Annotated in this window: 64 protein-coding genes, 2 tRNA genes and 1 pseudogene (2 of these 67 running past the window's edge); 36 read left to right on the top strand and 31 right to left on the bottom strand. The window is 46.0% G+C overall.

Going from position 1 to position 56,188, the window contains the following annotated elements; translation table 11 throughout:
* The 5 genes from cysZ to crr form a co-directional block, all read left to right on the top strand.
* A protein-coding gene (cysZ, locus tag ACFFUV_RS00910) for a sulfate transporter CysZ (protein WP_390189051.1) crosses the window boundary here: on the top strand, positions 1–122 show its final stretch. 634 nt of this gene lie to the left of the window's left edge; 122 of the gene's 756 nt are visible here — the last part of the coding sequence; its start codon lies off the left edge, out of view; its stop codon occupies positions 120–122.
* A 163-nt stretch (positions 123–285) separates the two neighbouring features.
* On the top strand, positions 286–1,254 hold the full coding sequence (gene cysK / locus ACFFUV_RS00905) for a cysteine synthase A (protein WP_390189050.1): 969 nt from the start codon (positions 286–288) through the stop codon (positions 1,252–1,254).
* 301 nt (positions 1,255–1,555) lie between these two features.
* Entirely contained in the window at positions 1,556–1,813 is a 258-nt protein-coding gene (locus ACFFUV_RS00900; RefSeq protein WP_390189049.1) for an HPr family phosphocarrier protein, read from the top strand.
* 135 nt (positions 1,814–1,948) lie between these two features.
* Entirely contained in the window at positions 1,949–3,673 is a 1,725-nt protein-coding gene (gene ptsI, locus ACFFUV_RS00895) for a phosphoenolpyruvate-protein phosphotransferase PtsI (RefSeq protein ID WP_390189047.1), read from the top strand.
* 104 nt (positions 3,674–3,777) lie between these two features.
* Positions 3,778–4,287: a PTS glucose transporter subunit IIA gene (gene crr, locus ACFFUV_RS00890; RefSeq protein ID WP_390189046.1), complete on the top strand. Its 510-nt coding sequence runs from the start codon at positions 3,778–3,780 to the stop codon at positions 4,285–4,287.
* A 77-nt stretch (positions 4,288–4,364) separates the two neighbouring features.
* Here crr and ACFFUV_RS00885 read toward each other — a convergent pair whose 3' ends face one another.
* The gene (locus ACFFUV_RS00885; protein WP_390189045.1) at positions 4,365–5,519 is read right to left on the bottom strand and encodes a 2-octaprenyl-3-methyl-6-methoxy-1,4-benzoquinol hydroxylase; all 1,155 of its coding nucleotides are present in this window, start codon (positions 5,517–5,519) and stop codon (positions 4,365–4,367) included.
* Positions 5,520–5,768: 249 nt separating this feature from the next.
* On the opposite strand from ACFFUV_RS00885, the gene miaB reads away from it, so the two are divergent.
* From miaB to ACFFUV_RS00855, 6 genes are all read left to right on the top strand, one after another.
* Positions 5,769–7,193 carry a tRNA (N6-isopentenyl adenosine(37)-C2)-methylthiotransferase MiaB gene (gene miaB, locus ACFFUV_RS00880; RefSeq protein ID WP_390189044.1) on the top strand — a complete coding sequence of 475 codons (1,425 nt, stop codon included), beginning with the start codon at positions 5,769–5,771 and terminating at the stop codon, positions 7,191–7,193.
* Positions 7,194–7,264: 71 nt separating this feature from the next.
* Positions 7,265–8,377, top strand: a complete 1,113-nt coding sequence (locus ACFFUV_RS00875; RefSeq protein WP_390189043.1) for a PhoH family protein — start codon at positions 7,265–7,267, stop codon at positions 8,375–8,377.
* A complete protein-coding gene (gene ybeY, locus ACFFUV_RS00870; RefSeq protein WP_390189042.1) occupies positions 8,377–8,841 on the top strand; it encodes an rRNA maturation RNase YbeY in 465 nt (154 codons plus the stop codon). The genes ACFFUV_RS00875 and ybeY overlap by 1 nt, the downstream gene beginning before the upstream one ends.
* A gap of 125 nt (positions 8,842–8,966) precedes the next feature.
* The gene (corC, locus tag ACFFUV_RS00865; protein WP_390189041.1) at positions 8,967–9,866 is read left to right on the top strand and encodes a CNNM family magnesium/cobalt transport protein CorC; all 900 of its coding nucleotides are present in this window, start codon (positions 8,967–8,969) and stop codon (positions 9,864–9,866) included.
* Positions 9,867–9,894: 28 nt separating this feature from the next.
* Entirely contained in the window at positions 9,895–11,433 is a 1,539-nt protein-coding gene (gene lnt, locus ACFFUV_RS00860; protein WP_390189040.1) for an apolipoprotein N-acyltransferase, read from the top strand.
* 452 nt (positions 11,434–11,885) lie between these two features.
* Positions 11,886–12,200 (top strand): hypothetical protein, encoded by a 315-nt coding sequence (locus ACFFUV_RS00855; RefSeq protein ID WP_390189039.1) that lies wholly within the window; start codon positions 11,886–11,888, stop codon positions 12,198–12,200.
* A 370-nt stretch (positions 12,201–12,570) separates the two neighbouring features.
* Here the strand turns inward: ACFFUV_RS00855 and ACFFUV_RS00850 are convergent, their stop codons facing one another.
* The 22 genes and pseudogenes from ACFFUV_RS00850 to ACFFUV_RS00745 form a co-directional block, all read right to left on the bottom strand.
* On the bottom strand, positions 12,571–12,813 hold the full coding sequence (locus ACFFUV_RS00850) for a hypothetical protein (protein WP_390189038.1): 243 nt from the start codon (positions 12,811–12,813) through the stop codon (positions 12,571–12,573).
* Between the two features lie 284 nt (positions 12,814–13,097).
* Positions 13,098–13,262, bottom strand: coding sequence for a hypothetical protein (locus ACFFUV_RS00845; RefSeq protein ID WP_390189037.1), 165 nt, complete (start codon positions 13,260–13,262; stop codon positions 13,098–13,100).
* Complete coding sequence (locus ACFFUV_RS00840) at positions 13,262–13,483, bottom strand: hypothetical protein (RefSeq protein ID WP_390189036.1); 222 nt, start codon at positions 13,481–13,483, stop codon at positions 13,262–13,264. The genes ACFFUV_RS00845 and ACFFUV_RS00840 overlap by 1 nt, the downstream gene beginning before the upstream one ends.
* A 91-nt stretch (positions 13,484–13,574) precedes the next feature.
* Positions 13,575–14,000 carry a structural protein gene (locus ACFFUV_RS00835; RefSeq protein WP_390189034.1) on the bottom strand — a complete coding sequence of 142 codons (426 nt, stop codon included), beginning with the start codon at positions 13,998–14,000 and terminating at the stop codon, positions 13,575–13,577.
* A gap of 50 nt (positions 14,001–14,050) precedes the next feature.
* Complete coding sequence (locus ACFFUV_RS00830; RefSeq protein WP_390189032.1) at positions 14,051–14,812, bottom strand: hypothetical protein; 762 nt, start codon at positions 14,810–14,812, stop codon at positions 14,051–14,053.
* Positions 14,813–14,815: 3 nt separating this feature from the next.
* On the bottom strand, positions 14,816–15,523 hold the full coding sequence (locus ACFFUV_RS00825; RefSeq protein ID WP_390189031.1) for a hypothetical protein: 708 nt from the start codon (positions 15,521–15,523) through the stop codon (positions 14,816–14,818).
* Complete coding sequence (locus ACFFUV_RS00820; protein WP_390189030.1) at positions 15,520–16,005, bottom strand: chemotaxis protein; 486 nt, start codon at positions 16,003–16,005, stop codon at positions 15,520–15,522. The genes ACFFUV_RS00825 and ACFFUV_RS00820 overlap by 4 nt, the downstream gene beginning before the upstream one ends.
* A gap of 2 nt (positions 16,006–16,007) precedes the next feature.
* A complete protein-coding gene (locus ACFFUV_RS00815) occupies positions 16,008–16,379 on the bottom strand; it encodes a DNAase (protein WP_390189029.1) in 372 nt (123 codons plus the stop codon).
* Entirely contained in the window at positions 16,376–16,579 is a 204-nt protein-coding gene (locus tag ACFFUV_RS00810) for a hypothetical protein (RefSeq protein WP_390189028.1), read from the bottom strand. The genes ACFFUV_RS00815 and ACFFUV_RS00810 overlap by 4 nt, the downstream gene beginning before the upstream one ends.
* Positions 16,576–16,719, bottom strand: coding sequence for a hypothetical protein (locus tag ACFFUV_RS00805; RefSeq protein WP_390189027.1), 144 nt, complete (start codon positions 16,717–16,719; stop codon positions 16,576–16,578). The genes ACFFUV_RS00810 and ACFFUV_RS00805 overlap by 4 nt, the downstream gene beginning before the upstream one ends.
* Positions 16,719–17,000 (bottom strand): hypothetical protein, encoded by a 282-nt coding sequence (locus tag ACFFUV_RS00800; protein WP_390189026.1) that lies wholly within the window; start codon positions 16,998–17,000, stop codon positions 16,719–16,721. Before ACFFUV_RS00800 ends, ACFFUV_RS00805 begins: the two co-directional genes overlap by 1 nt.
* 9 nt (positions 17,001–17,009) lie before the next feature.
* Positions 17,010–17,840, bottom strand: coding sequence for a major capsid protein P2 (locus ACFFUV_RS00795; protein WP_390189025.1), 831 nt, complete (start codon positions 17,838–17,840; stop codon positions 17,010–17,012).
* Positions 17,841–17,851: 11 nt separating this feature from the next.
* A complete protein-coding gene (locus ACFFUV_RS00790; RefSeq protein WP_390189023.1) occupies positions 17,852–17,980 on the bottom strand; it encodes a hypothetical protein in 129 nt (42 codons plus the stop codon).
* Between the two features lie 366 nt (positions 17,981–18,346).
* A pseudogene (locus ACFFUV_RS00785) lies at positions 18,347–19,089 on the bottom strand (hypothetical protein).
* Positions 19,052–19,525, bottom strand: a complete 474-nt coding sequence (locus ACFFUV_RS00780) for a hypothetical protein (protein ID WP_390189022.1) — start codon at positions 19,523–19,525, stop codon at positions 19,052–19,054. Before ACFFUV_RS00780 ends, ACFFUV_RS00785 begins: the two are co-directional and overlap by 38 nt.
* Complete coding sequence (locus tag ACFFUV_RS00775; protein ID WP_390189021.1) at positions 19,512–20,048, bottom strand: hypothetical protein; 537 nt, start codon at positions 20,046–20,048, stop codon at positions 19,512–19,514. The genes ACFFUV_RS00780 and ACFFUV_RS00775 overlap by 14 nt, the downstream gene beginning before the upstream one ends.
* Entirely contained in the window at positions 20,041–20,370 is a 330-nt protein-coding gene (locus tag ACFFUV_RS00770) for a hypothetical protein (RefSeq protein WP_390189020.1), read from the bottom strand. The genes ACFFUV_RS00775 and ACFFUV_RS00770 overlap by 8 nt, the downstream gene beginning before the upstream one ends.
* Positions 20,371–20,390: 20 nt before the next feature.
* On the bottom strand, positions 20,391–22,196 hold the full coding sequence (locus ACFFUV_RS00765; protein WP_390189019.1) for a replication endonuclease: 1,806 nt from the start codon (positions 22,194–22,196) through the stop codon (positions 20,391–20,393).
* Entirely contained in the window at positions 22,197–22,415 is a 219-nt protein-coding gene (locus ACFFUV_RS00760) for a Lar family restriction alleviation protein (protein WP_390189018.1), read from the bottom strand.
* Complete coding sequence (locus ACFFUV_RS00755) at positions 22,412–22,585, bottom strand: hypothetical protein (RefSeq protein WP_390189017.1); 174 nt, start codon at positions 22,583–22,585, stop codon at positions 22,412–22,414. Before ACFFUV_RS00755 ends, ACFFUV_RS00760 begins: the two co-directional genes overlap by 4 nt.
* Positions 22,582–22,821, bottom strand: a complete 240-nt coding sequence (locus ACFFUV_RS00750) for a hypothetical protein (RefSeq protein WP_390189016.1) — start codon at positions 22,819–22,821, stop codon at positions 22,582–22,584. The genes ACFFUV_RS00755 and ACFFUV_RS00750 overlap by 4 nt, the downstream gene beginning before the upstream one ends.
* Before the next feature lie 12 nt (positions 22,822–22,833).
* Positions 22,834–23,070 (bottom strand): Cox family DNA-binding protein, encoded by a 237-nt coding sequence (locus tag ACFFUV_RS00745; RefSeq protein ID WP_390189015.1) that lies wholly within the window; start codon positions 23,068–23,070, stop codon positions 22,834–22,836.
* Positions 23,071–23,182: 112 nt separating this feature from the next.
* Between ACFFUV_RS00745 and ACFFUV_RS00740 the strand changes: the two genes are divergently transcribed.
* Both ACFFUV_RS00740 and ACFFUV_RS00735 read left to right on the top strand, forming a co-directional pair.
* Positions 23,183–23,926: a helix-turn-helix domain-containing protein gene (locus tag ACFFUV_RS00740; RefSeq protein ID WP_390189014.1), complete on the top strand. Its 744-nt coding sequence runs from the start codon at positions 23,183–23,185 to the stop codon at positions 23,924–23,926.
* A complete protein-coding gene (locus ACFFUV_RS00735) occupies positions 23,923–24,906 on the top strand; it encodes a phage integrase (protein WP_390189013.1) in 984 nt (327 codons plus the stop codon). Before ACFFUV_RS00740 ends, ACFFUV_RS00735 begins: the two co-directional genes overlap by 4 nt.
* 147 nt (positions 24,907–25,053) lie before the next feature.
* Here the strand turns inward: ACFFUV_RS00735 and ACFFUV_RS00730 are convergent, their stop codons facing one another.
* Complete coding sequence (locus tag ACFFUV_RS00730) at positions 25,054–25,524, bottom strand: zinc ribbon-containing protein (RefSeq protein WP_390189012.1); 471 nt, start codon at positions 25,522–25,524, stop codon at positions 25,054–25,056.
* 142 nt (positions 25,525–25,666) lie between these two features.
* Between ACFFUV_RS00730 and leuS the strand changes: the two genes are divergently transcribed.
* The 13 genes from leuS (at position 25,667) to ACFFUV_RS00665 (ending at position 38,690) form a co-directional block, all read left to right on the top strand.
* Positions 25,667–28,240 (top strand): leucine--tRNA ligase, encoded by a 2,574-nt coding sequence (gene leuS / locus ACFFUV_RS00725; protein WP_390189011.1) that lies wholly within the window; start codon positions 25,667–25,669, stop codon positions 28,238–28,240.
* 161 nt (positions 28,241–28,401) lie between these two features.
* On the top strand, positions 28,402–29,034 hold the full coding sequence (locus ACFFUV_RS00720) for an LPS-assembly lipoprotein LptE (RefSeq protein ID WP_390189010.1): 633 nt from the start codon (positions 28,402–28,404) through the stop codon (positions 29,032–29,034).
* A 9-nt stretch (positions 29,035–29,043) separates the two neighbouring features.
* Positions 29,044–30,063, top strand: a complete 1,020-nt coding sequence (gene holA / locus ACFFUV_RS00715) for a DNA polymerase III subunit delta (RefSeq protein WP_390189009.1) — start codon at positions 29,044–29,046, stop codon at positions 30,061–30,063.
* 54 nt (positions 30,064–30,117) lie between these two features.
* Positions 30,118–30,435, top strand: coding sequence for a ribosome silencing factor (gene rsfS / locus ACFFUV_RS00710; RefSeq protein ID WP_390189008.1), 318 nt, complete (start codon positions 30,118–30,120; stop codon positions 30,433–30,435).
* 3 nt (positions 30,436–30,438) lie between these two features.
* The gene (gene rlmH, locus ACFFUV_RS00705) at positions 30,439–30,909 is read left to right on the top strand and encodes a 23S rRNA (pseudouridine(1915)-N(3))-methyltransferase RlmH (RefSeq protein ID WP_390189007.1); all 471 of its coding nucleotides are present in this window, start codon (positions 30,439–30,441) and stop codon (positions 30,907–30,909) included.
* Positions 30,910–30,915: 6 nt separating this feature from the next.
* Positions 30,916–32,802, top strand: a complete 1,887-nt coding sequence (mrdA, locus tag ACFFUV_RS00700) for a penicillin-binding protein 2 (protein ID WP_390189006.1) — start codon at positions 30,916–30,918, stop codon at positions 32,800–32,802.
* Positions 32,802–33,923 carry a rod shape-determining protein RodA gene (gene rodA / locus ACFFUV_RS00695; RefSeq protein ID WP_390189005.1) on the top strand — a complete coding sequence of 374 codons (1,122 nt, stop codon included), beginning with the start codon at positions 32,802–32,804 and terminating at the stop codon, positions 33,921–33,923. The genes mrdA and rodA overlap by 1 nt, the downstream gene beginning before the upstream one ends.
* A 3-nt stretch (positions 33,924–33,926) precedes the next feature.
* Positions 33,927–34,715: a septal ring lytic transglycosylase RlpA family protein gene (locus ACFFUV_RS00690; RefSeq protein WP_390189004.1), complete on the top strand. Its 789-nt coding sequence runs from the start codon at positions 33,927–33,929 to the stop codon at positions 34,713–34,715.
* A 96-nt stretch (positions 34,716–34,811) separates the two neighbouring features.
* Positions 34,812–35,993: a serine hydrolase gene (locus tag ACFFUV_RS00685; protein WP_390189003.1), complete on the top strand. Its 1,182-nt coding sequence runs from the start codon at positions 34,812–34,814 to the stop codon at positions 35,991–35,993.
* 140 nt (positions 35,994–36,133) lie between these two features.
* The gene (ybeD, locus tag ACFFUV_RS00680) at positions 36,134–36,412 is read left to right on the top strand and encodes a DUF493 family protein YbeD (RefSeq protein WP_390189002.1); all 279 of its coding nucleotides are present in this window, start codon (positions 36,134–36,136) and stop codon (positions 36,410–36,412) included.
* Positions 36,413–36,587: 175 nt separating this feature from the next.
* A complete protein-coding gene (gene lipB / locus ACFFUV_RS00675) occupies positions 36,588–37,250 on the top strand; it encodes a lipoyl(octanoyl) transferase LipB (RefSeq protein WP_390189001.1) in 663 nt (220 codons plus the stop codon).
* Positions 37,247–38,212 (top strand): lipoyl synthase, encoded by a 966-nt coding sequence (lipA, locus tag ACFFUV_RS00670; protein ID WP_390189000.1) that lies wholly within the window; start codon positions 37,247–37,249, stop codon positions 38,210–38,212. Before lipB ends, lipA begins: the two co-directional genes overlap by 4 nt.
* Positions 38,213–38,363: 151 nt before the next feature.
* Positions 38,364–38,690 carry a hypothetical protein gene (locus tag ACFFUV_RS00665; protein ID WP_390188999.1) on the top strand — a complete coding sequence of 109 codons (327 nt, stop codon included), beginning with the start codon at positions 38,364–38,366 and terminating at the stop codon, positions 38,688–38,690.
* Between the two features lie 51 nt (positions 38,691–38,741).
* Here the strand turns inward: ACFFUV_RS00665 and glyA are convergent, their stop codons facing one another.
* A complete protein-coding gene (glyA, locus tag ACFFUV_RS00660; RefSeq protein WP_390188998.1) occupies positions 38,742–39,992 on the bottom strand; it encodes a serine hydroxymethyltransferase in 1,251 nt (416 codons plus the stop codon).
* A gap of 346 nt (positions 39,993–40,338) precedes the next feature.
* Here glyA and ACFFUV_RS00655 point away from each other — a divergent pair, with 346 nt between their 5' ends.
* Complete coding sequence (locus tag ACFFUV_RS00655; RefSeq protein ID WP_390188997.1) at positions 40,339–40,938, top strand: DUF6198 family protein; 600 nt, start codon at positions 40,339–40,341, stop codon at positions 40,936–40,938.
* A gap of 68 nt (positions 40,939–41,006) precedes the next feature.
* Here ACFFUV_RS00655 and vexH read toward each other — a convergent pair whose 3' ends face one another.
* Together vexH and ACFFUV_RS00645 are read right to left on the bottom strand one after the other, a co-directional pair.
* On the bottom strand, positions 41,007–44,117 hold the full coding sequence (vexH, locus tag ACFFUV_RS00650; protein ID WP_390188996.1) for a vibriobactin export RND transporter permease subunit VexH: 3,111 nt from the start codon (positions 44,115–44,117) through the stop codon (positions 41,007–41,009).
* On the bottom strand, positions 44,117–45,169 hold the full coding sequence (locus ACFFUV_RS00645; protein WP_390188995.1) for an efflux RND transporter periplasmic adaptor subunit: 1,053 nt from the start codon (positions 45,167–45,169) through the stop codon (positions 44,117–44,119). Before ACFFUV_RS00645 ends, vexH begins: the two co-directional genes overlap by 1 nt.
* Before the next feature lie 279 nt (positions 45,170–45,448).
* On the opposite strand from ACFFUV_RS00645, the gene ACFFUV_RS00640 reads away from it, so the two are divergent.
* The 5 genes from ACFFUV_RS00640 to ACFFUV_RS00620 all read left to right on the top strand — a co-directional run bounded on the left by ACFFUV_RS00640 (position 45,449) and on the right by ACFFUV_RS00620 (position 50,294).
* Positions 45,449–45,533, top strand: a tRNA-Tyr gene (locus tag ACFFUV_RS00640).
* Between the two features lie 80 nt (positions 45,534–45,613).
* Positions 45,614–45,698, top strand: a tRNA-Tyr gene (locus ACFFUV_RS00635).
* 651 nt (positions 45,699–46,349) lie between these two features.
* Positions 46,350–47,105, top strand: coding sequence for a trehalose-phosphatase (gene otsB, locus ACFFUV_RS00630; RefSeq protein WP_390188994.1), 756 nt, complete (start codon positions 46,350–46,352; stop codon positions 47,103–47,105).
* Complete coding sequence (locus ACFFUV_RS00625; RefSeq protein ID WP_390188993.1) at positions 47,092–48,888, top strand: glycoside hydrolase family 15 protein; 1,797 nt, start codon at positions 47,092–47,094, stop codon at positions 48,886–48,888. Before otsB ends, ACFFUV_RS00625 begins: the two co-directional genes overlap by 14 nt.
* A complete protein-coding gene (locus ACFFUV_RS00620; protein WP_390188992.1) occupies positions 48,885–50,294 on the top strand; it encodes an alpha,alpha-trehalose-phosphate synthase (UDP-forming) in 1,410 nt (469 codons plus the stop codon). Before ACFFUV_RS00625 ends, ACFFUV_RS00620 begins: the two co-directional genes overlap by 4 nt.
* Positions 50,295–50,373: 79 nt before the next feature.
* On the opposite strand, the gene ACFFUV_RS00615 is transcribed toward ACFFUV_RS00620, so the two are convergent.
* Both ACFFUV_RS00615 and gmhB read right to left on the bottom strand, forming a co-directional pair.
* Positions 50,374–50,715 carry an MliC family protein gene (locus ACFFUV_RS00615; protein WP_390188991.1) on the bottom strand — a complete coding sequence of 114 codons (342 nt, stop codon included), beginning with the start codon at positions 50,713–50,715 and terminating at the stop codon, positions 50,374–50,376.
* A 58-nt stretch (positions 50,716–50,773) separates the two neighbouring features.
* On the bottom strand, positions 50,774–51,325 hold the full coding sequence (gene gmhB, locus ACFFUV_RS00610; RefSeq protein WP_390188990.1) for a D-glycero-beta-D-manno-heptose 1,7-bisphosphate 7-phosphatase: 552 nt from the start codon (positions 51,323–51,325) through the stop codon (positions 50,774–50,776).
* 231 nt (positions 51,326–51,556) lie between these two features.
* Here gmhB and metN point away from each other — a divergent pair, with 231 nt between their 5' ends.
* The 3 genes from metN to ACFFUV_RS00595 are packed head-to-tail and all read left to right on the top strand — an operon-like array spanning position 51,557 to position 54,121.
* A complete protein-coding gene (gene metN / locus ACFFUV_RS00605) occupies positions 51,557–52,591 on the top strand; it encodes a methionine ABC transporter ATP-binding protein MetN (protein WP_390188989.1) in 1,035 nt (344 codons plus the stop codon).
* Positions 52,581–53,258 carry a methionine ABC transporter permease gene (locus ACFFUV_RS00600; protein WP_390188988.1) on the top strand — a complete coding sequence of 226 codons (678 nt, stop codon included), beginning with the start codon at positions 52,581–52,583 and terminating at the stop codon, positions 53,256–53,258. Before metN ends, ACFFUV_RS00600 begins: the two co-directional genes overlap by 11 nt.
* 53 nt (positions 53,259–53,311) lie before the next feature.
* The gene (locus ACFFUV_RS00595) at positions 53,312–54,121 is read left to right on the top strand and encodes a MetQ/NlpA family lipoprotein (RefSeq protein ID WP_390188987.1); all 810 of its coding nucleotides are present in this window, start codon (positions 53,312–53,314) and stop codon (positions 54,119–54,121) included.
* Positions 54,122–54,184: 63 nt separating this feature from the next.
* On the opposite strand, the gene ACFFUV_RS00590 is transcribed toward ACFFUV_RS00595, so the two are convergent.
* Entirely contained in the window at positions 54,185–54,961 is a 777-nt protein-coding gene (locus ACFFUV_RS00590) for a Zn-ribbon-containing protein (protein ID WP_390188986.1), read from the bottom strand.
* 2 nt (positions 54,962–54,963) lie between these two features.
* Positions 54,964–55,509, bottom strand: a complete 546-nt coding sequence (syd, locus tag ACFFUV_RS00585; protein ID WP_390188985.1) for a SecY-interacting protein — start codon at positions 55,507–55,509, stop codon at positions 54,964–54,966.
* 108 nt (positions 55,510–55,617) lie between these two features.
* Here syd and queF point away from each other — a divergent pair, with 108 nt between their 5' ends.
* On the top strand, positions 55,618–56,188 hold the 5' portion of the coding sequence (gene queF, locus ACFFUV_RS00580) for an NADPH-dependent 7-cyano-7-deazaguanine reductase QueF (RefSeq protein WP_390188984.1). The gene runs 275 nt beyond the window's last position; only the first 571 of its 846 coding nucleotides appear in the window; the start codon lies at positions 55,618–55,620; the stop codon falls past the right edge of the window.

Raw genomic sequence — 56,188 nt, 5'->3', positions numbered from 1 at the left:
TTTTAGTGTCTATCTTTACCACCATTCCCGTGCTGAACCTAATCGTCATGCCTGTTGCTGTGTGCGGTGCGACCGCAATGTGGGTGAATGAATTTCGTCATCAACATGACAAAATCCAGTAACTGAGAGCTAAGTCAAAACGACTAATCTAGCTTCTATATCTTATAACTTTTTAATCCTTTTCAGGTTTTTTACGCTGTCTTATGCTGAATCCTGTTAAGTGATGAATATACACATGCTGGCGCTCAACTCACACAGCGTCGGTAAACTGAAGGATCTAATACCATGAGCAAAATCTACGAAGATAACTCTCTTACCATTGGTAATACACCGCTTGTTCGCCTAAACAAAGTCAGCAAAGGCAATGTGTTAGCAAAAGTTGAAGCCCGTAACCCAAGCTTCAGCGTTAAATGCCGTATCGGCGCTAACATGATTTGGGATGCAGAAAAACAAGGCAAACTAAAGCCTGGCGTTGAGCTTGTAGAACCTACAAGTGGTAACACTGGTATTGCCCTCGCATTTGTTGCCGCTGCACGTGGATACAAACTGACACTCACCATGCCTGAATCAATGAGCCTAGAACGCCGTAAGCTTCTTAAAGCGCTTGGCGCCAACCTTGAGCTGACTGAAGCAGCAAAAGGCATGAAAGGAGCGATTGATAAAGCAGAACAAATCGTTGCTAGCGATCCAAGTAAATACTTGCTGCTTCAACAATTTAACAACCCAGCTAACCCAGAGATTCATGAAAAAACAACGGGCCCAGAAATCTGGGAAGCAACCGATGGTGAAGTAGACGTCTTCGTCGCGGGCGTGGGTACTGGCGGTACATTGACAGGAACCAGCCGCTATATCAAAAACCAAAAAGGCAAAGCCATTGTTTCTGTTGCGGTTGAGCCAGCCGAGTCTCCAGTGATTGCTCAAGCACTTGCGGGTGAAGAAATCAAACCCGCTCCACACAAAATTCAAGGTATCGGCGCAGGTTTCATCCCTCAAAACTTGGATTTGGACCTGATTGACCGTGTTGAGCCCGTCACTTCTGAAGACGCGATTGCTATGGCTCGTCGCCTGATGGAAGAGGAAGGCATTCTTGCGGGTATCTCATCAGGTGCCGCCGTTGTTGCTGCAAACCGACTTGCAGAACTCCCTGAGTTTGAAGGAAAAACCATTGTAACCATCTTGCCAAGTTCAGGTGAACGTTACCTAAGTACCGCGCTATTTGCAGGCATCTTCACTGAGAAAGAGAACCAGCAATAATCTGTGGTCAAATCAATTTTTAGTCTAAAAAAGCCCCTTTGAGGGGCTTTTTTGTTGATCCTATCCGAGCCTTTGGTAATATCACGGTGTTTTATTTTTAGCTTCAAAATAAAGAAGCTGCATAAGGTTTCATATAAAACAACTGCTTAGAATATTACTTCTAAGACTGTTGTAAAAATCATAATTAGTATCAGTTCTGACACACAAACCTCATTAACCTTCTAGCGGAAATGTGGGTTACCAGTTAAGCTGAATCTGATTAAGAAATTAACAAATATAAATCAATATTGGGGTATAAAACATGTACGAGAAGCAAGTAGAAATCACTGCAGAAAACGGTCTTCACACTCGTCCAGCTGCACAGTTCGTTAAAGAAGCTAAAGGTTTTGATGCGGACATCACTGTGACTTCTAACGGTAAAAGCGCTAGTGCAAAAAGCCTATTCAAACTGCAAACTCTTGGCCTAGTAAAAGGTACTTTAGTGACTATTTCAGCTGAAGGTCCTCAAGCTCAGCAAGCAGTTGACCACCTAGTTGAACTTATGGATCAACTACACTAATTGGGTCTCCTATTCTGAAGCCATTTTTCCCTCGCAAAATGGCTTCGTTGGCAATAGGCCCAAAACTAAGCTACAAGTATCGTTAGCGCGATTCAATAATCTCCCGTTTAAAGTTGACCAGTTTAAGGTAAGGCTATGATTTCAGGTATTCTGGCATCTCCTGGTATTGCTATTGGTAAAGCACTACTCCTTCAAGAAGATGAAATTGTCCTAAACACACACAAGATTTCTGATGGCCAAGTAGAAGCCGAAGTTAAGCGTTTTTATGACGCTCGTGACAAATCGGCTGCGCAACTTGAATCAATCAAGCAGAAAGCTTTAGAAACATTTGGTGAAGAAAAAGAAGCGATCTTTGAAGGTCACATCATGCTTCTTGAAGATGAAGAGCTAGAAGAAGAAATCCTAGCATTGATCAAAGACGAAAAACTTCACGCAGATAACGCCATTCATACTGTTATCGAAGAGCAAGCGACCGCGCTTGAGTCTCTTGATGACGAGTATCTAAAAGAGCGTGCAACAGACATTCGTGATATCGGCTCTCGTTTTGTGAAAAACGCACTCGGTATCAATGTCGTGTCCCTAAGCGATATCTCAGAACAAGTTATCCTAGTGGCTTACGACCTAACGCCTTCAGAAACCGCGCAAATTGACCTTGATTACGTTCTTGGTTTTGCGTGTGATATCGGCGGCCGTACTTCTCATACGTCTATCATGGCTCGCTCTCTTGAGCTTCCAGCGATCGTTGGTACGAACGACATCACTAAGAAAGTACGTAATGGCGATACCCTGATTTTGGACGCGATGAACAACAAAATCATCGTTAATCCTTCTGAAGCGGAACTTGAAGAAGCGAAGAAAGTTCAAGCTGACGTTATTGCTGAAAAAGAAGAACTTGCAAAAATTAAAGATCTTCCAGCAGAAACCACTGACGGACATCGCGTAGAAGTTTGCGGTAACATCGGTACCGTAAAAGACTGCGAAGGTGTGTTACGTAATGGTGGTGAAGGTGTCGGCTTGTACCGCACTGAGTTCCTCTTTATGGACCGTACTTCGCTTCCGACTGAAGAAGAGCAATACGAAGCCTACAAAGAAGTGGCTGAAGCGATGCACGGCGAAGCTGTGATCATTCGTACTATGGATATCGGCGGTGACAAAGACCTTCCATACATGGATTTGCCACAAGAAATGAACCCATTCTTGGGTTGGCGTGCAGTCCGCATCAGCTTAGACCGTCGTGAAATCCTACGCGATCAATTACGCGGCATTCTGCGCGCGTCTGCACACGGTAAGCTTCGCGTTATGTTCCCAATGATCATTTCCGTCGAAGAAATTCGTGAACTGAAGGACGCCATTGAAGGTTATAAAGCGGAGCTTCGCGAAGAAGGCCTAGCGTTTGACGAAAACATCGAAATCGGTGTGATGGTTGAGACGCCTGCGGCAGCAGCGATTGCTCACCATCTAGCTAAAGAAGTGGCATTCTTCTCTATCGGTACCAACGACTTGACTCAATACACATTGGCAGTTGACCGTGGTAACGAAATGATTTCACACCTATACAACCCACTGTCTCCCGCAGTACTAAACGTGATCAAACAAGTGATTGATGCGTCTCACGCTGAAGGTAAATGGACAGGTATGTGTGGTGAGCTTGCTGGTGATGAGCGTGCGACTCTGCTTCTTCTCGGTATGGGCTTAGATGAATTCTCAATGAGCGGCATTTCTGTCCCGAAAGTGAAGAAAGTCATCCGTAACTCGAACTTCGCTGAAGTAAAAGCAATGGCAGAAGAAGCTCTGTCACTGCCAACAGCAGACGAAATTCAAGCGTGCGTTGATAAGTTTATCGCTGAAAAAACAAAATAATCTGATATGCCAATACATTAGACGACGAAAATTGTCGTCTAATGATCTATATTGGTATAGTATAATTCGCACAGAATAAATCAAAACGTTAGGAGCATGACACAATGGGTCTGTTTGACAAACTTAAGAAGCTTGTATCTGATGACAGCGCTGACGCAGGTGCCATCGAGATTATCGCGCCACTTTCTGGTGAAATCGTAAATATCGAAGATGTGCCAGATGTCGTATTCGCTGAGAAGATCGTTGGTGACGGCATCGCGATCAAACCATCTGGTGATAAAATGGTAGCTCCTGTTAACGGTACTATCGGCAAGATCTTTGAAACCAACCACGCGTTTTCAATTGAATCTGACGATGGCGTTGAGCTATTTGTTCACTTTGGTATCGATACTGTTGAGCTTAAAGGCGAAGGTTTCACTCGCATCGCTGAAGAAGGTCAAACAGTGAAAGCTGGTGACACTATCATTGAATTCAACCTTTCTGTTCTAGAAGAGAAAGCGAAATCAACGTTGACACCTGTTGTTATCTCTAACATGGATGAAATCAAAGAGCTGAATAAGCTTTCTGGTTCAGTCACTGTTGGTGAAACGCCTGTTCTACGCGTAACTAAGTAAACATCGCTTTTACTTAGCAAAGAATACGAAAACGCTGCTCATTGAGCAGCGTTTTTTTGTTGTCTCATCGTATATTTCTAAGCTAAGCCTAGCGCGTATTTAAGTACTTGCTGCTTAACTGGGCCGGAATGCTCAGCCAACTTCAATGCCGCATTTCGAATAAATTTCACTGGTGGTAGAGAATTACTGAATCCTTTGTAAAACATATCCATTCCCGTTTGCATCATCAAGTTATCCCCACGACGGCGGCGTTGATACTGAGCCAGCGCACCTTCAGACAGAGATTTATCTTGACTGGCTTGCAACAATGCAATCACATCTTTAAAGCCTAAGTTAACGCCCTGCCCCGCAAGAGGATTAATAGTGTGCGCCGAATCACCAACTAATACGCAGTTGTTTTGATAATAACACTGCGCATGTCGCCTAGTCAGTGGGAAAGCTCCGTGACTTAGTACTTTGATATCACCCAACTCTGCCGGAAATGTCGATAATATTTCCTCACGTAACGCTTGTGTTGACAGACGACTTAGCTGCTTTATTTTACTCGGTGAGTCGTACCATACGAGCGAACCTTGATGCCCACATAAAGGTAAAAAAGAACGAGGCCCACGAGGCGTAAATTGCTGCCAAGTAATGTCTTGTTGAGGTAACTCCGTTTCCACAGCGATCAACATGCAGTGCTGACGATAATCCCAAGCGGTGACACCGATATTCGCGATCTCTCGAACTTTTGAGTTTGCTCCATCAGCGCCAACAATCCAAGTGGCGGTATGTACTTCTCCTGACGTTAGCTGTAAACGCGGATATTGCTCACCCAATTCAATACTCGCCAATGTGTCTGGGCACTTGAGCGTCAGATTAGGGTATTGGTTGAATTGCTGCCATAGGCCAAGCTGCAACACTCGGTTTTCAACAATAAACCCTAACTGGTCAAGGTTTAGAGAGTCCGCATGAAAACGAGTGCGACACGCTTGCGTTTCCCAGGTTTCTAAGCGGCGATAAGGGCATACACGCATTGCTTCAATGGCGCTCCAAGCACCTAGCTGCTTAAGCAACGCGACTGAAGTGTCAGAAATGGCAGAGACACGAATATCCATCGCTTGATCGCTCGAAAACGCCAACGGTTCACGGCCCTCGACCAATAAAACACGTTGCCCTTGCTTTGCAAAACCAATGGCTGTCGCCGCACCGACCATGCCGCCACCAATAACCGCGATATCATATGTGCTCATTTTTTACACTTCATCATGTTGATTTTTGAACAGTTTTTAATTGTACTTTTTCATCACTCAAATGTAACGAAAAACCTTAAGTCCGATAAGGGCAAAGTCCTTACAATACATAGTGTTTGACTGTTTTTCTTTCAACACTAGTCAGTGGGTTTTGAAAGCAGTACAATACGCCGCCTACCGCCGAGAGGGCGGCTATAATTTGAACGAAATGTTCATGGTTTATTGAGAATTAACACGAGCGAAAGTGAGATGAGTAAGAAACTGCTAATTAAGACCTGGGGCTGCCAGATGAACGAGTACGATTCATCAAAAATGGCAGATCTGCTTAACGCCGCGAACGGCTACGAGCTTACTGAAGTTCCAGAAGAAGCAGACGTCCTACTATTGAACACCTGTTCGATCCGTGAAAAAGCGCAGGAAAAGGTGTTCCATCAGCTTGGTCGTTGGAAAAACCTTAAAGATACCAAACCCGGAGTGGTCATCGGTGTCGGCGGTTGTGTTGCCACTCAAGAAGGTGACCACATTCGAGAGCGTGCACCTTACGTTGACGTCATTTTCGGTCCACAAACATTGCATCGTCTTCCAGAGATGATCAGACAATCTCAAAATGATGATGCGCCAGTGATGGATATCTCGTTCCCAGAAATTGAAAAATTTGACCGCTTACCTGAGCCTCGTGCTGAAGGGCCGACGGCGTTTGTTTCAATTATGGAAGGGTGTTCTAAATACTGTACTTACTGTGTAGTACCTTATACGCGTGGTGAAGAAGTCAGCCGTCCAATGGATGACGTCTTGTTTGAAATCGCTCAACTGGCAGAACAAGGTGTGCGTGAAGTTAACCTTCTGGGTCAAAACGTGAACGCTTATCGTGGTCCAACGTTTGATGGTGATATTTGCTCATTTGCAGAGCTACTGCGTCTTGTCGCATCTATCGATGGTATCGATCGTATTCGTTTCACCACCAGCCACCCGATGGAATTCACCGATGATATTATCGCTGTGTACGAAGACACACCAGAACTCGTGAGCTTTTTACACCTACCGGTACAAAGTGGCAGTGACCGCATCTTAACCATGATGAAACGTCCGCACACTGCGATTGAATACAAATCAACGATTCGTAAACTGCGTAAAGCTCGTCCTGATATTCAAATCAGTTCAGACTTTATCGTTGGTTTCCCCGGTGAAAGCGATAAAGACTTCCAAGATACAATGAAGTTGATTCGCGACGTAGACTTTGACATGAGCTTTAGCTTTATTTTCTCACCTCGTCCTGGTACGCCGGCAGCAGATTACCCTTGCGATGTCAGTGAACAAGAGAAGAAAGAACGCTTGTATGAACTGCAACAGCAGATCAACACTCAGGCAATGCGCTATTCGCGCTTGATGCTCGGCACAGAGCAGCGTATTTTGGTAGAAGGTCCGTCGAAAAAGAACCTCATGGAACTTCGCGGTCGTACCGAAAACAACCGTGTCGTAAACTTTGAAGGCTCGGCTGATCTAATCGGTCAGTTTGTCGATGTGAAAATTTTGGACGTTTTCCCGAACTCTTTACGTGGAGAACTACTGCGTACAGAGAAAGACATGAACCTTCGCGTTGTCACCTCACCAACAGAAATGATGGAGAAGACTCGACGTGAAGACGAACTGGGTGTTGCAACCTTTACGCCTTAAGTTCGTATAAACTGCCATTGGGAACCTGGTCGAGCTCAGGTTCCCGTAAATGGCCATATTGAGAGGCAACATTGAGCAATAAAATTGTAACGCTAGAAATCGATCTAGAACCTTCAGATAACCGCCGACTTGCGAGTCTCTGCGGTCCTTTCGATGACAACATCAAACACTTAGAACGCCGTTTAGGTGTTGAAATTAGCTACCGAGGTAACTTCTTTACGATTGTGGGTAAACCTCACACCTCTGCGGCAGCCCTTGACATCCTCAAGACACTTTACGTCAGTACCGCGCCAGTTAAAGGTCATATTCCTGATATTGATCCTGAAGAAATTCATTTGGCGGTAAAAGAATCTGGTGTGCTTGAGCAAAACACTGAGTCAGAGTTTGACCATGGCAAAGAGGTCTTTATTAAGACCAAAAAAGGGGTCATCAAGCCTCGAACGCCAAACCAAGCTCAATATCTCGTGAATATGGTAACGCATGACATCAGCTTTGGTATCGGCCCTGCGGGTACGGGTAAAACTTACCTTGCCGTAGCAGCTGCCGTAGATGCTTTAGAGCGCCAAGAAGTTCGCCGTATATTATTAACTCGACCGGCGGTTGAAGCGGGAGAGAAATTGGGTTTCCTACCCGGTGACTTAAGCCAAAAAGTCGATCCCTACTTGCGACCGTTGTACGACGCACTATTTGAAATGCTCGGCTTTGAACGCGTCGAAAAGCTGATCGAACGTAATGTTATCGAGGTGGCACCGCTGGCTTACATGCGTGGTCGAACGTTGAATGATGCCTTTATCATTCTGGATGAAAGCCAAAACACCACGGTAGAGCAAATGAAAATGTTCTTAACCCGTATTGGCTTCAACTCTCGAGCCGTCATTACTGGTGATATTACGCAGATAGACTTACCTCGCGGAGCGCGTTCAGGCCTTCGCCATGCGATTGAAGTTCTTGGTGAAGTCGATGAAATTTCGTTTAACTTCTTCCAGTCAGACGATGTGGTTCGCCACCCGGTGGTGGCACGTATCGTTAATGCCTATGAAAAATGGGAAGCGCAAGATCAAAAAGAGCGTAAAGCGTATGAACAGCGCCGACGCGAAGAGCGGGAAGCGAAGTTAGTTGAGAGCCAAACGGCAACCACTCAAGCCCCAGAGGACTCTGATACCATTGAGGAAACCAGTAAATAATGAGTATCGAACTTGATCTGCAACTTGCGGTCGAAACAGAACTTGGTCTGCCACAGTCAGACCAAGTACAACGCTGGTTAGAAGCCGCAATATTGCCGATAAAAGATGAGGCAGAAGTCACAGTTCGCATCGTCGATAGTGAAGAGAGCCAGTCTCTAAACCGAGACTACCGAGGAAAAGATAAACCAACCAATGTGTTATCTTTTCCTTTCGAGGCCCCTCCGGGCATTGAGCTCTCACTATTAGGTGACTTAGTCATTTGTCGACAAGTCGTTGAAAAAGAGGCAGATGAACAACAAAAACCGCTCATATCTCACTGGGCTCATATGGTTGTACATGGTAGCTTACATCTGCTAGGTTATGATCATATTGAAGATGATGACGCTGAAGTGATGGAATCACTTGAGAGTAAAATCATGCAAGAAATGGGGTTTGACGACCCTTACCTTGCTGAAAAAGAGTAACTTTACTCTTCGCGGATGTCCCCAACACCGCTAAGTTCTTTCACCGAAACCGTGAAATGTAACGACCGTTGGTGACGTCTATGTGTGCTATCACACGTTTGATAGCGAAACGTAAATGAGAAACAATGAACGACGATAATTCGCCCTCTGCGGCAGCAGAAGGAAAAGAAAAGTCTGAAGGTCCGAGTAGAAAGTCCTTCTTTGAACGCCTAAGCCAACTGTTTCAAGGTGACCCAAAAGACCGCCAAGAACTGGTTGATGTGATTCGAGATTCCGAATCAAACGATCTGATAGACCACGACACGCGAGGTATGCTCGAAGGCGTTATGGAAATATCAGAGATGCGAGTGAGAGACATCATGATCCCTCGTTCGCAAATGGTCACCGTCGATCGTGGCAACGATCTCGACGCTCTGGTCACGCTTATTACAGATGCACAGCACTCTCGCTACCCTGTCATAAGCGAAGACAAAGACCATGTTGAAGGCATTCTACTAGCGAAGGACTTACTCAAATATTTGGGCTCCGACAGTGCTGAATTTAACATCGAAGAAGTGATTCGGCCTGCAGTTGTTGTTCCCGGCAGTAAACGGGTTGACCGTCTACTGAAAGAGTTTCGCGAAGAGCGTTACCACATGGCGATCGTGGTTGACGAATTTGGCGGCGTTTCGGGTCTGATCACCATCGAAGATATTCTCGAACAGATTGTTGGGGAGATCGAAGATGAATTTGATGACGAAGAAGAAGTCGAAATTCGTAAACTGTCTAAACATACCTACTCGATCAAGGCGCTGACTACCATCGACGAATTTAACTCGACTTTCGGCACTGACTTTAGCGACGATGAAGTCGACACAGTTGGCGGTTTGGTGATGACCTCGTTTGGCCACCTACCATCTCGTGGTGAAGTTGTTGAAATCGCAGGGTATAGTTTCAAGGTTACCTCCGCCGATAATCGACGTGTTGTCCAGTTGCAAGTCACGGTTCCAGACCAAGAGTCGCTACCAGAGATTGCCGAAGACTAACCCTATCATTCAGCTTAAAAGACTCTCGATGAAAAAAACGCTCTTTCATCGCCTATGGCGGCCCATTGTGGCCGCTTTTGTTGGCGCTAGCACCACTCTTTCTTTTGCCCCTTACCATCTTTGGCCTTTTGCTCTATTAAGCCCATTTATTCTGTTACTGTTGATTTCGCGTCAGAGCCCGAAAGCAGTACTTTGGACGGGTTTTGCCTGGGGCCTAGGCCAATTTGCCACCGGCATCAGCTGGGTACATATCAGCATTGATACCTTTGGTGGAATGCCTAAAGCCGCCAGTGTATTGTTAATGACGCTGCTAGTCAGCTATCTTGCCCTCTATCCTGCGTTATTTGCTTGGCTGAGTAACCGCTTTTTTCCACGCCTTTCGCGACACCGCTACTTTTTGGCGATTCCGGTTTTATGGCTAATCACAGATTGGCTACGCGGCTGGGTGATGACGGGATTTCCTTGGCTATGGCTCGGATACAGCCAACTAGAGACGCCTCTTGGTAACTTTGCGCCGCTGGGTGGTGTTGAGCTAGTCACTTATGTGATCATGCTCTGTGCAGCTTCTTTGAGCTACAGCGTTTTGCGTAAGCAGTGGATCACGCTACTGATTCCACTGGTTGTTTTCGCTACTGGCTTTGGCTTAAATGGCGTTGATTGGGTCACAACCAGTGAACGTTCGACTAAGTTTGCGCTTATTCAAGGGAATATCGATCAGGCACTTAAATGGGTGCCAAGCCAACGCTGGCCGACCATTTTAAAATATACCGATTTAAGTCGAGAGAATTGGGATGCGGATATCGTTATTTGGCCGGAAGCCGCAATCCCCGCTTTTGAATTTGAAGTCTCTTCATTTCTGGAAACCTTAGACAGTGCAGCCCGTAATAACGATACCGCCCTCATCACAGGCGTGGTTAATCGTGATGAAGATAAACGCTTTTTCAATAGCGTCCTCACTCTTGGCATGACGTCTGAAGAGCCCTATCAATATGATGTTGGGCAGCGGTATCATAAACACCATTTGTTACCATTTGGCGAATTTGTACCTTTTGAAAGTATACTTCGTCCACTCGCGCCATTTTTTAATTTGCCAATGTCTTCCTTTAGTAGTGGCGATTATATCCAGCCAAACTTGATTGCGCATGATCGGCAACTTGCAGCGGCGCTGTGTTATGAAATCATTTTCAATGAGCAAGTGCGTGCCAACGTGACTGACGATACCGATTTTATTTTGACACTGTCTAATGATGCTTGGTTTGGACGCTCTATTGGCCCGCTACAGCATATGCAAATCGCGCAAATGCGGGCACTCGAGCTTGGTAAGCCCGTCATTCGCTCAACCAACAATGGCCTAACTGCCGTGACCGATTACAAAGGGCGTATCACCGCAAAATTACCACAGTTCGAAACCGGTGTGCTCAAAGCAGAGGTTCATTCAACCACCGGGCAAACGCCGTACCATCAATTGGGTTCTTGGCCACTTTATCTGCTGTGTTTACTTACCTTTGTCGTCGCCTGGTGGCGAAGCATTCTTCCTGCCAAGCTCAATGCGAAGCAAGTTAGCTAAGCACCTGATAAAAAAGGCTCCGAACGGAGCCTTTTTTATTAAATTAAATTATTGTTTTTAATGTTTTTTTATTAATAAAAGACCACAAAAAGACCGCAACATAAAACTAAATACCCCTTGGGGCAATTTTTGAGACTAAAGACTATACTTTGGTTTCTACGATTCTTAGTCTATTTTAAGACTAGATTTTTTCACTACTTGTGAACCGATAAGTCATTAACTTATGGGGCAATTCAAAAATAAAATCTAACGAAACCTACCGCGTCCTGCTGATTTTTGTATAGTTTTCTTATTGAATTAATAATTTTTAACTTTTAAATAACATCAAATAAATAAACCTATATATATGTCTCTTGGTGATAGATTAACCAGTAAATACAACTTGTGTTAACTTGATGACTATACGAAATGTGCTGAAAGAACTAAAATCCTACCGTAGGTTCATTTTTAAAATGGAAATCACTTTAAAAAGAACAAAACGTTTAGAACTCTATAATCAAAATTTAATCATAAAAAGGAAATTAAATTTAAGAATCAAAAGCTTAAAGGTGAAATCAAAAATGGGAACATTATCAGAAATAGAAAGAGCGTTTCTTTTCCCTGCTTTAAAATATATGCAACTGAACTTACCTAAAAAAAGTCAATTTATCCGAAATAAGAGTCTAAAAAATTCAATTTATAAAACAAGTGAGCAGTGTGAACTTTATATAAAAGAACTAAACGAGATAGAACATAATCCTCCTGCTCTACTTCAGTACATAAAATAAGTATTTCTTTATTTTTATATGAGACTTCACTCCTATTTTGTTTAATCTTTTTAAGCGTTTATTCTCTCAGGCTGAATTTTATAAATGCCACTAACGTGCTATTCTAGTCATCAACCTAATCATCTCACGTTAAAACGTCGAACTTACCTCTATCATTGTTAGGATGAGCACTTGTTATCAATAGTGTTTTATCAGATCAATTTTCTATACTTAGTTTTCAGTAGTAAAGAGAAATGTTTGTAGCTTAATTGCCCAAAAGTGTGTTGCAACTACCACTAGTTAGATGGAATGTTGTCTAGAATAAAGGAAACAACTCTCTATAAAAGAAGTCGTTTCCAGACTAAAAATCTACTGGCATTGTGTGCACCAGTTACTGAGACTGTTGTGAAGATGGTTTTGATAATAAAACCCATTCCTTGTTTCTATATAAAAACTTTACTTCGGCGATAATCTTATCTGATTCAACAAATTCGACTACTGCCAAGATGCCCTCTCGAGTTTCAAACTGCCTTTGGGGGTTTATTCGAGGTTTAATATAACGCCCTTTTTGAAAATGGATAATTTTGTAGTCCATCGCTAAATTTAACAGCTTTTCATTTTCTGGATACAACATCACAGCTTCCTTATTGTTATGTTTTAGTACAATTTGTAGGAATTGGTGTTCAATATGGTTCTGCCATATTGTTACACCTTCATAGACAACATGTTCACGTAAATAAAATTAGCACACCCCCATATGATACAAAGTGCTCAATATGAGGAATTTGGTAGTTTTTGAAAATTAAACCGAATGGTATCAGCTTTAAGAATTTTCTTGAAAGGGCTATAAATTTTGCGAATCCGAAAGCATAGAATAGATATAAATATCAATTGGTTATGTACAATTTTGTAATTTAGCTAGGGCTTATTGTCTGATTTTATCTCTAAACGAGTGAGTCGAGTATCCATCTTTTCCATCATCAGGCGTAGCCACTTTACATCCGTCTTGAGGGTGACGCCGACCCCAATGCCACTAAACAAGGCGCTGACTGCCGCAACAATCAGCGTTTGATACTCTGCCATTAGTCGAACTCTTTGCGAAAGGTTTCCCATAACCCAAGAAGTACAGGAACCGCTGTGCCCACGATGCCGCCATACTCCACGCCTTCGGGTGTCACGCTGGCAGTGATGATTTCAGGGTGACCGGCAGCAAGCGCAATACCCGCCCCAATCAAAGCCACACCCTTTTTAGTTGAGGGCTGCGTGAGGTCGATACCGAGCTTATTTTTCAAAAATGCTTTCATAGTAATTTCCATTCTTTGAGGTATTTGAGCGCGTAGGCGGCAAGCACCGCCCCAAGCACCGTGATTGCGATACGTTTGTAGTCTTGCTTTGTCATGCCATGCGTACCCCTTGCTGAGCTTGTTCCAGTGAGTAATACCGCCCAACTTCCATCACGGACATGGCATAAATCATTTTCGACAGCACCGCATCACTGTGAAGATTCACCGGCTCATGAGCACTAATCCCAAGCTGACCCGCAACAAAATCGGCGTAATGGTCGCTTTCGTTTTCATGGCTCGGCGCAAACTTATGGATAAGCTCGCTCACGGTCTCCAAACCGTATTTGTCCTGATAGGTATCCCGCAGCAAAATCGCACCGGCGCGAAAGCCATATTCCGGCGCGCTAAAGGTTTCAAAGCGGCGGTCAACGGACGGGGTGACCTTGCCAACCCAATTGTTTGAGGCGTTACTCTCCACATTCAGTGGGTTATTAGCTCGAACGCCGCGAGGCTTGGAATAATCCATTCCCTTTTTCATCAAAAATCCCCCTATGAGTAATAGAGCAATGACGCGCCAATCCATTGGATTCACACACGCTTGCCGGTCATATCAACCAGCCATTCATCAACCAGTTGGAACGTGCCCACCGCAATCACTTCAGCGCCGTCTTGCGGGTTAACTGAGTTCTGATACATCTCGCTCATATCAATGCCGTTCCCAGTGATTTTGAGCGCGGTTTCCCACTGCGCATCACTGGTTATTTGGCTCGGTGCAAAAATCGGTGTGCGTCCAAAGCTGAGCGTGGTGCTATCTACCCACAAATCGTCATTGCCGTTAATCTGTGCGCCGTAGCGGTTGTAAGGTCGCGCCGGTGTGGTCACATCCCATGAGGCATAATTCTCAAACATCGAACCAATCGGACGAATCGACAGGTTAATCTTGCTGCTGAGATTGACCATATTGACCAGACTTACGCCGCTGACGTAAAAGCGATCCACTAGAATGTTGGCAATACAGTGGTAATACACGCTGTTATTGGTAATGCCTTTCTCGGCTTTTAGTGCTCGATAGCGCGGCGCAAAGTCGAGGACGTATTTAGACCGCGCCGCATCATGGCGAAACAAAGGCGTTTCATCTTTTGGGTTGCGGATAACCGGTAGCGCGTCCAGCTCAAACACAAAGCCCTCCATCATGGTTTGCGTGGTGTTCATCTGGAAATCAAATTCCGTTGGCATCGCCTGATTAATCACACTCGTTTGCTGCTCAATCACGGTGGCTTGTTGCTTGATTTGCTGCGCCAAGGCTTCGACTTTGTTGCGGTTGCTGCCGGTTGGTAATTCAATAGGCATCGGTTAATACTCCAATACGTGCGCCGTATCAGCGGCGTCTCCGGTTAATTCAATGCTGGCGGTGGTCTCTAGCTCGATGCTTTGACCGGCGCTGAGTGGGTACGCCCCTGCAATCACAATATCTTGGCTATTAGCGGCACTGGCTTTAATGCGTAGTTTTCGGCGGTTGTCATTACTGGCAATGGTCAACGGCATCACGCTTTCTTGCGCGGTTAAGCTGTTACCAATGCGCGTGGTCACCTCTTGCCCCTGCGCAATCTCCACCGCTGGCAACTGATTCACGCCAACGGTTTGCCCCGTAGCAAACTGGATGTTGGGTAGGTTCGCGATTTGCACCGCTGGCATTTGACCAATGTTCACCGACTGACCTGCCGCCATTTGCATGGCTGGCATCTGCTCAATGTTGACCGATTGCCCCGCCGAGATTTCGACTTTGGGCAATTCGGTAATGACAACTGACTGACCGTTGATATTGGACGGCGGCGTGAAGTCACCAAACCCAAATTCAATCGACACGTCTTGGTCAATGTCCGAGTAAACCAGTACGCGCCCAATCTGCTCATGGTTTTTAATCACGGCGTCTTGTTTTAACGTGACTCGGTTGCCTTGCTCACTTTCCAAAATGATGTGTTTGTCTGCGGTTTCAAGGTAAACCCAACTGCCGGCAATCGTGACCGGTAAGGCGTGACCCGCTTTTAAATTCAGATTCATTTTTTCACCGCCATAATCGCCACCCCACCAAGGACAACGGCAATAATCACCATCAAGATGATTTGCTGTTTCTTGTTTTCGCTGGCGCCGTTATCTTGTTTGAACTTCGCTAAATCCATAATGGCGTTGAGATTCTTGGTGTTTTGCTCGGCTTGGTTACCGGCAAGCCCCGCCATCATTTGCAAGTTTTCACTGTTACTTGCGGTAATGTCTTCAAGGGCATTGTCCGCAAAATCGAGGGAGTCTTGATTGACTTGCCCTGCATAGCTCAAAGCGTTATCAAACATTTGCCCCGACTGCTCGACTATCTCGCCGCCAAGATCTAATGCTTTGCTCACTGAGCCGTAATCGGTGGCGGTGACGTTGAGCGTGGAATTGTTCACGCCGCTAATCGCCGTCCCGAGGTTGTCGCCAGAAATGGCATTCTGACCACTGACATTGGTCGATGTCGTTTGGTTCTTAGAACTCGACTTTCCGCCCATGGTTACACTCTCATTGTTAACTGTGTGGTGTCGGTTTGGGGCTGCTCCGTGGTGTTCAATCGGCGCACTAACCGCGCCAATCCCGCGAAATAGGTCTCTGCTGAAATCGAATTAAGACCGGCGTTTTTCACATACGCCGATAACTCACGAATGGCAGGCACCACGCCCCGACCCGAGACGCCCCACAGAAAATAGGAATCACCTAAGACTTCCCCCGCGACTGTGATGTGGTAGTTATCACCGGTCAGCTCATACAAACTCACTCGTCCTGCGGTCACTTCCTGCTTCAATTGTTCGAAGTCGTTAGGACAAGCGCGAAAGGCAACTTTCAAACGCTCAAGAGCTTTTGGGTTACTGGTGACACAACGGATCATTTCTTCTTAAACACCAAGAAAACCACCGCGACAATCACGGCTCCAATGAGCCAAGGGCTGATGCCTTGGCTCCCCATATTGATGGCACCGATGGTCTGCCCGCTGCTGTTACCACTGCGTGCGGTTGAAGGACCGGCATCACCGCCCGTAATAGGCATGGTGCCGCTGTTGGTCAACCCGCCGCCCATTAAAGGATTCATGCGCCCCCCTTAACGAACAGGACATACGCCACGATAAGGACAATCAGCAACATAATGAGCTTGCTAGAGCCCTCCGAGAGCTGAAAGCCGACAATGCCACCACCGGCAAAGACCGCAGGAAGTAAGAACGCTAACGGCATTACTTGCCCCCTTTGGCTAACAGGGTCACCAAGACCACAAGCACCAAAACGCCCACGCCGACCATTAGGTAAGTGGAATTAAACCCACCACGCGCCGTGTTAATCGGCTGACCGTCTGCGGTTTGTCCCTCGACTTGGCTTTTACGCGCTACATCGGGGTCGCTGGCTTGGTCTTTGGCAAGGTTGTTTTCAACGGTGCCTTGCAGCCAAGTGCTACCCGCATTGGAGACAGCATCGACTAACTCGCCGCCTGCCTCCGATAAGGAATCTAACCAGCTCATACCATCCCCTTAGCCGTTGTTGGCTGGAATAGCGACTTGCTCTACCGCTTCAACAATCACCGGCACGCTGCCGGCTTCGCTCTTTTCAAGCTCAAACTGCAATGAGCGTGATGCCTGCGTTTTGAGTTTGCTTTCTGAGCCGAAACCGGTGCGCACGAAATCAAGGGAGAACCAGCCGTCATTTTGCTCAAGCTCTGCCGCGGCAAGGTCAAAGGCGTTATCCGCTTTATTGACGTTCATTTCTTCACGGTCATCACGTAGGACGCGAACGCGATCAATCGAGGCGTCTTTAAAGTGAATACGCTTGATGCTGAGTGCTGGCGAACGCTCCGCCCAATCAAATGGTGTACGACCTGACGCAGAAGCAAACCACGTCAGCGAGTACATGCGCGGCATAAAGATGCGGCGTGTTTGGGCTTCGGTGATATGAGCGCGAGCACGAATGCTTGGCGCGGCTTCACCGGTTTTGCCTTTGAGCTGGATATACACGAACCAGATTTCCCCTGGCAACGTCACTAGCTCACATTGGCGAACGCCGAGCTTGGTGCGCATGGTTAAATCTGAGAATGAAATGATGTAGCGACCTTGCTCAACGTAGTTGGCGCGGTGCTCTTGCAAATCCACCATGTCTTGACCGGTTAAAGACACAATCTCTTTACCGTTGTGCGTGATACGGACACGCTCAATATCGGTAGGGTCTGCAATGTTCGTCACCAACTCAAGGTTTTGGTAAGTCGGTCCCGAAACAAGGCGTAAGGTTGCTTGGTTGCCCCACGCCACACCCTCAACCGGATCGAGTTCTTTAGGGCGTGGATTGTATAGCGTTTGTAATGCTTCCATCGTTGTTCCCCTTAGAACCAGCCAGTGTCGCCATTAATGGTCTCTTTCAGCGTGCTCATGGCGCTGATGTTGTTAATCGCTGCGATAATGACAATGGTCACCGCTGCCGTGATTAACATGTTTTTGTGCTGTGTTTTCATGTTGTTTCCAATTTCAACTGTGTTAAGGACACGGCTATTAGAAACAGGGGAATGGGAAGAGGTAAACGAGAGGAAACCTATAGGTTAAGCGGGTAACCTATAGGTTGAAATGTGAATTGATACTAGTCTTTACGTTTCATATAAAAAGTAATCGCAAAGCAAGTGATTAGAAGTAGCATCACACAATAAAATGTATAACTCTTTAAGTACTGAAAAAAAAGCCAAGATATAGCACCTAAAATCACACCACATAACAATAAAAAAACTTTATCGAGAAGCCAATGACGCATGTTTATAGACCTTAATTTAACTATATAAATTGTTGAGCATTAAAAATAACTTTAATAACTTTTTGAGTACTAGACATCAGAGCACCTTTCCCGTCAAGCAATTCAATGCTTTCATCTCAACATTGCCAATCCCATCACGTACCAGCATATATTCGGCTATTGGCTTGCCGATTTTCTGCTTATTCACCTTTGCCGAGGTCAGCGCGGCGATCGCATTAATGTCCACACCTTTCTTATCGGCTAGCCACTTGGCGTCCGACATTGAGTTAACCGCCCCAATCCACCAAGTTGATGATTGCTCGGTGACGGTTTTCGGCACTTCCTGACCTCGCTGAAAGACCGTGTGAACCACCAAACCATATTGGCGCCCACCGCGCAGCAATTCACCCGCTTTGCCTTTGAGTTTGCCCGAGGTCTCAACGCAACTGGCCAACTCTTCAATGATGCAATGCAGCTTAGGCGCTTTGACCACACCACGGCGCTAAAAAACTCCAGTTCGTCGGCACTGGCGCCGCCTTTGGGTACATAAGCGAGCTTGAATGATTTCCCACTACGGCGAGCTGCGACCAACATTTTCACAAAGGTCGAGCGCACCGAGGTGCCATGACACATTTGCCCTTGAAACTTAGCATCGGCGTAATTTCGGTATGGGTCAAAGAACACCGCTTGCGAGGTTTTAGGCACCAGCCCCAAATGTTTGACGGCTGAGGTTTTCCCGCCGCCGGTACCCGCCACATAAATCACATGCTCGGCATCGTGAGACGGGTTAGAGTTAATCGGATTAGGCAGCTTGAGCGCGGGCTTTTTCGGCTTCTTCACGGCGTTTCTCCTGTTCCATTTTCTGAATTTTTAGCTCGGTAATATGGCGCTTGGATGAAAAGACCAGTACCACCACCGCAATCACCAAAGAGGCTTCTTCAACGTAAGAGCCAAACACGCCAAGCAATTGCCCACCGTGTTTATTGAGTACCGGCACCGCATTTTGAATCACATCGGTTTTGCCTTTTTCATCAAACGCAAAATCCACCCCGCTAATCGCTGAGGTAGCTTGCTCTGCCATCGAAAACATAATGCCAAGGAAACTTTCTAGAGCTTCTGGGTTTAAGGTGTCTTTTTCCTCTGGAGCGGGCTCTTGAGCTTGCTGCTCATCCAAGATTTCTTGTTGCTCGGTATTTTCAAGCGTATCCACCACATGACTGTAATCGGGGAAAACGTCCATATCGATCACCTCGGGCAGTTCGTTATTTTGCTCCATGGTTTGCCTCCTGAATCTGAGGTTTGGGCATCAAGGCTTTGACCGCCCACACGCACGCAATCAGTACACCAAGCAGCATCAACACACGTTTGACGCTAAAAAAGCTTGGTTTGGGGAGTGGTGCTTGTTCGGTTGAATCAACGGTTGGTTCAATGCGTTCAACCTTGTCCTGACTGGGCTCGGCGCTTTCTATAAGTTCAACGCTTTCAACCGAATCTAATGCACTAGGTTCGGTTACCGGTTCGGTTGGCGGTAGTGCGTCAACCGGCTCAAGCTCACTGGCAAGTAACGCGCTTTCATCGTTTGCCATGTGGGTTTCAACGTACTGGTTAACGCTCTTACTCATTGAGCTATTGCCGCAGCTTGGGCATCGGTAATACTTCAAACCAAGGTTTCGACTGTTTTTCGGTGGCTCACCCTCAGCAATCAGTTTGCCTTCGCCCACTTGGTGAACCGTTGAAACACTGCTGCACACAGGGCAGCGCACCGCCCCGCGAACAGGGTTGGCAAATACCCTACTCATTGGCGGTGACCTCGCTGTACTCAGCATCCTCAATCACGGCCAATTCGTTGATGTTGGCTTGCACGTGGGCGCGGTATTTCTTGCGCGTCACGTTGTTGATTTTCGACAGCGTTTCAATCTGCTCAAAGAAGTTTGCCGGCAGTCCTAACGCTTCCAGCGACAAATTGCCGGTCATGAGCATTTTGGTGGCTTTGCCGATAATGTCTTTCATATCCAAATTCTTGAAACGCTCAATCTCGCGCTCAACGCTGGCGGTGAGTTGGTCAGCCGCATCGAGCGCGTTAAGGTCTTGCTGGCATTGCTCAACGGATAAATTTTTCATAGGTTCCTCTGCTTTCTCGTTTAGGTGACTATCAACCGCCCATTTCGCAGTGATAGCTTGGCGTATTTGTCTATGGGCACCACTGCGCCTTTTCGCAGTGGCTCAATCAGGCATTGAACTCCCTGAGCACTCCATCCGGTCAGCCGTTGAAGGGGTTCAACTAAAGGGGAGTTACACTTATTTTCAGTGCTCCAAGGGAGCGCGCCGCGCTCCTGTTGGCGGTGCTTCACGTCTTTCGTTTTCACGAGGCTGAATTGTTCGCTGCACGTTTCGATGATTTTCCCGAGCCAGTCGATACCAATGACCCGTTTCACGGTGTCACCGTATTGATTAAACTTTTCCTCATAAGCCAACTTGGCTTTGAACCCAAGCTCACAAAACCCTTTCCAGCGCGAGTTGTCGGCGTGGTCTCTTAGAGCTTCTAGCTCTTCATCAAAGGCGGTATCCAGTGGGTTAGCTCGGCGCAATTGACGCCATAGCCCCACAGACGGCGCACCGGATTGTGAAAACTGTTTGATTCGATGGATACGCGCCCAAGCGGTTGCCGAAAGGGCTGACTGTTTTGCGTCTCCCTCGGGCATGTGGGCGCCGTTGATGTTCTTGGAAATGTACTTAATGATGTAGCCGGTGGCGGTGCCAAGAGACGGATCGCATTCTTTTATGGTAATGCGCGGCGTTTTGTCCAATGTGCCTTTGACCATCAGCTCGTCTTTATCTTCATCAATCGCAACGGCTTCGATAATGTTGATAAGGGCTTGCTTTTGGTCTGGACGAACATACAAAAACATGTGGGCGTGAGGCGTGCCGTCTTTGTGCGGCTCTGCCACTCGCAAACCAAACCACTGAATATCAATTTTGGGCTTTTTAAACCACGCTCGGGCAAGGCGCCATTTTGACATCATGACTTCATGCGCTTCTTTGGGCGTGCAGCCGTTCCACTTGTCCGAGTTACGGTGATATTTACTCGGCAATGTCCAGTTCACAAACACGCCCTCATAACCCATTTCAATGGCACGCTCTTCATCCCCACGGCTACGAACCACCAATTCAATACGGCGGTTTTCTGGATTGGCGGTGGTACGTTTGACCACTTCGGCAAGGTCGAACGCCTCGCCGGTGTCGTCACTGAGGACGGACATAGAATTGACGAATTGCTCTGCCTCGATTTGCTTCTTTTCCCAACGGGCATAAGAGCGACTCGATACGTATTTACGCTGACCTTTGCCACCGCCCACACGCCCCAAAGCAATTTGTGAATACTCAATGTATTGAGTGCGTAGAAACTTGAATTTACGCACGAGGTAATTGACGTCCAAACAACGGCGAATCGCGCGTTCTAACTCGCGCTCGGCTTCTTCAATCGTTGGGTGTTTCTTTTTGATTTGTGGTGGCTGGATATAGACCTTTTTCATATCGCCACTAATGCCTTTAAACGCGATTTGCAGTGCTTCCAAGTAGCCGCGCTCGGTCTCTTCCAAGTCAATCATTTGAATCAAGCGGGTAAATTGCTCAGTGAGATTGGTGGCTAAACGTTCAAGGGCTTCATCACACATTAACGTGGCGTGATTGAGTTCTACCGATTGGCGCACGCCACTGTGAAACCGCTGCTTGTCGGGCGCGTTGTTGCGCTCGTCCACAAACGAATATTTGTCCTCGATAAACGGTGACCATTTCAGCGCGTGCTTTACGGCGTCTTTTTCGTAACGCTCAATGTTGGCTTGTGTGGCATTGGTTCGGCGTTTACGGCGGGATACCTGAAACCTCACATCGTCTTGAACAATGCGAGGCAGTCGGGACATAAATTCTCGGGCGAATAACGTATACACTTAGTAATCCTTGTAACGTTTAATCGGTGTGTGGGCTTTGGGATGGTTCCAAAGGTCGATAGCGGCTTGCGTGCTCCGCGCTTCTTCTCCCTCAAAGCCGCAATCGTGGCAAAGCACGGAATATTTAGAGACGGCATCGAGGGAGCTACAACAAAACACCGCGAGGCTGTCGCACTCGGGGCACGCTTTTAATGAGCGCAAGAAAATAGACGTACTCATGAAATCGCCTGACGGTGCTTAATGGCTTGGAGCTTGGCAGCGCGTTTAAACTCCGCCTGACCTTTACGGCTAAATCGGTAGTCTTTGCCACCTTGCGCATGACGTTGGTAACCATTAGGGAAGTGCTTGGCTTTGATATCTTCCAAAATGGCGAGTCCTTTCTCGGTCATATCACCACCTCGCTAATCACTTCACTGCCTTTCGCTTTGCGTAATGCATCCAATAAAGAGACTGAATAAAGCGCCGACCAACGGTGAAAGGTAACAACACAAACTGTGCCGAACATCAGCTCAATCGTGTTGCATTCCGTGTCGATTCGAACATCATTAAAGACCACTGAGATGCCAGAGAATTGAAGAAAGAATTCTTGTCTTTGGTCATCGTATTCAATCAAGAGATCTATCATTTTTATTCCCTCCTAGATTGCGTGCTTCCAGTCTTGATAACGCTCAGCTTGCTCCTCAGCAAAAACGGCTAAAGCGTGCATGTTGATATAGTTGCGCCCACGCTCTTTGCGCTCACGACGCAATAAAGGCAGTTTTCCGTTTTTAATCTGTCCATTGACTGCAGCGACAGTTTGCCCTGTTAGCTCTGCATACTTCTCAGGCGTCACAAAAGGAGCGTAATTTGCTGTAAGGATGTTTTCTGTTTCCATAATTTCACCTATTATTGACCTTTATTGCTTTTAACTGACTAATTGAATTCCTTTGTTTTCCTTTATGCTAGATTAAAAGGGAAACTTTTGTCAACAGAGATGGAGAGAGGAAATGAAAGAATGGTTTAAAGGTGTCGAGCTAATCGACGTCGAAGGAATGCCAAGTACAAGGCAAGGAGTTAATACAAATGCCAATAGAAACAATTGGTTAAAAAGAAAAGCTATGGGAAGGGGAAGTGCGGTTGAGTATCACATTTCTAATTTTCATGAAGATGTTCAAAACCGTTTAATTGCGAAGTACGGCACAGAACAAGAAAAAAGAAACCCAAAGGAACTCATTGAGGAGTTAAGGGAAAGTGGATTAGAACACATAAGGAATCAACCAGAACCAAGTAATGTTTCAAAAATTGTTCCTATTGGTGAATACGAGGAGTGGGCTAAGTTGCCAGTTTATGATGTGCATGCAGCAGCCGGTGCTGGCACCTTAGTTCAATCAGAGTTTCAAATAGGCGTGTTCAGTATTCCCGTTTCACTACTTCATGAGTATGGACTCAAAGAGAGCTATTGCTCAGTTGTTTTTGTTGATGGTAATTCAATGGATCCAACCGTATCTGATAAAGACCGAGTGTTAGTTGATATTAGAGAGCGCCCACACCCAGTAAAAGACGGTGTTTATGTTATTCGTATTGATGATGCCGTTTACATAAAACGCCTTAACTGGAACATAGCGAAAGGAGTGTACAACGTTATTTCAGACAACCCGAAACATGAGTCGTTTGAAATCAACCATAACAACGGACGTAATTTTAAGATTATAGGGAAAGTCGTTACAACGGTGATGAAGGCGGTGATATGAGTGTCAAAAAGGACGGTGAAAACTGGCTTGTTGATATTCGTCCAGCCGGTAGAAGCGGGAAAAGGTTCAGACGTAAATTCACTAAAAAAGCTGAGGCTCTTGCTTACGAAAAGCATATCTTAGCCACCTATCACAATAAGGAATGGTTAGGGTTGCCAGAGGACACCCGCCATTTATCAGAGCTAATCGAATTGTGGTGGAAAAAATCAGGACAATTCAAAAGAACGTCTGATAACTACATGCAGAAAGTCCAATTGATGTGCCGAGAACTTGGTGACCCACAAGCAAATAAAATTACCACAAAACTGCTCTCTGATTGGCTTCTAATCAGACTAGAGAAAGGGCATAAACCAACAACCTTAAAACGATTAAGAACCGCGCTCAGTAATGTATTTTCAGTACTTATTGAAACAGGCGACTACAGCGGAGAAAATCCGGTCAAAGGTCTGAAACTTCCGACCATGACGCACACAGAAATGACCTACTTGAATGAACAACAAATACGATCATTAGTCGATGCAGTTAAAAACCATGAGGATTTGAGCAAACTTGTCGCTATTTGCTTAGCAACAGGATCACGCTGGCGTGAAACCGTGACCTTAAAAACGACTAATTTATCTCCTTATCGAATTCGGTTTACTAACACCAAAACAGGCAAACCTCGAACGGTGCCGATTAGCAAGGAGCTGTACGAATGGATCTATCCCCAAAAAGGAACAAATCTATTCACATATGACCCCCAAAAAGAGCTTTATCGCATTATGGATAAATTGGAGCTAGATTTGCCAAAAGGGCAAAAAGTGCATGTGCTTAGGCACACATTTGCGAGTCATTTTGTTATGGGCGGGGGCGATATCCTCACATTAAGGGATATTTTAGGACATGGGGATATTAAGCAAACTATGACTTACGCTCACTTAGCTCCCGACCATTTGAACGACGCAGTAAAGTTAAACCCTATGGCAAGATTACAGCTGTAGGCAATGTCCACATTGTGTCCACTTTCATTGTCTAAAACTGACTTTTACTACAACAAATAAAACAATAAACCATTGTATTTAAAGTTATTTATTTTTTATTGCTTTTCGTTACGCAATGAAAAAAGCTCCGAACGGAGCCTGTTTTATTTATGGTTTCAGAGGTTGCCGTGAGAAGTGGTCATTACCACATTCAACACAAGGGGAGATTTCCGTTGGATGAGTGTATTGTGTTTTGTGTCCACAGCGTTCACACACCAAAACACCGAGAGCAATCATATCACCAGTTTGGTACAGGCCCTGATGCTCTAAATCTGAAGAAAGCTCCATCCATTCCAGACGTGTTCTGTCAGTGATATCAAGTAACCCCTGCCAAATGGAATTCGACAACGCCAAATAAAATGGCCCGGATTTGCTCTCTTCATAACTGTCGGTGAACTCTTTCAAGTCTGATTTCAGGTAAGCAGAAATCAGAGCGAGTTCATCTTTAGTGAGGTCATTTGCCGCTTCGACCACTTTACCGGATTGCTCCACCACATGGTTAAGCTCCTCGGGACTCTTTTTTAACGTATCCACTACATTTTTCAACATAGCTTCGTATCCGGTTTTACGATTTGGCATCTTAACCTCCTTTCACTCAAGCTTGAATACGCCGAATATTGCCTGAGCTATTGTTGTACTCGGCGCCTTTAGGTATTCTATGACGATCTATTAGTATCTGTTCAAATTGAACTCACAAATTCCAAGATAATGGATATCATCGATGCAAGACCAATATAACCCGCAAGATATTGAACAAAAAGTTCAACAGCACTGGGAAAACAACAAAACCTTTGTTGTGCAAGAAGACCCAAACAAAGAAAAATTCTACTGTCTCTCCATGTTCCCATACCCAAGTGGTCGACTCCACATGGGGCACGTGCGTAACTATACTATCGGTGATGTTGTTTCTCGATTCCAGCGTCTGCAAGGTAAAAATGTCATGCAACCAATCGGTTGGGATGCCTTTGGCCTACCAGCGGAAAATGCTGCAGTAAAAAACAAAACCGCGCCAGCACCTTGGACCTACGAAAACATCGAATACATGAAAAACCAGCTAAAACTGCTGGGTTTCGGCTACGACTGGAATCGTGAATTCGCCACCTGTACCCCAGAGTACTACCGTTGGGAACAAGAATTCTTCACCAAGTTGTACGAAAAAGGCTTAGTTTACAAGCGTACCTCTTCTGTTAACTGGTGTCCAAACGACCAAACCGTACTAGCCAACGAACAAGTTGAAGATGGTTGTTGCTGGCGTTGTGATACTCCTGTAGAGCAAAAAGAAATCCCTCAGTGGTTTATTAAGATCACGGCGTACGCTCAAGAACTGCTGGATGATCTGGATAACCTAGATGGTTGGCCTGAAATGGTCAAAACCATGCAGCGTAACTGGATTGGTCGCTCTGAAGGTGTTGAGCTTAAGTTTGACGTCAAAGACGGTGGCGAACTCGAAGTGTATACCACGCGCCCTGACACCCTGATGGGCGTTACCTATGTTGGCATTGCCGCTGGCCACCCTCTGGCAGCAAAAGCAGCGCAAAACAATCCAGAGCTTGCCGCCTTTATCGAAGAATGTAAAAACACCAAAGTCGCTGAAGCAGAGTTGGCGACAATGGAGAAAAAAGGCATGGATACGGGCTTAACAGCAATCCATCCTTTAAATGGACGTGAAGTGCCTATTTACGTGGCTAACTTTGTGTTGATGGATTACGGCACAGGTGCGGTCATGGCGGTACCAGCCCACGACCAACGAGACTTTGAGTTCGCAACCAAATATGGCATTGAGCTACAACCTGTAATTCTTGCAGCCGACGGCAGTCAACCAGACATCAGCGAAGCCGCTCAGACCGAAAAAGGTGTACTGTTCAATTCTGGTGAATTTGATGGCCTCGATTTTGAACAAGCGTTTAAAGCGATCGCGTCGAAGCTCGAATCCATGGGTAAAGGTAAAACCACGGTGAATTTCCGTCTACGTGACTGGGGCGTTTCGCGTCAACGTTACTGGGGCGCACCAATCCCAATGGTCACCACCGAAGATGGCCAAGTTCACCCGGTACCTGCAGACCAACTTCCGGTTATCTTGCCAGAAGATGTGGTTATGGACGGCGTTACCAGCCCAATCAAAGCAGATAAAGAGTGGGCAAAAACGACCTTTAACGGCGAACCTGCCCTACGTGAAACCGATACGTTTGACACCTTTATGGAGTCGTCTTGGTACTACGCCCGTTACTGTAGCCCACAAGCAGATGATATCCTTGATCCAGAAAAAGCCAACTACTGGCTGCCAGTCGACCAATATGTGGGCGGTATCGAACACGCTTGTATGCACTTACTTTACTCGCGTTTCTTCCATAAATTGCTGCGCGATGCTGGTTATGTGAAATCAGATGAACCGTTCAAACAACTTCTATGTCAAGGCATGGTATTGGCAGATGCTTTCTACCATACCAACGAAAAAGGCACAAAAGAGTGGGTTTCACCGACTGATGTACGTGTTGAGCGTGATGGAAAAGGCCACATAACGTCAGCCATTGATGACCAAGGCCGTCAAGTTGAGCACTCAGGCATGATCAAAATGTCTAAGTCCAAAAACAACGGTATCGATCCACAAGAAATGGTTGATAAATACGGTGCCGACACCGTACGTCTGTTCATGATGTTTGCATCACCGGCTGACATGACCCTTGAATGGCAAGAGTCTGGCGTTGAAGGCGCAAACCGCTTCCTAAAACGTGTTTGGAAATTGGTGAAAGAGCACACCGATAAAGGCGTTGCAGAGAGTGTCGATACATCGGCCTTAAGCGGTGACCAGAAAGCACTGCGTCGTGATGTCCATAAAACTATCGCAAAAGTGTCTGATGATATTTCACGTCGTCAAACCTTTAATACTGCGATTGCAGCGATCATGGAACTAATGAACAAGTTAGCTAAAGCGCCGCAAGAGTCAGCTCAGGATCGTGCCATTTTAGACGAAGCCCTGAAAGCGGTTGTTACAATGCTATACCCAATTACACCGCACGTATGTTTTGAAATGTGGACCGCATTGGGCGAAAGCAACATCGACAGCGCGACATGGCCTTCATATGACGAAAAAGCCTTAGTTGAAGATGAGAAGCTGATCGTCGTTCAGGTTAACGGAAAACTACGTGCGAAATTGACGGTCGCTGCAGACGCCAGCAAAGAGCAAGTAGAAAGCCTTGGTCTAAATGACGAAAACGTTGTGAAGTTCACAGAAGGAAAAACTATTCGTAAAGTGATTTACGTACCGGGTAAACTTCTGAACATCGTTGCGAACTAATCACGTAAAATAACGTCTATGACTAAGACCTTGCGGCAGCAACTTCCGCAAGGTGAAAGTGATTCAACAGGGTGGCAAGTCCGCCCTGTTTATTTATCTTAGTTTATTGCACCACCAGTAAGTTAAGATAAATAATGCCTAACACAGAGAGCCATTAATTCATGCGACTGATTTCTATGCCTGCCATTAAGTTAACCTGTATTCTGATATTGTCTTCCCTCCTCACCGCATGCGGCTTTCACCTAAGAGGTGACTATTCAGTCCCAAGCGAACTGCACGCGATGTCACTGACGAGCTATGACCAATACAGTGCCTTTACGCGCATGGTACGTAGCCAACTTCGCATGAACGAAATAGACATCGTGTCACCAGGTAAAGACATTCCTAATTTACACTTGATCAGTGAAAGTGTCGGTGAACGTACGCTATCGCTGTACCAAAATACACGAGCAGCAGAAAAAGAGCTGACGCTAAGAACCTCATACCGAGTTACAGTACCGAATTTGGGTAGCAAAACCCTTTCGACCAGCGTAACGCGAAGCTATCTAGATAACCCTTTGACAGCTCTTGCTAAATCCGTCGAACGCGACATGCTTGAAGATGAAATGCGCCAAGTGGCGGCTTCGCAAATTATTCGTCAAATGGCGCGCCTTAAAGCCGATATTTCTGCGAATGAAATTCAAACAGATATTCAAGAGAAGCAGATTGAATTAAATGACGAGCAATACGACGTGAAGACCAGTGCAGGCTCAGAGTCCATTGAACCCGAAACTCCGTCAGAGACGCAGCAATAAGAGGTCACGATGCGAATTTTCGCCGATCGATTAGCTGAACACCTGAGCAAATCGCTGCAGCCAGTTTATCTACTGTTTGGTAACGAACCGTTGCTGCTTCAAGAGTCAAAAGAAGCGATCCGCCACACCGCGATGGCTCAGGGTTTTGAAGAACGTCACCGCTTTGGCGTCGATACCAGTTTTGATTGGAACTCACTCTACGACTGCTGCCAAGCCATGAGTCTATTTTCTGCTCGGCAGTTAATCGAAGTGGAACTCCCCGAAACGCTCACCGCGGCAATGACCAAAGAATTGGTTGCGTTAGCCGATATGTTGCACCAAGACATTACCTTGGTCGTTATCGGTACCAAGCTGACCAAAGCGCAGGAAAACAGCAAATGGTACAAAGCGTTAATGGTCAATGGCTGCCACGTAAACTGCTTATCTCCTGACCAACAACGCTTACCACAATTTGTTCAGACCCGCTGTCGACAACTCGGACTCCAAGCGGATGCCCAGGCCGTTCAAATGCTCGCACAGTGGCATGAAGGAAACCTGCTTGCGCTAGTACAGAGCCTTGAAAAGCTGCTGCTACTCTATCCGGATAAGCAGCTCAATTTGGTTCGGCTTGAAGAGTCGCTGAGTCGCCACAACCACTTCACCCCGTTTCACTGGTCAGACGCGTTGCTCGCCGGGAAAGCGAAGCGTGCTCAGCGAATATTGCGTCAGTTGGAAGCGGAAGGTGTTGAAATCACGATCTTGGCGCGAACCATTCAAAAGGAACTTATCCTTCTTACTCAACTACAGAGCCAAGCTCGGCATACCCCGTTGGCGCAACTGTTTGAACGTCATCGAATTTGGCAATCTAAGCGCCCGATTTATTCAGCGGCCTTAAACCGCCTTTCGGTTACACGTTTACACCAATGCTTACAAACCCTCGCGCAATTAGAGATCGTCAGCAAAACTCAATATGAGGAGTCGGCTTGGCCATTACTCCATCAATTGAGCACCGAGATCTGCATGCCACAAGTGCAATTTACTAAAGCATGATATACTGCGCCGCCGCAAAAAAGTGGGTAAGTTAAGTCATTAGAGGATCAGATATTGTTACATCAAGATTTAAAAAACTTTCTAGCAGACAAAGCAGACGACATGAAAGCGCAAAACATCGTTACCCTCGATGTAACTGACAAGTCGAGTGTTACTGATTACATGATTATCTGCACCGGTACATCTAAGCGTCATGTTGCTTCTATCGCCGACCATGTGGCCAGCGAAGTGAAGCAGGCTGGCCTTGAACCGCTGGGTATTGATGGCGAAAAAGAAGGCGAATGGGTCGTTGTTGATATGGGCAGCGCCATGTTGCATGTGATGCAGGAAGAGTACCGCGAGTTATACCAACTTGAGAAACTGTGGAACTAAAGCATGAAAATCCAGCTAATCGCGGTGGGAACCAAAATGCCCAAATGGGTTGAAGAAGGTTTTCAAGAGTATCGCCGCCGCTTTCCCCATGACATGCCACTTGAACTTATCGAAATTCCGGCTGGCAAACGAGGGAAAAACGCGGATATCGCGCGGATTTTGCAAAAAGAAGGTGACGCGATGCTGGCAGCGGTACCGAAAGGCAACCGCATCGTCACGTTGGATATTCCCGGAAAGCGCTGGGATACCGAACAATTGTCTCAGCAGCTTGAAGCGTGGAAGTTAGATGCTCGTGATGTATCGATTCTTATCGGCGGTCCGGAAGGTCTGTCACCAGCCTGCAAAGCCGCAGCGGATCAGAGCTGGTCATTGTCACCCCTGACGCTGCCTCATCCCCTAGTGCGTATTGTGATGGCTGAAAGCCTATACCGCGCATGGAGTATTACCGCTAATCATCCATATCATCGAGAATAGCCTTATATGTTACGTCGGCGTAGCCAAATTCGAGATTATCAAGAAGAAGCACGACTGTTTACGCGTCGTGCTATTGTCGCGTTTATCGGCATCGTTTTCTTGGTCGGCGTATTAGTCGCTAACCTCTACAACATTCAAGTTAACCAATTTCAAGATTATAAAACGCGGTCGAATGACAACCGTATCAAGGTTGTTCCTATCGCGCCTAATCGCGGCCTTATCTATGACCGTAACGGTGTGCTTCTCGCGGAAAACCGGCCAGTATTTAGCCTGGAAGTCACTCCTGAAAAAGTGCCGAATATGGATGAAACCCTCAAGCGGTTACAAACCATCCTGCCAATTTCCGAAGATGACATAGAGCAATTTGACAAAGAGCGCCGTCATAGCCGCCGTTTCAATGCCGTTCCACTAATGACGCAACTTACACAGCAGCAAGTTGCGAAATTTTCTGTTCGTCAGCATGAGTTTCCGGGCGTCACCGTCAATGCAGCACTTAAACGCTATTATCCGTATGGTAATGTATTAACTCACGTCATCGGTTATGTCTCTCGCATCAACGACCGAGACATGCAACGCCTAACCCGTGAAGGCAAAGACTCAAACTATCAAGCTTCACGCGACATCGGCAAACTCGGTATTGAACGCTATTATGAGGATATGTTACACGGCACTGCGGGCTACCAAGAAGTGGAAGTCAACAGCCGTGGACGCGTTATTCGTACACTGAAATACGTGCCTCCCGAACCGGGCAAAGATATCGTGTTGAACATTGATATCAACCTGCAGCTCTACGTCGACAAATTGCTTGAAGGCCGCCGTGGTAGTGCGGTGATTTTGGATCCGCACGATAACGGCGTACTCGCCATGGTATCGAGCCCAAGTTATGATCCGAATGCTTTTGTACACGGTATATCGAGTAAAGCCTACTCTGCTCTGCTCAATGATAAAAACCGCCCTCTGGTTAACCGAGCAACGCTAGGCATCTACCCACCAGCCTCAACCATTAAGCCATTAATGGCGGTAGCTGCGCTTACCGAAGGCGTGATTACTCCAAATACAACCCGTAACGATCCCGGTTACTGGCGCATTCCAAACTCCAAGACCAAACCGTTTCGTGACTGGCTACGCTGGGGACATGGAAAAGTAAATGTAACCAAAGCAATTGAAGAGTCAGTAGATACATTCTTCTATCAAGTGGCTTATGACATGGGTATCGATCGTATATCACGCTGGATGATGATGTTTGGATTTGGTGACTACACGGGGATCGATATCCTTGAAGAAAGCAAAGCGAATATGCCAACCCGTGAATGGAAGATGCAGCGTCACCGCACACCTTGGTATCAAGGTGACACCATCCCTGTCGGTATCGGACAAGGGTATTGGACCGCGACCCCGATGCAGATCACCAAAGCGATGTCGGTACTTGTGCATCACGGTGAAGTCCTGGCGCCACACTTTTTACGCGCAACTATCGATAACGGCCGCAATTTAAGTGAACAAGTAACAGCGGAAGTCGAAACTTACCCGCCGATTGCTGGCGTTCCTGAGCGTTACTGGAATATCGCCATTAACGGAATGTATTTAGTCAACAACGGTAAACGCGGTACCGCGCGCCGTTCATTCAGTGATGCGCCGTATAAGAGTGCAGGTAAATCAGGTACCGCTCAGGTCTTTGGTTTAGGCGAAGATGAAGAGTACAACGCCGATGAAATTGCGGAGCATCTACGTGACCATGCATTATTTACTGGGTTTGCACCTCTCGATTCACCAAAACTGATTGGTACCGTGGTATTAGAAAACGCCGGTGGTGGTTCAAGCCATGGCGCTCCCGTATTAAGAAAGATTTTTGACCATGTATTGCTTGGTGCACAACATAAGGACAATGACTAATGGACTTTGATCCGGCTACTGGGCAAAACCGCTCAGCATTTGAGCGATTTCATATAGACCTTCCGCTACTGCTTGGCATTTTGGTACTCATGGGCTTTGGTCTTGTGATCATGTACAGTGCCAGTGGTCAAAGCTTAGCCATGATGGATCGTCAAGCGATGCGCATGGCGTTGTCTCTGGGTGTGATGTTACTGTTGGCACAAATCCCGCCAAGAACTTATGAGTCTTTAGCACCGTTTATGTTCTTTATCGGCGTGGGATTACTGCTGGGTGTCCTCCTGTTTGGTGAATCATCAAAAGGGGCGCAGCGCTGGCTTAACCTCGGCTTTGTGCGCTTTCAACCTTCCGAACTTCTCAAGCTTGCCGTGCCGTTAATGGTGGCACGATATATTGGTAAGCGCCCCCTTCCTCCCTCATTCAAAACTTTAGTCGTTTCGTTAGTAATGGTATGCGTTCCGACTATTTTGATCGCCAAGCAGCCGGATTTAGGGACCTCCATTTTGATTGCGGCTTCCGGTATCTTCGTGATCTTTTTGGCTGGCATCAGTTGGAAAATCATTATTGCCGCAGCAATGGCACTGGGAGGGTTTGTACCGGTACTTTGGTTCTTTTTGATGCGTGAGTACCAAAAAGTTCGCGTTCGGACGCTATTTAACCCTGAGTCCGATCCGCTTGGTGCCGGTTACCACATCATTCAAAGTAAAATTGCCATTGGTTCTGGCGGTATGGCAGGTAAAGGCTGGCTGCACGGCACCCAGTCTCAGCTCGAATTTCTTCCAGAGCGCCATACCGACTTTATTTTTGCCGTCATTGCCGAAGAATGGGGGCTGATTGGAATTTTGGCGCTGCTCAGTGCGTATCTATTTGTGATCGGGCGCGGATTATACCTTGCTAGTCACTCACAAACGGCCTTTGGACGTATGATGGCAGGCAGTATTGTTCTAAGCTTCTTTGTTTATGTATTTGTAAATATTGGTATGGTGAGTGGAATTTTACCTGTTGTTGGCGTTCCCCTGCCTTTAATCAGTTATGGTGGCACCTCAATGGTCACCCTTATGGCTGGCTTTGGTATGTTAATGTCCATTCACACGCACAGAAAAGCGTTCTCGAAGGCAACCTAATTCATGAATTTTAAACAACTGCTGAGCATCTCTGCGCTGATCTTATTCCTCGCAGGTTGCTCTTCTTCATCGGGAAGATACGATATTAATGACGATATCGCACCTTCATCGCCAATTTCAGTCGATCACATTGAAGATGCAATCCCTAAGTTTGAACCCTACAGTTTAGGGGGCAACAAAGATTACACGTTACGCGGTGCCGACTATCAAATCGTCAAAACGACCGAAGGCTTTCGCGAACGCGGACAAGCGTCTTGGTACGGAAAGAAGTTTCATGGCCACTTAACTTCTAACGGTGAAATCTATGACATGTATTCGATGTCTGCCGCACACAAAACATTGCCGCTACCGAGTTATGTTAAGGTCACCAACTTGGATAATGGAAAAACCGCTATTGTCAGAGTGAACGACCGTGGCCCTTTCCATCCAGGACGAATAATCGATTTAAGTTATGCGGCAGCAAAAAAATTAGATGTCCTAAAAACGGGGACAGCCAACGTTGAAATTGAAGTTATAAACGTTGGTAAATCAACGAGTAAACCCAAGACTACTGGCCACCCAAGTTATGTCATTCAAGTGGCTTCATCAAAACAATTGCAACCTTTGCGAACTTTAGTGGCAAATTTGAGTCAGAACTTATCGGTGAGTAGTTTTGTCAATAGTGAGCAAAATCTTCACCGAGGTTTCCTTGGGCCTTTTGACGATTACGCAACGACTCAGGAAACCCTTGAAAAAGTAAAACAATTGGGCCATCCCACTGCCTTCATACGAAAGCAATCAACAGAGCAGTAACCTGAAAGGAAAAAACACGCTAAGGCAAATGCCTAGGGTGGTTTGGGACTCGGTTTCTGGTAAGATACATTCAGTTTAAACAAAAATATAATCATCATGAAAAAAACAACGCTACTAAACTCTTTTTTCGTTACATCAGCTGTCGCGTTTTCTGCAGTGTTTGCAACTTCGACTTTCGCTTCTCCTGTTGTTGTTCCTGATGCGCCTCAAATCGCCGCTAAAGGCTACGTTTTGCTTGATTACCATTCAGGCAAAGTGCTGGCAGAAAAAAATATGGATACCAAACTTTCGCCAGCAAGCTTGACCAAAATGATGACCAGTTACGTCATCGGTCAAGAGCTTAAGCAAGGTAACATTTCCAAAGAAGACGATGTTACGATCAGTAAAAACGCTTGGGCGAAAAACTTCCCTGAATCATCAAAAATGTTCATCGAAGTCGGAACCACAGTTAAAGTCAAAGATCTTAACCACGGTATCATTATCCAATCAGGTAATGACGCGTGTGTCGCGATGGCAGAGCACATTGCCGGTTCTGAAGATGCATTTGTCGACTTGATGAACGCATGGGCAGAAAGCATTGGTATGACCAACACTCATTTTGCCAACGTTCACGGGTTAGATAACCCAGAGCTGTACTCAACACCTTATGATATGGCGCTGCTTGGTTCTGCTCTTATTCGTGATGTTCCTGACGAATACGCTCTCTATGCTGAGAAGAAATTTACTTACAACGGCATTACCCAATACAACCGTAATGGTTTGCTTTGGGATAAAAGCATGAACGTTGACGGCATTAAAACCGGCCATACCAGCAAGGCGGGTTACAGCCTAGTAAGCTCAGCAACTGAAGGTCAGATGCGTTTGGTCTCCGTTGTGATGGGAACCAAAAGTTCCAATGCCCGTAAGTCAGAAAGTAAGAAGCTACTAAGCTACGGCTTCCGTTTCTTTGAAACTGTTGCGCCACATAAAGCTGGCGAAACTTTTGTTGACGAAAAAGTATGGATGGGTGACAAAGACACTGTTGCTTTAGGCGTCGATAAAGATACTTACGTAACACTGCCTCGCGGTCAGGCGAAAAACCTTAAAGCAAGTTTTGTACTTGAAAAAGAACTGGAAGCGCCAATCCAAAAAGGCGATGTCGTCGGTAAACTTTACTACCAACTCAATGATGAAGACGTAGCAGAATACCCATTGATGGCGCTTGAAGATGTTCATCAAGGCAGCCTATTTAGCCGTCTGTGGGACTACATTGTTCTACTATTCAAAGGCTTGTTCTAAGCTTGAACATTGTTTGCTAACAAAGGCCGCTCTCGCGGCCTTTTTTGATCGTCAGTTAAAGTGCCGCATAACTTGAGTTCCACATCAAGAGACAGTACTATTCGCCCCGTTTACTTAATAATCGTAACTGGAGTTCCTCTATGCTAACAATCAACTCAGACGCAAAATTGAAAGACCTGCTTGAGTTTCCTTGTTCTTTTACTTACAAGGTCATGGGTTACGCAAAACCAGAGCTTCCAGATCTTGTGTTAGAAGTTATTCAGCGTCACGCGCCAGGTGATTACAACCCGCAAGTCAAACCTAGTGCAAAAGGCAACTACCACTCGGTATCGGTTACCATTAAAGCCACCTCAATTGAGCAAGTCGAAGTGCTTTATAAAGAGCTGGGTGACATTGAAATCGTGCGCATGGTTCTGTAATTTTTTTAAAAGTTAAATTTTTTTTGAAAGCAGCGTTTGCTGCTTTCTTTTTATAATCAATAAGATAAAAAACCTTTAACCTTTCTAAGGTTAAAAATGTGTTATCAACGTATAGTTCATGACGGCTAAGACGTTTATAATCGCAGCCACTTGTTGATTGAAGATGGATACCCGCATGCAAAACCAGCTGATCGTCAAAAGGCTTGGTCAATGTGATTACTTGCCGATATGGCAAGCCATGCATGACTTTACCGACAACCGCACTGACGAAACCCTAGATGAGATATGGCTTGTCGAACACAATCCCGTGTTTACTCAGGGTCAAGCAGGCAAAGCAGAACATCTTCTCAATACCGGCGATATCCCCGTGGTTCAAAGTGACCGTGGCGGTCAAGTGACTTACCACGGCCCCGGGCAATTGGTTGTCTATTTTTTGATTAACCTTCGCCGCAAAAAACTTGGCGTGCGTGATCTGGTCACGCACATCGAAAATCTTGTCATCAACACGCTTGGTTCGTTTGATATCACAGCAAGCGCAAGGCCGGATGCACCAGGTGTGTATGTTGATGGCAAAAAAATCTGCTCTCTGGGACTGCGCATCCGCAAAGGTTGTTCGTTTCACGGTTTGGCGCTGAACGTCAATATGGATTTGACCCCGTTCTTGCGTATTAATCCATGTGGCTACTCAGGCATGGAGATGGTGCAAGTTAGCCAACTCGGCGGGCCAAGCGACATAGATACCGTTGAACAGCAACTCATTGAACACCTCGTCGAACGATTAGCGTACGAGCACGTAGAATTCAGTACAGAAGCACCTTTCACAGGTAAAGAAGCATGAGCAAACCTATCCAGATGGAAAAAGGCGTTAAATACCGTGACGCTGATAAAATGGCATTGATTCCTGTTAAGAACATGCCAACCGAACAAAAAGAAATCCTGCGTAAACCGGATTGGATGAAAATAAAATTGCCGGCGGATAGCCAACGCATTCAAGACATTAAGTCTGCAATGCGCAAGAATAATTTGCATTCAGTTTGTGAAGAAGCATCGTGCCCTAACCTCGCAGAGTGTTTTAACCATGGCACGGCGACATTTATGATTTTGGGTGCTATCTGTACACGTCGTTGCCCTTTCTGTGATGTTGCCCATGGTCGTCCGTTGACCCCAGAAGCCGATGAACCGAAAAAGCTCGCCAAAACAATCCAGGATATGAAGCTAAAATACGTGGTGATTACGTCGGTAGACCGTGATGATTTGCGTGATGGCGGCGCTCAACACTTTGCAGACTGCAACCGTGAGATTCGAGCGCTGAACCCAGAGATCCGTATCGAAACACTCGTACCAGATTTCCGTGGGCGTATGGACGTTGCACTGGATTTACTTAAAGACAATCCACCGGATGTGTTCAACCACAACCTAGAAACCGCACCGCGCCTTTACCGTAAGGCGCGTCCTGGCGCGAACTACAAGTGGTCTTTGCAACTACTACAAAAATTTAAACAGCAGCATCCTGATGTCCCGACTAAATCAGGTTTGATGATGGGCCTTGGGGAAACCAAAGAAGAGATCGTCGAAGTCCTGAAAGATTTACGCGCACATGGCGTCACCATGCTGACCCTTGGTCAATACCTTGCGCCAAGCCGTCACCACTTGCCGGTAGAACGTTATGTGCCGCCATCAGAGTTTGATGAATTAAAAGACATTGCTCTGGAACTGGGTTTCACACACGCTGCCTGCGGGCCATTTGTACGTTCTTCGTACCATGCTGACCTTCAAGCAAAAGGTGTAGAGATCAAATAACCAATTCGATCTCTGCCACAAGCTTCGAAAAGGGTTAGTCATTCGACTAACCCTTTTTAGTATTCATCTTGAAAAGGTCGCACAGTGTGGATAGTCTTAATTTAAAACCTCGTGACTAGAAACCTAATTCACGCCATTTCAAGGAACTATTATGAAAAAGCTTGGACTTGCTATGGTGGTTGTCGCCGCCTCAGTGGCTGGATGCTCATCCACAACTTCACAAGATAACTACCGCGAAGCCTCATTTGAACTGTGTAACACAGAAGTTGACCTCTATTCTGTAAGCGACGATGGCCGCATTCGTATCGCCTGTGCTGACGGCGCTAAATTCGCACTCGACAGTGAAGACACCTTAACCACAATGCGCGATATCAACATTGACTACTGTGACGGCGAAGGGTTAGGAAAGTTTAATGAAACCAGCAAGTATTACTCGTTTAAGTGCAAATCAGGCACCTTACTAAACATTAATAAGTAATCACAAAAAAGCCCGCGAGTATCGCGGGCTTTTTTATACGAGCCTTTACTGTTAAGCGTAAACAGGTAGACGCTTACAAATCTCAAGCACTTTTTGCTTAGTCTCTTCAATCACCGCTTCACTGTTGATGTTATCTAGAACATCACACATCCAATTAGCTAGCTGCTTGGCATCTTCTACGGTAAAGCCACGGCGAGTAATCGCTGGCGTACCAACACGGATACCAGATGTCACAAACGGGCTGCGAGGGTCATTAGGCACTGAGTTTTTGTTCACAGTGATGTTTGCCGCGCCAAGAGCCGCATCCGCCTCTTTACCTGTGATATCTTTGTCGATCAAATCCACTAGGAACAAATGATTTTCTGTGCTGTTAGAGACGATTTTGTAGCCACGCTCTTGGAATTGAGCAACCATCGCTTTTGCATTTTCAACAACACGAGCCTGATAGGCTTTGAATTCAGGTTCCATCGCTTCTTTGAACGCGACGGCTTTACCAGCAATCACGTGCATCAAAGGACCACCTTGGCCACCAGGGAATACCGCTGAGTTCAGTTTTTTATACATGTCTTCGCCAGCGTTTGACAAAATCAAACCACCACGAGGGCCTGCTAATGTTTTGTGAGTTGTGGTGGTCACAACGTGTGCGTGAGGCAGTGGCGTTGGGTAAACACCCGCAGCAATTAGACCAGCAACGTGCGCCATATCAACAAACAGGTAAGCATCAACCTTATCGGCAATGTCACGCATACGTTTCCAATCAACGATTTGCGAATAAGCCGAGAAACCACCAATGATCATCTTTGGTTTGTGCTCTAGAGCAAGCGCTTCCATCTCGTCGTAATTGATTTGACCTTGGGCATCAATACCGTAAGGAATAACGTTGTAGTGCTTACCAGAGAAGTTCACTGGAGAACCGTGAGTCAGGTGGCCACCGTGCGCAAGGCTCATACCTAAAACCGTGTCGCCTGGGTTAAGTAGCGCCATATACACTGCACTGTTTGCCTGCGAACCAGAGTGAGGCTGCACGTTTGCGTATTCACATTCAAACAGTTGGCATGCGCGATCGATCGCGAGAGCTTCTGCTTTGTCGACGTATTCACAACCACCGTAGTAGCGCTTGCCTGGATAGCCTTCAGCGTACTTGTTAGTAAGCTGAGAGCCTTGTGCTTCCATTACACGTGGACTGGTGTAGTTTTCTGAAGCGATAAGTTCAATGTGTTCTTCCTGGCGAAGTGTTTCTTCCTGGATTGCTGCAAACAGCTCGGCATCATAATCTGCGATGTTCATATCACGCTTTAGCATCTGTATCTCCTGACTCAGATTTTTACTGAAAATTGCGAAAAAACCATTCAACGACCAAAAGCAAACGTTTTCGTCACCGTAATATGGCGCGCATTCTACAGAATATACTTAAGGTCATAAAGCGAAAATTTCACTTTTTGTCATGCAGTTTTTTCATGATGACTTACGTTCAGTATAAAGCAATTAAGCTGGGTATATCCCTATTAGCAGAAGTGTCAACTTAGACCTTTACACTGCGTAAAATCATAATTACATAGGTTTACCTTAATTTTCCCTTCCAAGCTACCGAAAATCTGAGGTTTTCCTTAGTATGCTCGTCATATTTCTCATACTTAAATTAAAATTGATGGAAAAACATTCAATAAAGGAAGATTGGATCGCCATTGCAACGGGCACCTTTCTTGTTGCCCAAGGGGTATTCTTTTTAAAATCTGTGGGCTTACTGACTGGGGGAACCACAGGTCTAGCCCTACTCGCGACCCATTTTGTTCCACTCTCTTTTGGCAGCTTGTACTTTTTAATTAATAGCCCATTTTACTTAATGGCTTGGCGGCGATTTGGAGGCACCTTTGCGCTCAATAGTGCTGTGGCAGGCGGCTTAGTGTCGGTTCTGGTCGATCATTCGGACTTGGTCATCCATGTCGATATGATTAATGAGATATATTGCGCCGTGATTGGAGGCTTGTTGATGGGCCTAGGTATGCTGATTCTATTTCGCCACCGTGCGAGTCTTGGCGGGTTTAATGTCTTGTGTCTTTACCTTCAAGATAAATTTGGCCTCTCAGTCGGCAAATCACAAATGGTGTTGGACTGCGCGATTTTGGTGGCGTCATTTTTCTTTGTTTCCTCTCTGACTATCGCCCTCTCGGTACTTGGCGCAGTGGTGCTCAATATTGTATTGGCCATGAATCATAAACCAACTCGTTATACCGTTACCTACAGTTAGAGTGGCGATGTCATAATGCAAAAGCCCGCAAACGCGGGCTTTTTAGTCCTCCAAACACACGCATACCGCTAATGTGTCGAACGAGCTTTAACATCATGACTCAATTCAAGATTAAGCTCGGCTTCCACATGACCAGGAGAACGCGTCGAGGCGGAAATGAGGCGATACATTGCAGGAATCACAAACAAGGTAACTAACGTCGCAAATCCCATTCCAAAGAAGATGACGGTCCCGACCGCGACTCGGCTTTCATAGCCAGCCCCTTGAGAGGTAATTAATGGAATCGCGCCAGCTAACGTGGTAAAGGCTGTCATCAAAATTGGCCGCAATCGACGCGCAGCTGCATCCACTATCGACTTTTCAAACTCAATCCCACGATCACGAAGTTGGTTGGCAAACTCAACGATCAAAATGCCATTTTTGGTGACCATGCCAATTAACATAATCATGCCAATTTGGCTGTAGATGTTCATCCCCTCACCCATTAGCCACATGCCAAGAAAGCCGCCAAATACTCCCATCGGAACGGTAAACATCACCACCAGTGGGTTAATGAAGCTTTCAAACTGAGCCGCTAGCACTAAATAAGCGACCAACAAAGCCAAAGCGAAAACCACCAGCACACTCGATTGATTCTCTTTAAAATCTTTCGACTCCCCTGAATAGCTAACACTGACATCGCCAGGCAACACCTCAAGCGCTTGCTGATCAAGAAAATCGAGCGCCGCCCCTAACGTCGCACCTTGCGACAAATTGGCAGTGACCGTAATCGCTTTCTGTTTGTTATAGTGAGAAAGACGAATCGCAGACGCCACTTCATCAATTCGAGTTAATGCATCCAACGTCACCAACTCACCTCGCTGGGTACGCATGTATATTTGACTCAGATCGGCAGCATTATTGAAGCTGTTTTCATCACCACGCAGATAAACGTCATACTCTTCACCACGTTCAACAAACGTGGTTTCTTTTTTCCCACCGAGCATCACCTCTAAGGTGTTGGAGATATCGGCGACACTGACTCCCAGCTCTGCAGCGCGCTGTTTATCCACAGTAACCACCAGCTCTGGTGTCTTCTCAGAATAATTAATGTCCGCCCCTTCCATCAAAGGGGAGTCTTCCGCACGTTGTTTGAGTATCTCGGCTAAACTTTGTAACTCTTGATAGTCCGACCCTCCAATCACAAACTGCACAGGTTCACTCGATCCCCCACGAAACCCGGGCATAAACGGAAACACACGAACATCCGGAATCCCAGCGAGCGCCTTACGAACTTCGCCTAGGGCATTTTGCGCGGTAATATCACGTTCGTTCCAATCATCCAAAATCATGATCACGAACCCCGTTTGATCACCCGCATTACCTCCAAACGCCGGAGATTGAATGCTAAATGACTTTAAGAAACCTTGGCCGAGTAATGGCAACAGTCGCTCTTCGACTAAATCCATATTGGCAGACATACGATTATAACTGGTCGCATCTGCACCACGTACAAAGGCAAAGATAACCCCTCGGTCTTCTGACGGAGTCAGCTGAGCCGGCACCAACTTCAGCAAGCCAAAACTGCCCGCAATACAGGCCAAAATAATCACCGGTGCCGCCCATTTCCAGCGCAGAGCATAACCAAGCACACGACGATAGCCCGTTTCTAAGCGAGAAAATAGATCATCAACCACACGATTAAACCGATTCGGTTTGACATTGGCACTCAGGATTTTGCTGCCTAAAACTGGCGTCAACGTGAGCGCAATGAGAGAAGAGAAAATCACCGACATCGCCAGTAACACCGAGAACTCGGTGAACAGTAATCCAACCATGCCATCCATAAAGGATATTGGTAGGAACACCATCACGAGCACCAATGTTGTCGCTATCACAGCAAAGCCAACTTCACGAGCGCCTTTATAGGCAGCAAGCAGTGGCTTTTCGCCCCGTTCAATGTGATGGAAAATATTTTCAACCACCACAATCGCATCATCGACGACCAGTCCGATGGATAAGATCAGCGCCATCAAGGTAATCAAGTTGATAGAAAAGCCAAAATAATAGGCCGCGATAAATGAAGAAATCAGAGACACAGGTACCGTGACGGCTGGAATTAAGGTCGCACGTGCTTGACCGATAAAAATATACAGCACCAAAATCACCAAACCGCCCGTGATAAATAGGGTGCTGTAGACTTCAGAGATGGAACGCTCGATAAACACCGTCGAATCATAGTCAATCGCTAAACGCGTTCCTTCGGGCAGAAAGCGCTGAGCTCTATCGACCTCGGCATGCACGGCTTTGGCCACATCCAAAGGGTTGGCATCCGATTGAGGAATGACCCCCATGCTCACATTTACCACGCCATCACTTTTAAACGTCGAACTCTCGTTTTCAGCACCGATATAAACATCCGCGATATCTTTGAGATAAATCGGTGAGTTATCACTGGCACGTTTTACCACGAGATACTGAAAATCTTCTGGTGTTTTATAGCTACGAGCCGTGCGTACGGACATAACAATCTGATCATTACGCACTTCTCCACCAGGGCTTTCTAAGTTTTCTTGACGCAAAGCAGTGGTGATATCACTGGTGGTCACACCACGACCTGCCATTAATTCGGGCTTTAATTTTACGTACATGACTTTGTACAAGCCACCAGAAATATCCACCGAACTGACGCCCGAAATCAGGCTGAATCTATCCAACAACACGCGCTCAGCGTAATCCGTCAGTTGCGTTCGGTCCATTAGCGATGAGCTCAGGTTGATATACACCGACGCTTCGCCAGAACCGTTATTTTTGAACACAATCGGGTCATCTGCCTCTTCAGGTAACGAACGCTGAGCTCGAGCAACCGCATCTCGCACATCGCTCACTCCAACCGTTAAGTCGTAGCCTAAGTCAAAGGTAATGGTTATTCGTGAACTGCCATTACGCGTAGTCGAGGAAATTTCATCAATGCCGCTGATGCCAGACAATTGATCTTCCAGTACCGACGTGATTTGGCTTTCAATGATGGTGGCGGACGCGCCTTCATAACGAGTAGATACCGAAACAACCGGGCTTTCGATATCCGGCATTTCACGTACTGCCAACTTGGAAAACGAGACAAAACCAAAAACACACAGCAGCAAACTTAAAACGATGGCGGCAATTGGCCGTTTAACAGAAACATCAGACAACAACATTACTGATTATCCTCTTGCGAAACCGGGCGTCCATCCTTACCCACTTCAACAACAGCTGCGCCATCGCGCATATTAACAATGCCTTGCACAACCAGCTTTTCACCAATTGTCACGCCTTTTTCAATGACCACTTGGTTTTCCACTCGCGCGCCAAGAACCACCTCTCGGCGGTGTGCAATATTGTTCTCATCCACCACATAAACATAACGTTTGGTACCTGAATACTCTAAAGCTTGGACAGGAATAATCGCCGCCTCTAGCGCAGGAAAAGCCAAGGTGGCCGACAGCAGCATTCCTGGTTTTAAAGCTTCATCTTGATTATCAAAATGGATACGTACGCGTAAATTTAGCGTTTCCGCGTTAATGCGGGTATCGACGCCAACAACATGCCCATAAAACGTGCGGTCACCCCACGCGCTCGTGCGGGCGGTAACCGCCATTTGTTCTTTGATCAAATTGAGATAACGCTCTGGGACTTGCAGATCCAGTTGCATCACAGACAGGTCATCTAACGTCAACAACGCTTCTCCGCTACTGACCATTTTGCCGCGGCTAAAATCGATGAAGCCAATGCGCCCAGCAAACGGTGCTCGAATATTAAGGTCGGCCAAATTGGCGTCAGATGCAGCAAGTCTTGCTTGAGCAATCTCAACGCTCGCCTTTTGAGCGTCAATTTCCGTTTGAGTGATTGCGTTGCGTTTCACCAAACGTTCAAATTCACGCAGCTTTCGCTGCTCATCATGTAAGTACGCTTGGGCTTCTGCTCGTGCCGCGCGAATTTTGTCTTCATCCAGCTGAATCAGCAGTTGATTTTTGGTCACCAACTGATTTTCTTTAATTGCGATACGGTCGATTTTCCCGGTCACTTCAGGTGAAATCACGACCGATTGCTCAGCGTCCAATTTACCCACTAACGTTAATGCTTGGGAAACTTCGTGCATTTCAACCATCTCGGTAATCACCGAAATTGCACGGTTTGCAGCCGCAGTAGAGAAGCTTAAAGTAGAGAGCGCCAATGTAAGTAAAGTCGTTATTGTCGTTTTTGTTTTCATTATGATGGATCTGCGAGTTAAAAACTGATGTTAGTGTAGCGAGATAACACGGTTTTAAACGTCAAGGAGTGTAAATACAACCAGCAAAAGTGTAAGTAACTTCTCATTACTCTACATCAATTGGACTACAATCGTCCGCTTTGACGAAAAAGGCAGCATTCGGCTCTAATTTCTACAAAAACTCTTTACAGCGTTGCCGAGTTTGTTATGATGCGCTCCGCACTTAGCCAATGTGTTGGGAAAACGTTGGTTGAGCCTATTTTAGATAGGAAAAACCCTGGAGGGGTTCCCGAGTGGCCAAAGGGAGCAGACTGTAAATCTGCCGGCTCCGCCTTCGATGGTTCGAATCCGTCCCCCTCCACCATCTTCTTCTCAGTAGAGAAAACCTTAATTGACTGTGTTGGGAAAACGTCGATTAAGCCTATTTTAGATAGGAAAAACTCCGGAGGGGTTCCCGAGTGGCCAAAGGGAGCAGACTGTAAATCTGCCGGCTCCGCCTTCGATGGTTCGAATCCGTCCCCCTCCACCATCTTGAAAAGACCCGCTTTTTTAAGCGGGTCTTTTTTATAGGTTCTTTCCATCTTACTCCACGTTCTTCCTTTGCTCTTCATGTATTTCATTGAGCAAAAATCAACCAAAAATAATAATTTTTGCGTACTTTCCTTGATCCTATCTCTATTACAATTGAATCATCTTCTCAGATAAAAACTGGCTAAAAACCAGACAAAAACAACAACAAATAACATCAGTAACCAACTGATATTTAAGAAATAATAATACCATTATTTACTTTAAATTCTCTCTAACCCAATATTAATTTAAAACTTAAAAAAACAAATATATAAAATAATAAGCGATTAGGAATAATAAAAAATAAATAACCTCCGCATTCCAATTTAAATAATAAAATAATTACATACTGAGCATGTAATTATTACACTCACCTAGTTGAAATTATTTAATTAAGTTAACAACCGGAAAAGAAAAAACAAAACCCTGTTAACCATTGATATGACTCGTCTTACTCACCATTTAGCATTAAAAAAAACACTTTATAAAAGTTAAACTTTTAATTATATAAAATGTCCCAATATTAATATAAGCCCTTGTATCAATGTACTTGTTTTATTTTTTTAGACGCGTTAGGTTAAATATAACGCTTAGATAAGAGAGTCTTTACATGCAAAATAAATTGCCGGATCTAGATTTTAATAAGGCTGCAATATTTTTGGATTTTGACGGTACACTTGTCGACCTACAACCCACTCCTGATGCTGTGATCGTCAGCGACTCTTTACGAAAAATGCTGCTACAGTTAAATGAGCACACTCAACATGCACTAGCACTTGTTAGTGGGCGCAGCATTGAATCGATCGATCAGTTGTTAGCACTTCCAGACATCGCCGTCAGCGGTAGTCATGGAATGCAATATCGTTGGGAGTCAACCCAATCCATTCAACACCATCCACAGGTGTCTGCAGTGCCCGACGCACTGGTTCAACAGTGTCAACAGTTTTGCCAACAGCATGGACTTTTGCTGGAACAGAAACCGCTATCGATAGCGATACATTATCGGAGTCACCCCGACATGGAACGTCAGGTTGAAAACTTTTTGAGCACGCTAATCGGCAGCGCGACGCAGCTCGAAATTCAAACAGGCAAATTTATTCGCGAACTCAAGCCGCGAGGCATTGATAAAGCCTCAGCGCTCGCTCAGTTTAGCCAATCATCCCCTTTTGCTGGACGTATCCCTTGGTACTTTGGCGATGATGTCACTGACGAACATGCTTTTGCTTGGGTCAAGCAGCACAATGGTATTTCGGTCAAAATTGGCGATGGAGACAGCTGTGCTGACTATCACCTGTCCTCACCGCAACACGTCCTTGAATATTTTCTTAAGAATTTAACCAGCGAGGAAGACTATGCACGACAATAACCTAGAACTAGCACTGATCGGTAACTGTAGAATTAGTGCGCTCGTCAACAAAATGGGGGAAATCGTCTGGTGCTGCATGCCTCGTTTTGACAGCGACCCCGTATTCGCTTCATTGCTGAAAAGCGGAAATAAAGAAGATTTAAACGGTACTTATGGTATTGACGTTGATGGATTTAGTCACAGCGAGCAACAATACCAAAAAAATACGGCGATTCTAAAAACCACCCTCTACGATCAAAGCGGTAATGGCGTGGTGATCACTGACTTTGCTCCGCGCCTTTGGCAATACGGCCGTACCCATAGACCAGTCACGATTATGCGCATTCTTGAGCCCATTGGCTCACCCAAAATTCGCGTACGTATTCGCCCAGCGGATAACGAGCAAGACACCGCATATCAACGTCTTGAAGGCAGTAATCACATCAAATTCAATGGTGCGACCCAATCGCTTCGTCTCACGACCGATATTTCCGTGACCAGCATTCTTGATGAAAAGTGGTTTATACTCGACCGTAAATCACATCTTATTTTTGGCTCCAACGACAGCATTGAAGAGCCGATTCAACAGCTAACCCAGCGCTTTTTGCATGAAACCGAGACAAGCTGGCGAGATTGGGTGTGTAACCTCGCCATTCCTTATGAGTGGCAAGATGCGGTTATTCGCTCGGCAATCACTCTTAAACTCAGTGCTTTTGAAGATACCGGCGCTATTGTCGCGGCAATGACCACCTCTATTCCCGAAGCTAAAGACACCGAACGTAACTGGGACTACCGCTTCTGCTGGCTACGCGACAGTTACTTCACCGTTCATGCCTTGAATCGCCTTGGTGTCACCGGGACTATGGAGCAATACCTTCATTACTTGGTCAACCTTGCGGCAACCGTTGATGATGAATACCTACAGCCGGTATTTTGCATCAATGGTGATAAAGAAATGGAAGAGCGCATTATCACCAAGCTTGATGGTTATCGAGGCATGGGTCCTGTGCGTTTTGGTAACCAAGCGGCGGACCAAATTCAGCATGATGTCTATGGTGCGATTGTACTCTCTGCGACTCAAATGTTTTTTGATGAACGCATTCGCAAACCCGACGATAAACGCTTATTCCCACTGCTAGAGACCGTGGGAGAGAAAGCCGTGAAGTACTACAATCAGCCAGATGCCGGCTTGTGGGAGCTGCGCGGTAGTCAACATATTCATACGTTCTCCAGCATGATGTGCTGGGCCGCAGCAGACCGCTTAGCCAAAATCGCCAAGTCCCTGCAACTTCATGGCCGTCAAGAATATTGGCAACGTCATGCGGACCAAATCCGTCAGGATATCGACCAACACGCCTTTAATACTGAGTTAAATAGCTACACCGCAACGTGGGGCGGTGACACTATGGATGCAAGCTTGCTACTTGCTTGCTCATTAGGCTATGTCAAAGGTGACGATCCGCGCTTTGTCGGTACAGTGGAATCAATCGAAGATCAGCTGCGTCCGCAAGGCAGTAAATATATTTTCCGCTATGTGATTGAAGACGATTTTGGCGCGCCAGAAAATGCCTTCACCATTTGCTCCTTCTGGTACATCGAAGCACTGGCAGCGATTGGTCGCGTCGAAGAAGCCCGAGAGTTATTTGAAGACTTACTTGAGCGCCGTAACCACGTTGGATTGTTATCTGAAGATTTAGAGCCGAACACAGGTGAATTGTGGGGTAACTTCCCGCAAACCTACAGTATGGTCGGCATCATTAATTGTGCACGTATTTTGAGTCAACGTTGGGAGGATGAACTATGAGTCGATTAGTCGTGGTATCCAATCGGGTCGCGAGGCCCGATTCTCTAAACAGTGGGTCGCAGGGCGGCCTAGCTGTTGGAGTGCTTGCTGCTATGGCAGAAGCAGGAGGATTGTGGTTCGGCTGGAACGGAAGAATTGAAAACCGCCCAACCACAGAAGTTCGTGAAGAGCGACGCAACAATATTGATTTTGTCACTATTGGTTTACGACAAAACGAATACAACAATTTTTATCTAGGCTATGCCAATAGCGTCCTTTGGCCACTGTTTCACCAACGGCCGGATTTGATGGCGTATCGTCATAACTATCGTATGGGCTATCTAGGAGTGAACCGCAAATACGTCAATCAGTTACTGCCTTATTTAAAACCGGATGACACAATTTGGATTCATGACTATCAGTTAATTCCAATGGCGCAAATGCTACGCGAAGCTGGCGTAAAATGCCCAATTGGTTTTTTCCTACATACCCCATTCCCATCTTATGACCTGTTAAGAGCACTGCCTGACTACAAGCAGATGCTCAATGAACTGCTTCATTACGATTTAGTGGGTTTTCATACCAAAATCGATGAACACAATTTCCATGAATCGATTCGCTATGGGCTCGGCGGTACAGTGCCACCTTCTGGTCTGGTTGATTGCAAAGGCCACAATGTGCAAACCGGAGTTTATCCCATTGGCATTGAAGCCGATGAGATGTCACGCTTAGTTCAAGTCGGTAAAAATTCCAAAGAGTACCAACAGCTGGAAGAGGAGCTTGGCGAACGCAAGTTAATTATGGGCGTCGATAGGCTCGATTACAGTAAAGGTATTTTCCGCCGCATTCAGTCCTATGAACAATTGCTAAAAAACCACGCTGAAATGCATCGCAAAATCGTATGTATGCAGGTTGCACCAACGTCTCGTGGTGATGTAAAAGCGTACTCAGAATTAGCTCAGCGTATTGACCAAGTCGCAGGCCACGTTAACGGTACTTACGCAGACTTCGACTGGACACCTCTAAGATATATAAACCGCGGTTTTCGTCGCCGTACTATTCTCGCTTTATATAACTTGGCTCATGTCGGCTTTGTGACGCCATTACGCGATGGGATGAATCTTGTCGCCAAAGAATATGTGGCTTCGCAAGATCCCGAAGATCCAGGCGTTCTGGTTCTATCAGAAACCGCGGGCGCTGCGGCAGAGTTAACCGATGCGGTTATCGTTAATCCATACGATACTGAAACGGTCGCTAAACGCTTGGCCGAAGCGATACAAATGCCACAAGACGAACGTGTAGATCGCTGGCAAAAAATGATGGCCATTCTGCGTAAGAATGATATTCACGCTTGGCAGAAAAACTTCCGTTCCGACCTTAAGGCGCTGCCTCACCCGGCTCCAGAGCAATCACTCGTCGTCAGCTGATTCATTCCCAGCCCGCGTAAAACTACCGAACTAAGCCAGTCCTTGCCTTACAAAGACTGGCTTTTTACCGCATTAAATTCTAATTATCTACAGCGCAGTTTTTAAAGATTGTGCCTTTAAATTCCAAACGCGCTTCATTCCCTTTGGTAAAGAGCATGATCGGGTGATAGGTATCCGGCGTATCATTGGCTAAGATGTAGCGAGCCCCTGAGCCCGAGCGAATACGTTTTAACGGATAGACTTTCTCTGATAACCCTAATTCAGCGATATGACCATCCGGCGCATAGCCTACCGAGAAGCGTTCACCTGATTCACATCGATAAATCAGTGGAGCATCATAAGTATGCTGCTCGAAAGAGCTGCAGGCCGTTAAGTAAAAAGACACCAGTAACCCAATTACTAAAGAAGATTGTTTTCTCATTCCCACTCCTTAGCCGTTAGCAATAAAAAAGGCCGCTTTGCGACCTTTAAGTATAATGCTATTTGCTGAGATAACCGGGCACGTCAGCCAAACTGTTTAACACCGCATCGGCCAGTGCTTCTCCTTGCTCGGTTATGGGTTTACCGGTTTTGACCAAAATTTTCGTACCAACGTCTGCCGATGCTGCCGCCATAAGGTCTTCTGCTTTGTCCCCAACCATCACTGAGTTGGCCATATCGATTTTCAAAAAATCCCGAGCCGAAATGAACATGCCTGGTTTAGGTTTTCGGCAATCACACTCTTCTTTATATTTGCCTTGACCAAATTCAGGATGATGCGGGCAGTAGTAGATACCATCGAACTCAACGCCATTATCAACGAAGTTCCAGTCCATCCATTGGGTTAATGACAAGAAACGATCTTCGCTAAACTTACCGCGCGCAATTCCTGACTGATTGGTGACTAACACCAACTGATAGCCCATTTGCTTAAGCTGTTTACACGCCTCAAATACCCCTTCGATAAATTCGAAGTCGTGTTCATCATGGACGTATCCGTGGTCAACATTAATCACGCCGTCACGGTCTAAAAACACTGCTGGTTTAGCCAAAACTTACTTCTCTTTCTTAACTCAAAATGGTTGTTAGGAATTATTGCACGCTTTATTTCTTTCATCACTATCTAATTCCGAAAAGACAGTGCATTCTGCTGCATTTAGCCGTCTAGACGTCAAAATATCTATTGACTTGAATCCTTGAAACCCCTAGCATCTGCTAACAAATGAGATTTAGCTCAAAATATTCTACTGAATTCCCTGTACAACGAATGAACAGGTTGTTAAATGATTGAAATTAATCAAGTAAACAAAGTCTTTTACCAAGGCCACAAAGAAATTCACGCATTACGAGACATCAACTTGAAAATCACTCAAGGAACGATTTTCGGTGTCATCGGTTCATCAGGTGCAGGGAAGAGTACACTGATCCGCTGTGTGAACATGCTAGAGGCGCCAACCACTGGCGATATTATCGTCGATGGTGTGAACCTGACAACACTATCAAAACGTGAGTTGAGTGAAGCTCGTCGTAACATCGGGATGATCTTTCAGCATTTTAATTTGCTGTCGTCACGCACTGTGTTTGAAAACGTTGCTTTACCCTTAGAGCTCGCCGGTAAAGAGAGTTCGCACATTGAAACCAAAGTGGCAGAACTGTTAGCCCTTGTTGGTCTTGCTGATAAACGCGATACCTATCCAGCCAACCTCAGTGGCGGACAGAAGCAACGTGTGGCCATTGCGCGAGCACTGGCATCTGATCCGAAAGTATTGTTGTGTGATGAGGCGACCAGCGCGCTTGACCCGGCAACAACCCACTCCATTTTGGAACTACTAAAAGAGATCAACCGCAAGCTGCACATCACTATTTTGCTGATCACGCATGAAATGGATGTCGTAAAGAGCATCTGTCATGAAGTCGCGATCATCGGTGATGGTGAGTTGGTGGAAAAAGGCACCGTCGGTGAAATCTTCGCTCATCCTAAAACGGCTTTGGCGCATGAATTCATTCGTTCAACCTTGGACCTTTCAATACCTGAAGACTACCAAGCTCGCCTGCATCAACAACCTGTTGAAGGGAGTCATCCGCTGGTTCGCTTAGAATTTACTGGTGCCACAGTAGATGCACCGCTTATGTCGCAGATAGCGCGCAAATTCAATATCGACGTCAGTATTCTGAGTTCTGACCTTGATTACGCTGGCGGCGTTAAGTTCGGCATGATGGTGGCAGAGCTGTATGGTGCAGAACAAGACGGCAATAGCGCTCTGGTTTTCCTAGATGAACATAACGTAAAAGTAGAGGTATTAGGTTATGTCCTTTAATGACATTGCAACATGGATGGATTTGAACTCTAAGCTGCTTCTTACTGCAACTTGGGAAACCCTATATATGGTCGCCGTTTCTGGCCTCGTGGGCTTTGCGTTAGGGATTCCTCTCGGTGTTATTCTTCACACCACCAAGAAAGGCGGTTTGTTGGAAAACTCAAAACTCAATAACGTGCTTGGTGCCATTGTTAACATTGGCCGCTCCGTGCCTTTCTTAGTGCTAATGGTTGCCATCATTCCAGTCACCAAAATGTTGGTTGGCACGTTTATTGGCACCACGGCGGCCATTGTTCCCCTCACCATCGGCGCCATCCCGTTTGTTGCCCGCTTGATTGAAGGTGCACTGCTAGAAGTGCCTACGGGCTTGGTGGAAGCAGCACAATCTATGGGAGCGACTCCCATGCAAATTATTCGCAAAGTATTGCTGCCAGAAGCGATGCCGACCATTATTAATAGCGTAACCATCACACTTGTTACCTTAGTCAGCTATTCCGCAATGGCGGGGACGGTCGGAGGCGGTGGCCTTGGCGACGTGGCGATACGCTATGGTTTCCATCGCTACGATGTCGTGATTATGGCCGTGACCGTAGTCATGCTTATCGTACTGGTTCAAATTATTCAATCTATCGGTGATGCCATTGTTCGCCGTGTCGATCATCGATAATCAAAGCTATATAACAACAATATATTTTATTTAAAGTTTAACAGGAGATAGTCATGAAATTTTCACTCAAGGGTTTGCTAGCCATTGCTGCTACTGCATCTGCGTTAGTCCTTACAGGCTGTGGCGACGATGCCCAAGACAACAGCAAAATCAAAGTCGGTGTCATGGCGGGTGCAGAAGCACAAGTTGCCGAAGTTGCAGCAAAAGTTGCTAAAGAGAAATACGACCTTGACGTTGAGTTGGTGACTTTTACTGACTATGTAACACCAAACGCAGCACTAGACGACGGCTCTGTCGACGTCAACGCTTTCCAACATAAGCCTTACCTTGACCAGCAAATCGCCGACCGTGGTTACAAATTGGCTGTCGCAGGTAACAGCTTTGTGTACCCAATCGCGGGCTACTCTAAGCAAGTAAAATCGGTTGACGAGATTCAAGACGGTGCACGTATTGCCGTGCCAAATGATCCAACCAACCTAGGCCGTTCATTGCTGTTACTAGAACAACAAGGTCTAATCACACTGCGTGATGACGCGGGCTTACAAGCAACCGTACGCGATATCGTCGAAAATCCAAAGAATATCTCAATTGTTGAGTTGGATGCTGCACAGCTTCCGCGCTCTTTAGACGATGTAACTTTGTCTATCATTAATACCACTTACGCAAGTTCTATCAACCTAACCCCAGAGAAAGACGGTGTGTTTGTTGAAGATAAAGAGTCACCATACGTAAACCTTATCGTTGCTCGTGAAGACAACGTTAATAATGAAAACGTGAAGAACTTTGTGAAAGCTTACCAAACTGAAGATGTTTACCAAGCAGCATCAGACATCTTTAACGGCGGTGCGGTTAAAGGCTGGTAATCTCTACGCAGATTTCAGCAGAGATAAAAAAGGCCCCTAGGGGCCTTTTTTGTTGCTTACGATTTACTTCAAGTGATCCCAAGAGATGTTGGACACGATTCGGCAACTCTCACACTTAAAATGAAAGATATCATGCAATGGTTCATCCAGACGCCAAGCGCTTCCGCATTTCGGGCAAGGTCGCGCTTGTTCGTCCACCAAACTACTGCCTCCGACTCGATACTGGTAGTAGTAGGTAGGAATCTGCGTTAGATATTCGATTCGTCCACGTAAATCCCAGCCACGACGAAAGAGTACACTGTCCGCATCACAGATTTCATGCAGCGCTGCGTGCTCTGCTCGGCAGCCTCCCGCCATTTGCAATTCATCACAGGCTTGCCATTCTGTTTGCCACTTAATGACCGCTTTGTGGTCACCATTAAAGGTCGGCGGGTTGCGATACAAAGGGATCGGCAGTAAGGAATCACCACTGCGTAACGGCGAACAAGTGTGCACATAGGTGGTATACAGAATCTGCCAACTAGGCGCTTGTGCTTCAGCCGCTTGTTCTGAGTTCATATCGCGGCCGAGCAATCGCATCTTCGGTGTTAACAGCGCCGCATCACTTAACCGAGATAAACACGTTTTAACAAATCCCGAATGATTCCTAGGATGCAAACTCTCTTCTTCCGGACATACCACACGTACAAAGAATTCCCCCTCGCCCATCACGATGGGAAACTCTCTCCCTAAAACCTGACCGTTATAACGTAGTGCGTCCATCAGGCCATTGATGGCTTTGTCGACGGCATTTATCGTGGTGTTATCAAAACACTCAAACTGTAATTCAACGACGTACATGGTTACACCATCGGTTGGAGTTGTTCGAGAAACTCAGCGAGATTATTCGCCAAATGTACACGTTTTTTTGTGCCTAAGGTTTCCAAAATCACTTCACCGCTTAAGTTACAGATAGACACGACATCTAAGTCACCATCTGTAGCCGCAATAAACACCGTTGGCTTGAGTTTCAAACGGCGCTGCATCACCAAGTGGCCAAGAACATTTTCTTGTAGACGTTCAAAATCATCGTCACTCCATACTTGAAGTAATGTTAATTCATGGTGCTCAAAACGTGCGGGCATATCAGCACTGTATTGCGCGCCGTAAAAGGTTTTAATATCGTCATGCAGGGTTAACTCAATACCGCGTTCAATATTCGCTAAGTCATTGGCCTGCTCACGAGGTGTCGCTTGCCATTCCACACCGTTGCTAAGCTTTTGCACTACACAGGGGGATGGCAGTTCAGCCAACTCTTCACTAATAGGAAGGCTTTGATGAATTTGTTGATAAGATTGCTGATAACGCTGGCTAAACGAAAATAATGCTTGCAAGGCACTGTTGGCCATAACACACTCCAACTTGATGAGTTTGCGTAGCGCCATGATTTGAGCTAATGACAGCCACGTCGGTATTGCGTAAAATTCTCGGTATTCTAATCGAAAACAATACAAATTATGAGTAAATATTCTGGTGCGAAAGAGCTCGCAGGCCTTACTTTAGGACAAAAAACCGACTATGCCTCTGAGTACGATCCTTCACTACTGCAACCCGTGCCACGCAGTTTAAATCGCGATGACTTGGATCTTGGTGAATCACTACCGTTTAAAGGCTGCGATATTTGGACCTTATATGAGCTGTCTTGGCTTAACCAGCATGGTCTTCCACAAGTTGCCGTCGGCGAAGTGACCATCCCTGCCACCAGTGCTCATTTGATTGAGTCTAAGTCGTTTAAACTCTACCTCAATAGCTTTAACCAAACACGATTTGATGACTGGCAACAGGTTGAAAAAACACTCACTGACGATCTCTCTGTGTGTGCTGGCGAGCCGGTGAAAGTGGTCTTAAATCATGTTCAACACTATACACAGCAACCGATCGTCACCATGCAAGGTGAATGCATTGACGAGCAAGATATCGAGATCGCTGATTATCAGTTCAATCCGGCCTACTTAGAAAACGCCACCAGCGATCAGCAGGTCACTGAGAGCCTACATAGCCACTTGCTAAAATCGAACTGCCTGATCA

It is taken from the genome of Vibrio olivae (assembly GCF_042428525.1).
GTDB classification, from domain to species: Bacteria; Pseudomonadota; Gammaproteobacteria; order Enterobacterales; family Vibrionaceae; genus Vibrio; species Vibrio olivae.
The sequence above is the reverse complement of the archived record's forward strand: the minus strand, read 5'-3'. Positions and strand labels throughout refer to the sequence as shown.

Coding starts and splice junctions, on each gene's coding strand:
- cysK (WP_390189050.1), top strand. CDS start 286: ATGAGCAAAATCTACGAAGATAACTCTCTTACCATTGGTAATACACCG.
- ACFFUV_RS00900 (WP_390189049.1), top strand. CDS start 1,556: ATGTACGAGAAGCAAGTAGAAATCACTGCAGAAAACGGTCTTCACACT.
- ptsI (WP_390189047.1), top strand. CDS start 1,949: ATGATTTCAGGTATTCTGGCATCTCCTGGTATTGCTATTGGTAAAGCA.
- crr (WP_390189046.1), top strand. CDS start 3,778: ATGGGTCTGTTTGACAAACTTAAGAAGCTTGTATCTGATGACAGCGCT.
- ACFFUV_RS00885 (WP_390189045.1), bottom strand. CDS start 5,519: ATGAGCACATATGATATCGCGGTTATTGGTGGCGGCATGGTCGGTGCG.
- miaB (WP_390189044.1), top strand. CDS start 5,769: ATGAGTAAGAAACTGCTAATTAAGACCTGGGGCTGCCAGATGAACGAG.
- ybeY (WP_390189042.1), top strand. CDS start 8,377: ATGAGTATCGAACTTGATCTGCAACTTGCGGTCGAAACAGAACTTGGT.
- corC (WP_390189041.1), top strand. CDS start 8,967: ATGAACGACGATAATTCGCCCTCTGCGGCAGCAGAAGGAAAAGAAAAG.
- lnt (WP_390189040.1), top strand. CDS start 9,895: ATGAAAAAAACGCTCTTTCATCGCCTATGGCGGCCCATTGTGGCCGCT.
- ACFFUV_RS00855 (WP_390189039.1), top strand. CDS start 11,886: ATGGAAATCACTTTAAAAAGAACAAAACGTTTAGAACTCTATAATCAA.
- ACFFUV_RS00850 (WP_390189038.1), bottom strand. CDS start 12,813: ATGTTGTATCCAGAAAATGAAAAGCTGTTAAATTTAGCGATGGACTAC.
- ACFFUV_RS00845 (WP_390189037.1), bottom strand. CDS start 13,262: ATGGCAGAGTATCAAACGCTGATTGTTGCGGCAGTCAGCGCCTTGTTT.
- ACFFUV_RS00840 (WP_390189036.1), bottom strand. CDS start 13,483: ATGAAAGCATTTTTGAAAAATAAGCTCGGTATCGACCTCACGCAGCCC.
- ACFFUV_RS00835 (WP_390189034.1), bottom strand. CDS start 14,000: ATGAAAAAGGGAATGGATTATTCCAAGCCTCGCGGCGTTCGAGCTAAT.
- ACFFUV_RS00830 (WP_390189032.1), bottom strand. CDS start 14,812: ATGCCTATTGAATTACCAACCGGCAGCAACCGCAACAAAGTCGAAGCC.
- ACFFUV_RS00825 (WP_390189031.1), bottom strand. CDS start 15,523: ATGAATCTGAATTTAAAAGCGGGTCACGCCTTACCGGTCACGATTGCC.
- ACFFUV_RS00820 (WP_390189030.1), bottom strand. CDS start 16,005: ATGGGCGGAAAGTCGAGTTCTAAGAACCAAACGACATCGACCAATGTC.
- ACFFUV_RS00815 (WP_390189029.1), bottom strand. CDS start 16,379: ATGATCCGTTGTGTCACCAGTAACCCAAAAGCTCTTGAGCGTTTGAAA.
- ACFFUV_RS00810 (WP_390189028.1), bottom strand. CDS start 16,579: ATGAATCCTTTAATGGGCGGCGGGTTGACCAACAGCGGCACCATGCCT.
- ACFFUV_RS00805 (WP_390189027.1), bottom strand. CDS start 16,719: ATGCCGTTAGCGTTCTTACTTCCTGCGGTCTTTGCCGGTGGTGGCATT.
- ACFFUV_RS00800 (WP_390189026.1), bottom strand. CDS start 17,000: ATGAGCTGGTTAGATTCCTTATCGGAGGCAGGCGGCGAGTTAGTCGAT.
- ACFFUV_RS00795 (WP_390189025.1), bottom strand. CDS start 17,840: ATGGAAGCATTACAAACGCTATACAATCCACGCCCTAAAGAACTCGAT.
- ACFFUV_RS00790 (WP_390189023.1), bottom strand. CDS start 17,980: ATGAAAACACAGCACAAAAACATGTTAATCACGGCAGCGGTGACCATT.
- ACFFUV_RS00780 (WP_390189022.1), bottom strand. CDS start 19,525: ATGGAGCAAAATAACGAACTGCCCGAGGTGATCGATATGGACGTTTTC.
- ACFFUV_RS00775 (WP_390189021.1), bottom strand. CDS start 20,048: ATGAGTAGGGTATTTGCCAACCCTGTTCGCGGGGCGGTGCGCTGCCCT.
- ACFFUV_RS00770 (WP_390189020.1), bottom strand. CDS start 20,370: ATGAAAAATTTATCCGTTGAGCAATGCCAGCAAGACCTTAACGCGCTC.
- ACFFUV_RS00760 (WP_390189018.1), bottom strand. CDS start 22,415: ATGAGTACGTCTATTTTCTTGCGCTCATTAAAAGCGTGCCCCGAGTGC.
- ACFFUV_RS00755 (WP_390189017.1), bottom strand. CDS start 22,585: ATGACCGAGAAAGGACTCGCCATTTTGGAAGATATCAAAGCCAAGCAC.
- ACFFUV_RS00750 (WP_390189016.1), bottom strand. CDS start 22,821: ATGATAGATCTCTTGATTGAATACGATGACCAAAGACAAGAATTCTTT.
- ACFFUV_RS00745 (WP_390189015.1), bottom strand. CDS start 23,070: ATGGAAACAGAAAACATCCTTACAGCAAATTACGCTCCTTTTGTGACG.
- ACFFUV_RS00740 (WP_390189014.1), top strand. CDS start 23,183: ATGAAAGAATGGTTTAAAGGTGTCGAGCTAATCGACGTCGAAGGAATG.
- ACFFUV_RS00735 (WP_390189013.1), top strand. CDS start 23,923: ATGAGTGTCAAAAAGGACGGTGAAAACTGGCTTGTTGATATTCGTCCA.
- ACFFUV_RS00730 (WP_390189012.1), bottom strand. CDS start 25,524: ATGCCAAATCGTAAAACCGGATACGAAGCTATGTTGAAAAATGTAGTG.
- leuS (WP_390189011.1), top strand. CDS start 25,667: ATGCAAGACCAATATAACCCGCAAGATATTGAACAAAAAGTTCAACAG.
- ACFFUV_RS00720 (WP_390189010.1), top strand. CDS start 28,402: ATGCGACTGATTTCTATGCCTGCCATTAAGTTAACCTGTATTCTGATA.
- holA (WP_390189009.1), top strand. CDS start 29,044: ATGCGAATTTTCGCCGATCGATTAGCTGAACACCTGAGCAAATCGCTG.
- rlmH (WP_390189007.1), top strand. CDS start 30,439: ATGAAAATCCAGCTAATCGCGGTGGGAACCAAAATGCCCAAATGGGTT.
- mrdA (WP_390189006.1), top strand. CDS start 30,916: ATGTTACGTCGGCGTAGCCAAATTCGAGATTATCAAGAAGAAGCACGA.
- rodA (WP_390189005.1), top strand. CDS start 32,802: ATGGACTTTGATCCGGCTACTGGGCAAAACCGCTCAGCATTTGAGCGA.
- ACFFUV_RS00690 (WP_390189004.1), top strand. CDS start 33,927: ATGAATTTTAAACAACTGCTGAGCATCTCTGCGCTGATCTTATTCCTC.
- ACFFUV_RS00685 (WP_390189003.1), top strand. CDS start 34,812: ATGAAAAAAACAACGCTACTAAACTCTTTTTTCGTTACATCAGCTGTC.
- ybeD (WP_390189002.1), top strand. CDS start 36,134: ATGCTAACAATCAACTCAGACGCAAAATTGAAAGACCTGCTTGAGTTT.
- lipB (WP_390189001.1), top strand. CDS start 36,588: ATGCAAAACCAGCTGATCGTCAAAAGGCTTGGTCAATGTGATTACTTG.
- lipA (WP_390189000.1), top strand. CDS start 37,247: ATGAGCAAACCTATCCAGATGGAAAAAGGCGTTAAATACCGTGACGCT.
- ACFFUV_RS00665 (WP_390188999.1), top strand. CDS start 38,364: ATGAAAAAGCTTGGACTTGCTATGGTGGTTGTCGCCGCCTCAGTGGCT.
- glyA (WP_390188998.1), bottom strand. CDS start 39,992: ATGCTAAAGCGTGATATGAACATCGCAGATTATGATGCCGAGCTGTTT.
- ACFFUV_RS00655 (WP_390188997.1), top strand. CDS start 40,339: ATGGAAAAACATTCAATAAAGGAAGATTGGATCGCCATTGCAACGGGC.
- vexH (WP_390188996.1), bottom strand. CDS start 44,117: ATGTTGTTGTCTGATGTTTCTGTTAAACGGCCAATTGCCGCCATCGTT.
- ACFFUV_RS00645 (WP_390188995.1), bottom strand. CDS start 45,169: ATGAAAACAAAAACGACAATAACGACTTTACTTACATTGGCGCTCTCT.
- otsB (WP_390188994.1), top strand. CDS start 46,350: ATGCAAAATAAATTGCCGGATCTAGATTTTAATAAGGCTGCAATATTT.
- ACFFUV_RS00625 (WP_390188993.1), top strand. CDS start 47,092: ATGCACGACAATAACCTAGAACTAGCACTGATCGGTAACTGTAGAATT.
- ACFFUV_RS00620 (WP_390188992.1), top strand. CDS start 48,885: ATGAGTCGATTAGTCGTGGTATCCAATCGGGTCGCGAGGCCCGATTCT.
- ACFFUV_RS00615 (WP_390188991.1), bottom strand. CDS start 50,715: ATGAGAAAACAATCTTCTTTAGTAATTGGGTTACTGGTGTCTTTTTAC.
- metN (WP_390188989.1), top strand. CDS start 51,557: ATGATTGAAATTAATCAAGTAAACAAAGTCTTTTACCAAGGCCACAAA.
- ACFFUV_RS00600 (WP_390188988.1), top strand. CDS start 52,581: ATGTCCTTTAATGACATTGCAACATGGATGGATTTGAACTCTAAGCTG.
- ACFFUV_RS00595 (WP_390188987.1), top strand. CDS start 53,312: ATGAAATTTTCACTCAAGGGTTTGCTAGCCATTGCTGCTACTGCATCT.
- ACFFUV_RS00590 (WP_390188986.1), bottom strand. CDS start 54,961: ATGTACGTCGTTGAATTACAGTTTGAGTGTTTTGATAACACCACGATA.
- syd (WP_390188985.1), bottom strand. CDS start 55,509: ATGGCCAACAGTGCCTTGCAAGCATTATTTTCGTTTAGCCAGCGTTAT.